58 protein-coding genes, 1 pseudogene and 1 other annotated feature (1 of these 60 only partly in view) are annotated in these 56892 nt (G+C 56.5%); of the genes and pseudogenes, 29 read left to right on the top strand and 30 right to left on the bottom strand.

Going from position 1 to position 56892, the window contains the following annotated elements:
• The 9 genes from tuf to WC370_05925 all read left to right on the top strand — a co-directional run.
• On the top strand, nucleotides 1–885 hold the 3' portion of the coding sequence (gene tuf / locus WC370_05965) for an elongation factor Tu (protein MFA5309019.1). The gene continues 318 nt to the left of window position 1, outside the view; only the last 885 of its 1203 coding nucleotides appear in the window; its start codon lies off the left edge, out of view; it ends in the stop codon at nucleotides 883–885.
• Between the two features lie 2 nt (nucleotides 886–887).
• Nucleotides 888–1055, top strand: coding sequence for a 50S ribosomal protein L33 (gene rpmG / locus WC370_05960; protein MFA5309018.1), 168 nt, complete (start codon nucleotides 888–890; stop codon nucleotides 1053–1055).
• Between the two features lie 34 nt (nucleotides 1056–1089).
• Nucleotides 1090–1305: a preprotein translocase subunit SecE gene (secE, locus tag WC370_05955; protein MFA5309017.1), complete on the top strand. Its 216-nt coding sequence runs from the start codon at nucleotides 1090–1092 to the stop codon at nucleotides 1303–1305.
• Nucleotides 1306–1394: 89 nt separating this feature from the next.
• Nucleotides 1395–1928: a transcription termination/antitermination protein NusG gene (gene nusG / locus WC370_05950; protein ID MFA5309016.1), complete on the top strand. Its 534-nt coding sequence runs from the start codon at nucleotides 1395–1397 to the stop codon at nucleotides 1926–1928.
• A 112-nt stretch (nucleotides 1929–2040) separates the two neighbouring features.
• The gene (gene rplK, locus WC370_05945; GenBank protein ID MFA5309015.1) at nucleotides 2041–2463 is read left to right on the top strand and encodes a 50S ribosomal protein L11; all 423 of its coding nucleotides are present in this window, start codon (nucleotides 2041–2043) and stop codon (nucleotides 2461–2463) included.
• Between the two features lies 1 nt (nucleotide 2464).
• Nucleotides 2465–3178: a 50S ribosomal protein L1 gene (rplA, locus tag WC370_05940; protein MFA5309014.1), complete on the top strand. Its 714-nt coding sequence runs from the start codon at nucleotides 2465–2467 to the stop codon at nucleotides 3176–3178.
• Between the two features lie 34 nt (nucleotides 3179–3212).
• Nucleotides 3213–3366, top strand: a sequence feature (ribosomal protein L10 leader region).
• Between the two features lie 31 nt (nucleotides 3367–3397).
• On the top strand, nucleotides 3398–3922 hold the full coding sequence (gene rplJ / locus WC370_05935; protein ID MFA5309013.1) for a 50S ribosomal protein L10: 525 nt from the start codon (nucleotides 3398–3400) through the stop codon (nucleotides 3920–3922).
• 1 nt (nucleotide 3923) lies between these two features.
• Nucleotides 3924–4388, top strand: coding sequence for a 50S ribosomal protein L7/L12 (rplL, locus tag WC370_05930; protein MFA5309012.1), 465 nt, complete (start codon nucleotides 3924–3926; stop codon nucleotides 4386–4388).
• A 184-nt stretch (nucleotides 4389–4572) separates the two neighbouring features.
• A complete protein-coding gene (locus WC370_05925) occupies nucleotides 4573–4842 on the top strand; it encodes a hypothetical protein (protein ID MFA5309011.1) in 270 nt (89 codons plus the stop codon).
• Nucleotides 4843–5143: 301 nt separating this feature from the next.
• On the opposite strand, the gene WC370_05920 is transcribed toward WC370_05925, so the two are convergent.
• The 16 genes from WC370_05920 to WC370_05845 form a co-directional block, all read right to left on the bottom strand.
• The gene (locus tag WC370_05920; protein ID MFA5309010.1) at nucleotides 5144–5608 is read right to left on the bottom strand and encodes a hypothetical protein; all 465 of its coding nucleotides are present in this window, start codon (nucleotides 5606–5608) and stop codon (nucleotides 5144–5146) included.
• 83 nt (nucleotides 5609–5691) lie between these two features.
• Nucleotides 5692–6129 carry a hypothetical protein gene (locus WC370_05915; GenBank protein MFA5309009.1) on the bottom strand — a complete coding sequence of 146 codons (438 nt, stop codon included), beginning with the start codon at nucleotides 6127–6129 and terminating at the stop codon, nucleotides 5692–5694.
• A gap of 38 nt (nucleotides 6130–6167) precedes the next feature.
• The gene (locus WC370_05910; protein ID MFA5309008.1) at nucleotides 6168–6686 is read right to left on the bottom strand and encodes a hypothetical protein; all 519 of its coding nucleotides are present in this window, start codon (nucleotides 6684–6686) and stop codon (nucleotides 6168–6170) included.
• Between the two features lie 131 nt (nucleotides 6687–6817).
• Entirely contained in the window at nucleotides 6818–7609 is a 792-nt protein-coding gene (locus tag WC370_05905) for a class I SAM-dependent methyltransferase (GenBank protein ID MFA5309007.1), read from the bottom strand.
• A 30-nt stretch (nucleotides 7610–7639) separates the two neighbouring features.
• Entirely contained in the window at nucleotides 7640–7816 is a 177-nt protein-coding gene (locus WC370_05900) for a class I SAM-dependent methyltransferase (protein MFA5309006.1), read from the bottom strand.
• A 34-nt stretch (nucleotides 7817–7850) separates the two neighbouring features.
• Nucleotides 7851–8756 carry a hypothetical protein gene (locus WC370_05895; protein ID MFA5309005.1) on the bottom strand — a complete coding sequence of 302 codons (906 nt, stop codon included), beginning with the start codon at nucleotides 8754–8756 and terminating at the stop codon, nucleotides 7851–7853.
• Between the two features lie 131 nt (nucleotides 8757–8887).
• A complete protein-coding gene (locus WC370_05890; GenBank protein ID MFA5309004.1) occupies nucleotides 8888–10447 on the bottom strand; it encodes a YifB family Mg chelatase-like AAA ATPase in 1560 nt (519 codons plus the stop codon).
• A 176-nt stretch (nucleotides 10448–10623) separates the two neighbouring features.
• Entirely contained in the window at nucleotides 10624–10938 is a 315-nt protein-coding gene (locus WC370_05885; GenBank protein ID MFA5309003.1) for a hypothetical protein, read from the bottom strand.
• Between the two features lie 190 nt (nucleotides 10939–11128).
• Nucleotides 11129–12169, bottom strand: coding sequence for an SAM-dependent methyltransferase (locus tag WC370_05880; protein ID MFA5309002.1), 1041 nt, complete (start codon nucleotides 12167–12169; stop codon nucleotides 11129–11131).
• A 13-nt stretch (nucleotides 12170–12182) separates the two neighbouring features.
• Nucleotides 12183–13094 (bottom strand): DUF362 domain-containing protein, encoded by a 912-nt coding sequence (locus WC370_05875; protein ID MFA5309001.1) that lies wholly within the window; start codon nucleotides 13092–13094, stop codon nucleotides 12183–12185.
• A gap of 40 nt (nucleotides 13095–13134) precedes the next feature.
• Nucleotides 13135–13884 carry a DUF169 domain-containing protein gene (locus WC370_05870; GenBank protein MFA5309000.1) on the bottom strand — a complete coding sequence of 250 codons (750 nt, stop codon included), beginning with the start codon at nucleotides 13882–13884 and terminating at the stop codon, nucleotides 13135–13137.
• A gap of 1 nt (nucleotide 13885) precedes the next feature.
• Nucleotides 13886–14365: a GNAT family N-acetyltransferase gene (locus tag WC370_05865; protein ID MFA5308999.1), complete on the bottom strand. Its 480-nt coding sequence runs from the start codon at nucleotides 14363–14365 to the stop codon at nucleotides 13886–13888.
• A 472-nt stretch (nucleotides 14366–14837) separates the two neighbouring features.
• Complete coding sequence (locus WC370_05860) at nucleotides 14838–15284, bottom strand: hypothetical protein (protein ID MFA5308998.1); 447 nt, start codon at nucleotides 15282–15284, stop codon at nucleotides 14838–14840.
• A gap of 486 nt (nucleotides 15285–15770) precedes the next feature.
• Nucleotides 15771–16808 (bottom strand): aldo/keto reductase, encoded by a 1038-nt coding sequence (locus WC370_05855; protein ID MFA5308997.1) that lies wholly within the window; start codon nucleotides 16806–16808, stop codon nucleotides 15771–15773.
• Between the two features lie 232 nt (nucleotides 16809–17040).
• Nucleotides 17041–18729: an FAD-binding protein gene (locus WC370_05850; GenBank protein MFA5308996.1), complete on the bottom strand. Its 1689-nt coding sequence runs from the start codon at nucleotides 18727–18729 to the stop codon at nucleotides 17041–17043.
• Nucleotides 18730–18904: 175 nt separating this feature from the next.
• Nucleotides 18905–19126 (bottom strand): 4Fe-4S binding protein, encoded by a 222-nt coding sequence (locus tag WC370_05845; protein ID MFA5308995.1) that lies wholly within the window; start codon nucleotides 19124–19126, stop codon nucleotides 18905–18907.
• 187 nt (nucleotides 19127–19313) lie between these two features.
• Here WC370_05845 and WC370_05840 point away from each other — a divergent pair, with 187 nt between their 5' ends.
• From WC370_05840 to WC370_05830, 3 genes are all read left to right on the top strand, one after another.
• Nucleotides 19314–19859, top strand: coding sequence for a sigma-70 family RNA polymerase sigma factor (locus WC370_05840; GenBank protein MFA5308994.1), 546 nt, complete (start codon nucleotides 19314–19316; stop codon nucleotides 19857–19859).
• The gene (locus WC370_05835; protein ID MFA5308993.1) at nucleotides 19859–20860 is read left to right on the top strand and encodes a DUF5667 domain-containing protein; all 1002 of its coding nucleotides are present in this window, start codon (nucleotides 19859–19861) and stop codon (nucleotides 20858–20860) included. Before WC370_05840 ends, WC370_05835 begins: the two co-directional genes overlap by 1 nt.
• Before the next feature lie 214 nt (nucleotides 20861–21074).
• Complete coding sequence (locus WC370_05830) at nucleotides 21075–21839, top strand: SIMPL domain-containing protein (GenBank protein ID MFA5308992.1); 765 nt, start codon at nucleotides 21075–21077, stop codon at nucleotides 21837–21839.
• Nucleotides 21840–21900: 61 nt separating this feature from the next.
• Here WC370_05830 and WC370_05825 read toward each other — a convergent pair whose 3' ends face one another.
• The 6 genes and pseudogenes from WC370_05825 to WC370_05800 form a co-directional block, all read right to left on the bottom strand.
• Nucleotides 21901–22443 carry an epoxyqueuosine reductase QueH gene (locus WC370_05825; protein ID MFA5308991.1) on the bottom strand — a complete coding sequence of 181 codons (543 nt, stop codon included), beginning with the start codon at nucleotides 22441–22443 and terminating at the stop codon, nucleotides 21901–21903.
• Entirely contained in the window at nucleotides 22436–22834 is a 399-nt protein-coding gene (locus WC370_05820; protein ID MFA5308990.1) for a DUF2178 domain-containing protein, read from the bottom strand. Before WC370_05820 ends, WC370_05825 begins: the two co-directional genes overlap by 8 nt.
• Before the next feature lie 13 nt (nucleotides 22835–22847).
• Complete coding sequence (locus WC370_05815; protein ID MFA5308989.1) at nucleotides 22848–23051, bottom strand: helix-turn-helix transcriptional regulator; 204 nt, start codon at nucleotides 23049–23051, stop codon at nucleotides 22848–22850.
• A 170-nt stretch (nucleotides 23052–23221) separates the two neighbouring features.
• Nucleotides 23222–24238, bottom strand: coding sequence for a Holliday junction branch migration DNA helicase RuvB (gene ruvB, locus WC370_05810; GenBank protein ID MFA5308988.1), 1017 nt, complete (start codon nucleotides 24236–24238; stop codon nucleotides 23222–23224).
• A gap of 146 nt (nucleotides 24239–24384) precedes the next feature.
• The gene (gene rpoC, locus WC370_05805; GenBank protein ID MFA5308987.1) at nucleotides 24385–28404 is read right to left on the bottom strand and encodes a DNA-directed RNA polymerase subunit beta'; all 4020 of its coding nucleotides are present in this window, start codon (nucleotides 28402–28404) and stop codon (nucleotides 24385–24387) included.
• A 79-nt stretch (nucleotides 28405–28483) separates the two neighbouring features.
• A pseudogene (locus WC370_05800) lies at nucleotides 28484–32158 on the bottom strand (DNA-directed RNA polymerase subunit beta).
• A gap of 285 nt (nucleotides 32159–32443) precedes the next feature.
• Between WC370_05800 and WC370_05795 the strand changes: the two are divergent.
• Complete coding sequence (locus tag WC370_05795) at nucleotides 32444–32857, top strand: NfeD family protein (GenBank protein ID MFA5308986.1); 414 nt, start codon at nucleotides 32444–32446, stop codon at nucleotides 32855–32857.
• Here WC370_05795 and ychF read toward each other — a convergent pair.
• Nucleotides 32847–33953 carry a redox-regulated ATPase YchF gene (ychF, locus tag WC370_05790; GenBank protein MFA5308985.1) on the bottom strand — a complete coding sequence of 369 codons (1107 nt, stop codon included), beginning with the start codon at nucleotides 33951–33953 and terminating at the stop codon, nucleotides 32847–32849. The two genes, WC370_05795 and ychF, sit on opposite strands and share 11 nt — an antisense overlap.
• Before the next feature lie 24 nt (nucleotides 33954–33977).
• The gene (locus WC370_05785) at nucleotides 33978–34217 is read right to left on the bottom strand and encodes a hypothetical protein (protein ID MFA5308984.1); all 240 of its coding nucleotides are present in this window, start codon (nucleotides 34215–34217) and stop codon (nucleotides 33978–33980) included.
• A 166-nt stretch (nucleotides 34218–34383) separates the two neighbouring features.
• On the opposite strand from WC370_05785, the gene holA reads away from it, so the two are divergent.
• The 7 genes from holA to dnaJ all read left to right on the top strand — a co-directional run bounded on the left by holA (nucleotide 34384) and on the right by dnaJ (nucleotide 42925).
• Nucleotides 34384–35400, top strand: coding sequence for a DNA polymerase III subunit delta (holA, locus tag WC370_05780; GenBank protein ID MFA5308983.1), 1017 nt, complete (start codon nucleotides 34384–34386; stop codon nucleotides 35398–35400).
• 58 nt (nucleotides 35401–35458) lie between these two features.
• Nucleotides 35459–36301: an alpha/beta fold hydrolase gene (locus WC370_05775; protein MFA5308982.1), complete on the top strand. Its 843-nt coding sequence runs from the start codon at nucleotides 35459–35461 to the stop codon at nucleotides 36299–36301.
• Between the two features lie 22 nt (nucleotides 36302–36323).
• A complete protein-coding gene (locus WC370_05770; protein ID MFA5308981.1) occupies nucleotides 36324–37316 on the top strand; it encodes an ROK family protein in 993 nt (330 codons plus the stop codon).
• The gene (gene galU / locus WC370_05765) at nucleotides 37313–38173 is read left to right on the top strand and encodes a UTP--glucose-1-phosphate uridylyltransferase GalU (GenBank protein MFA5308980.1); all 861 of its coding nucleotides are present in this window, start codon (nucleotides 37313–37315) and stop codon (nucleotides 38171–38173) included. The genes WC370_05770 and galU overlap by 4 nt, the downstream gene beginning before the upstream one ends.
• A gap of 239 nt (nucleotides 38174–38412) precedes the next feature.
• A complete protein-coding gene (alaS, locus tag WC370_05760) occupies nucleotides 38413–41025 on the top strand; it encodes an alanine--tRNA ligase (GenBank protein ID MFA5308979.1) in 2613 nt (870 codons plus the stop codon).
• 192 nt (nucleotides 41026–41217) lie between these two features.
• The gene (gene ruvX / locus WC370_05755; protein MFA5308978.1) at nucleotides 41218–41667 is read left to right on the top strand and encodes a Holliday junction resolvase RuvX; all 450 of its coding nucleotides are present in this window, start codon (nucleotides 41218–41220) and stop codon (nucleotides 41665–41667) included.
• Nucleotides 41668–41863: 196 nt separating this feature from the next.
• Nucleotides 41864–42925 carry a molecular chaperone DnaJ gene (gene dnaJ / locus WC370_05750; GenBank protein MFA5308977.1) on the top strand — a complete coding sequence of 354 codons (1062 nt, stop codon included), beginning with the start codon at nucleotides 41864–41866 and terminating at the stop codon, nucleotides 42923–42925.
• A 15-nt stretch (nucleotides 42926–42940) separates the two neighbouring features.
• Here dnaJ and WC370_05745 read toward each other — a convergent pair whose 3' ends face one another.
• The 4 genes from WC370_05745 to argF are packed head-to-tail and all read right to left on the bottom strand — an operon-like array spanning nucleotide 42941 to nucleotide 47053.
• Nucleotides 42941–44008 carry an NAD(P)H-dependent glycerol-3-phosphate dehydrogenase gene (locus WC370_05745; protein ID MFA5308976.1) on the bottom strand — a complete coding sequence of 356 codons (1068 nt, stop codon included), beginning with the start codon at nucleotides 44006–44008 and terminating at the stop codon, nucleotides 42941–42943.
• 35 nt (nucleotides 44009–44043) lie between these two features.
• Nucleotides 44044–44751 carry a glycerol-3-phosphate 1-O-acyltransferase PlsY gene (gene plsY / locus WC370_05740; protein ID MFA5308975.1) on the bottom strand — a complete coding sequence of 236 codons (708 nt, stop codon included), beginning with the start codon at nucleotides 44749–44751 and terminating at the stop codon, nucleotides 44044–44046.
• Nucleotides 44748–46061, bottom strand: a complete 1314-nt coding sequence (gene der / locus WC370_05735) for a ribosome biogenesis GTPase Der (protein MFA5308974.1) — start codon at nucleotides 46059–46061, stop codon at nucleotides 44748–44750. The genes plsY and der overlap by 4 nt, the downstream gene beginning before the upstream one ends.
• A 47-nt stretch (nucleotides 46062–46108) precedes the next feature.
• A complete protein-coding gene (argF, locus tag WC370_05730) occupies nucleotides 46109–47053 on the bottom strand; it encodes an ornithine carbamoyltransferase (GenBank protein MFA5308973.1) in 945 nt (314 codons plus the stop codon).
• Between the two features lie 111 nt (nucleotides 47054–47164).
• Here argF and WC370_05725 point away from each other — a divergent pair, with 111 nt between their 5' ends.
• From WC370_05725 to mutM, 7 genes are all read left to right on the top strand, one after another.
• The gene (locus WC370_05725) at nucleotides 47165–47428 is read left to right on the top strand and encodes a DUF4342 domain-containing protein (GenBank protein ID MFA5308972.1); all 264 of its coding nucleotides are present in this window, start codon (nucleotides 47165–47167) and stop codon (nucleotides 47426–47428) included.
• 19 nt (nucleotides 47429–47447) lie between these two features.
• Nucleotides 47448–47750 carry a Dabb family protein gene (locus WC370_05720; protein ID MFA5308971.1) on the top strand — a complete coding sequence of 101 codons (303 nt, stop codon included), beginning with the start codon at nucleotides 47448–47450 and terminating at the stop codon, nucleotides 47748–47750.
• 5 nt (nucleotides 47751–47755) lie between these two features.
• Nucleotides 47756–48391, top strand: a complete 636-nt coding sequence (locus WC370_05715) for a histidine phosphatase family protein (GenBank protein MFA5308970.1) — start codon at nucleotides 47756–47758, stop codon at nucleotides 48389–48391.
• Nucleotides 48392–48473: 82 nt separating this feature from the next.
• Nucleotides 48474–48743, top strand: a complete 270-nt coding sequence (locus tag WC370_05710) for a hypothetical protein (protein MFA5308969.1) — start codon at nucleotides 48474–48476, stop codon at nucleotides 48741–48743.
• A gap of 1 nt (nucleotide 48744) precedes the next feature.
• Entirely contained in the window at nucleotides 48745–48930 is a 186-nt protein-coding gene (locus WC370_05705) for a YtxH domain-containing protein (GenBank protein ID MFA5308968.1), read from the top strand.
• 166 nt (nucleotides 48931–49096) lie between these two features.
• Entirely contained in the window at nucleotides 49097–51814 is a 2718-nt protein-coding gene (gene polA, locus WC370_05700) for a DNA polymerase I (protein MFA5308967.1), read from the top strand.
• Between the two features lie 181 nt (nucleotides 51815–51995).
• Nucleotides 51996–52805 carry a bifunctional DNA-formamidopyrimidine glycosylase/DNA-(apurinic or apyrimidinic site) lyase gene (mutM, locus tag WC370_05695; protein MFA5308966.1) on the top strand — a complete coding sequence of 270 codons (810 nt, stop codon included), beginning with the start codon at nucleotides 51996–51998 and terminating at the stop codon, nucleotides 52803–52805.
• Here the strand turns inward: mutM and WC370_05690 are convergent.
• Nucleotides 52802–53485 carry a DUF4389 domain-containing protein gene (locus WC370_05690; protein MFA5308965.1) on the bottom strand — a complete coding sequence of 228 codons (684 nt, stop codon included), beginning with the start codon at nucleotides 53483–53485 and terminating at the stop codon, nucleotides 52802–52804. The two genes, mutM and WC370_05690, sit on opposite strands and share 4 nt — an antisense overlap.
• A gap of 450 nt (nucleotides 53486–53935) precedes the next feature.
• Here WC370_05690 and WC370_05685 point away from each other — a divergent pair, with 450 nt between their 5' ends.
• Nucleotides 53936–54643, top strand: coding sequence for a YciC family protein (locus WC370_05685; GenBank protein ID MFA5308964.1), 708 nt, complete (start codon nucleotides 53936–53938; stop codon nucleotides 54641–54643).
• A gap of 67 nt (nucleotides 54644–54710) precedes the next feature.
• On the opposite strand, the gene aroF is transcribed toward WC370_05685, so the two are convergent.
• Nucleotides 54711–55712 (bottom strand): 3-deoxy-7-phosphoheptulonate synthase, encoded by a 1002-nt coding sequence (aroF, locus tag WC370_05680; GenBank protein MFA5308963.1) that lies wholly within the window; start codon nucleotides 55710–55712, stop codon nucleotides 54711–54713.
• A 173-nt stretch (nucleotides 55713–55885) separates the two neighbouring features.
• Here aroF and WC370_05675 point away from each other — a divergent pair, with 173 nt between their 5' ends.
• Nucleotides 55886–56536, top strand: coding sequence for a cytidylate kinase-like family protein (locus WC370_05675; GenBank protein MFA5308962.1), 651 nt, complete (start codon nucleotides 55886–55888; stop codon nucleotides 56534–56536).
• The last annotated feature ends 356 nt before the right edge of the window (nucleotides 56537–56892 follow it).

Here is a 56892-nt window from a genome sequence, read left to right as displayed (position 1 = left end):
AGCGCCCCGGACGGCCCCATGCCCCAGACCAGGGAGCACGTGCTTTTGGCCCGCCAGGTGCAGGTGCCTTACATCGTCGTCGCCCTCAATAAAGTAGACGCCATGGAAGACCCTGAGCTGCTGGAGCTGGTAGAGGTGGAAGTCAGGGAGCTGCTCACCAAGTACGAGTTCCCCGGCGAAAAGACCCCCGTCGTAAGGGTAAGCGCCATCAAAGCCCTGGATTGCGGCTGCGGCAAACGCGAATGCCAGTGGTGCGGCGCTATCCTAAAGCTGATGGATGCCGTTGATGATTTCATCCCCACCCCACAGCGCGCCAAGGACCAGCCCTTCCTGATGCACATTGAAGATGTTTTCAGCATCAAGGGGCGCGGCACTGTGCCTACGGGCAGGGTGGAGCGTGGCGTTGCCAAGGTCGGCGATGAAGTTGAAATTGTCGGCCTGCACCATCAGCCGCGTAAAGTGGTTATCACCGGTCTGGAAATGTTCCATAAATCGCTTGACCAGGCGGAAGCCGGCGACGCCGTCGGCGCTCTGCTGAGAGGCGTTGAGCGTGAGGATATCGAGCGCGGCATGGTGCTCGCGGCGCCCGGTTCCATCAAACCGCATACCTACGCCGAGGCTCAGGTTTACGTCCTGGGTAAAGATGAAGGCGGCCGCCATACGCCGTTCTTTAACGGCTACAAACCCCAGTTCTACCTCCGCACCACGGATGTCACCGGCACTATCGAACTCCCGGAAGGGGTGGAAATGGTCATGCCCGGTGATAACATCAACATGAAGATAAAGCTCATCTACCCGGTCGCTCTGGAAGTGGGTTTGAGGTTCGCCATTCGTGAAGGAGGAAGAACGGTAGGTGCCGGCAGCATCATCCGTATCATTGAATAAACATGGCTAAAAAAGCTGAAGCCAGGGGTATTATCTACCTTGCCTGTTCCGAGTGCAAGGAGCGGAACTATACCTCTACTAAAAACAGGAAAAATGATTCCCAGCGCCTGGAGCTGAACAAGTATTGTCCTACCTGCCGCATGCACCGCATGCATAAGGAGACCAAGTAAAACGCGCCGCTGGCGGGTTTGAAAGTGACGGGAGATGACACAGCCGCATGCCACCAAGAAAAAGGGTTTCAGGCTATTTAAATACTTCGGTGAAATTATCACCGAGTTGAAAAAGGTAGTCTGGCTTACCCGCCGGGAAGTGGCCTATCTGACCGGGCTGGTGCTCGTGGTCACCATCATCGCCGGCGTCGTGCTGGGTCTGCTGGACTACGGGTTTTCCGAGTTGGTCAGTAAGGTCTTCCTGCGTTGATGACGGGTTGTCTCCTCGGTTGGTAAAAGGCGGGTACATGAACGTGACTTTCAGGGCTTTTTCCAGAAATTCAGGTAGTGAGGTTATTTGTGGCGGATAGTGATAAACAGTGGTACGTCATTCATACCTATTCCGGTCATGAAGAGCGTGTCAAGAAAAATCTGGAGCAGCGCATCAAGTTCATGGACTCCAACAGTGAGATTGCGCGTATAGAAATACCCCAGGAACAGGAAATTGAAGTGCGGGGCGGCAAGCGCCGTACCGTCACCAAGAAAATATTGCCCGGCTACGTCCTGGTGAATATGAAAATGGATGAAAACACCTGGAGCGTGGTGCGCAATACCCCCGGCGTTACCGGCTTTGTCGGCAGCGGCAATACCCCCACCCCCCTCCGTGAAAAAGAAGTCAGCGAGATTCTTAAGCAAATGTCCGCCGAGGCCCCCAAGGTCAAGGTTGGCTTCCGCAAAGGGCAGAGCGTCCGCGTCACGGACGGCCCGTTCATCGACTTCGTTGGCATTGTTGACGAGATTAACATGGAAAAAGGCAAAGTCAAGGTGCTTCTCTCCTTATTCGGCCAGGAAACGCCGGTGGAGCTTGACTTTTTACAGATAGATAAATTATAGATTGTCCCTTCGCCGTCATTCCCGCGTAAGCGGGAATCCAGGTGGGGAACCGGGGTGGATAACGGAATTCGCCTCGCGATGCTGAAAAAATGAGTTATCGCGGAGAAATAATATGGCCAAAAAAGTAAAAGCAATGATTAAACTGCAGATACCCGCCGGACAGGCAAACCCGGCGCCGCCGGTCGGCCCGGCTCTGGGCCAGCACGGCTTGAATATCATGGCATTCTGCAAGGAATACAATGAGCGCACCGCCAGCCAGGCCGGGTCCATCATCCCGGTGGAAATCACCGTCTATGATGACCGCACCTATACCTTCGTTACCCGCACCCCCCCGGCTTCTGATTTGATTAAGAAAGCCATGGGTATAGAAAAAGCGGGCGGCCGGGCCGGGCATGATGTCGCCGGGACTATCCCGCGGAAGAAAGTCCGGGAAATAGCCGAGCTTAAGATGAAAGACCTCCACGCCAACAGTATCGAGGCGGCGGAAAAAACTATCGAGGGGACGGCCCGGAGTATGGGAATAAAGGTGGAGTAAAATGGTAAAACACGGTAAAAAATATGAAGCAACTATCGCTAAAATAGAAAAGAACGCTGCCTATCAGCCGAAGGACGCCATTGAGCTGGTAAAAAAATCAGCCCCGGCCAAATTCGATGAGACGGTGGAGCTGCACCTGCGCACCGGGCTTGACCCGAAGAATGCCACCCAGCAGTTAAGAGGGGTGGCGCTTTTGCCGCACGGTCTGGGCAAAAAGGTGCGCGTGCTCGTTTTCGCCCAGGGCGAAGCGGAGAGGATCGCCAGCAGCGCCGGCGCTGACATCGTCGGCGGTGACGACCTCGTTAAGAAAATCGAGGGCGGCTGGGTGGAGTTCGATACCGCTATCGCCGTGCCGGAAATGATGGGCAAGGTTGGTAAACTCGGTAAAGTGCTGGGCCGCAAAGGGCTTATGCCCAACCCCAAGGCCGGTACGGTGGTCGCCATGAATGACCTGCCCCGCGTTATTGAAGATGCCCGCAAGGGCCGCGTGGAATACAAGCTGGACAAGACCGCCATCATTCACGTGCCGCTGGGCAAGGTAAGCTTCGCCGAGCAGGCGCTGCTGGAAAACCTGACGGCCGTCATTGAGGCGGTGGTCAAGGCCAAGCCCACCGGCTCCAAAGGGCAGTATATCAAGAGCATCTATATCACCACTACTATGGGACCCAGCGTTAAGCTCGACCTTACCGCCGCTACGGCCTTAACCGCCAGCTAACTTTACAGCGCGGTCGAACCGTGCTAAAATAGACTGTTAATTGAATACTCGTCCCGAGACAGCGGGTGTCCCGAGTGAATACGAGGGACTTAATGAGTGCAGCGCCTGCCGAGGATGAAAAAAGTACCTGTAAAGTACGTTTTCGTTAGTCCTCGTGCCTGTTGCACGGGGACTTTTCTTTATATAAAGACTAAGATAACCTGCCGGGAGGTAATAAAAATGCCGACGGAAAAGAAAGAAAAAGCCGTAGAAAGTCTGCGGGAGGTATTCGCCAAAAGCAATATCGGCATCATGACCGATTACCGTGGCTTGAAGACCTCTGAGATTAACGAGCTGCGCCGCAAACTCAGGGAAGCGGACGTGGAATACAAGGTGGTCAAAAACTCGCTGGCGCAGATTGCCGCTAAGGACGCCGGGCTGGAATACCTGGAAGGCGCTTTCCAGGGCCCGATGGCCGTGGCCTTCGGCTATGGCGAAGCTACTAAGACCATCAAGACCCTGGCCGACTATATTCGTACTTCTAAGTCCTCCCTCAAAATTATTGGCGGGTTCCTGGAGGACAAAGTTTTAACCGTGCAGGAGCTGGATACTCTGGCTAAACTGCCGTCCCGGGAAGTGCTGCTGGCTAGAGTCATCGGCGGCATACAGAGTCCCATTAGTGGCATTGTGAATGTGCTCGCGGCCCCCATGAGAGGGCTGGCGCAGGTATTACAGGGAAGAATAAGTCAACTGGAGGCTAAATAAAATGGCAGATGAAGTCAAGGCTGAAGAAGTAAAAGTGGAAGAGACCGCGGCGGAAGAAAAGAAACCCAAGGCCGCCAAAGCCAAAAAGTCCGGCGCTATTGAAGAGATTATTACGACTATTAAAGGTCTTACTGTGCTGGAGCTGGCGGAGCTGGTAAAAGCTCTGGAGACCGAGTTCGGCGTTAGCGCCGCGGCCCCTATCGCTATGATGGCCGCCGGCCCCGCCGCTGAAGCCGCCGCCCCGGTAGAAGAGAAGACGGAGTTCAATGTCATTCTCAAGGAAATCGGCGCCAACAAAATTAACGTTATCAAAGCCGTCCGCGAGCTGACCAGCCTGGGTCTAAAAGAGTCCAAGGACCTCGTGGAAGCCGCCCCCAAAGCGGTCAAGGAAAACGTCAATAAAGATGACGCCGCCGCCGCCAAAGCCAAGCTGGAAGCCGCCGGCGCTAAAGTTGAAATACAGTAAGATTGTACTTGCCTAAAACGTAATTCCGGATGGCGCGGAGGGCCCGTTTCATTAGTGTGAGGCGGGTTCTCCGTCTGTCCCGGCTGTATGCCATTATTCAGGCATCCCCGTTTATCCTGTTGAAAAATCCCTCTGGATAACGTATAGTTATCACACAAAGGCCGTACGGGGATTTATTGTTTCTATGAATGAAGGAAAATGGCTGATACTGACCATCGTGGGTGGGGCGTTTATCGTCCTGGGCATCCTCGGGATTTTATGGGGCATGCGCGAGGAAAGGCGTATCTTCGAGGAGTTGTCCCGGAAGCCGGACCTGCGTGAGTTTACCATGCGTCACGTGGAGACCCCGCAGCCCGGGTCTTTAAAGACCGGCGGATGGATTGCCATCGCCCTGGGCGTGCTGCTGGCGGTGGCCGGGATTATTTTCTGGCGTATCGGCTGGCCGGTGGACTAATAAAAGCTGCCGGAAAATCAAAAGGGTCTTTTAGGCCCCTTTCCCCACCCTGTCATTGTGAGGCGCGCAGCAACGAAGCAATCTCTACCCCCCACTCACCCTGAGTCAGTCGAAGGGTATCCCCCATCCCCCGTTGTCATTCCAGCGCAAGCTGGAATCCATCTAGTGCCTTCCACCTTATTGTTCGGGTCATTCTCGCCCTGTCGGACAATCCTAAAATCCTCTCCCTCTCTGTCAACGGAGAGGGAGACACAGAGGGAGAGGTCTGATGCCTTGTCCCCTCCCCCCCTTTCCCCTGTACCTACTTGAAATACATTTTACCCGGCCCGGTGGTGTAGTGGAACACCGGTTTGTCCACTTTCAGAAAGACCAGCGGGCAGTGTTTAAGACCGGCCGGTATAAAGACCAGGCTCGTCTTGTCGATGATGTGCTTTTCGTCCCCCAGCCACAGCTCTACTTCCGCCCCCAGGTCGTACGGGTGCGTCGGGTCTGACCCGAAAAATGCAATCACCTCATCGTAGTCGTGGGCGTGGGAGTCGGGGCCGCGCTGCTTGGCCGCCTCTATTTCCTCCGGGGTGAGCCGCGGGTGGGGCATTATCCAGACGCACTCCATGTAAAAAGCGCCCGGCACCAGTTCGCTGTCCAGGAAAAGGATACGCCCGCCCTTGCCGCCCTCCGCCGTGGTGATGGGGGGATTCCATGGCGCTTCCTCGGCTGGCTGTTTGTATTCGCTAAGTATGTATTTCCCGTATTTGGTGTTATCCAAAGACTATTCTCCTTATCACATAAAAATTAAAGCGGGGAGACCGCGTTAACGTATCTCCCCGCGCCGTTGGCTGTCTGTGCCGGTTATTTCTTTACGGCTTTGCCGCAGGGGAAAGCCATCATGAAAAACACCGGTTTGGTGATGTTGCGGATAATCACCGGGCCCACTTCCAGTCCCTCCGGGATAAAGGCCGCGAAGCCTTTCTTGACGATATGTTTCTCCCCGCCGATGTGTATTTCCACCTCGGCGCAGAGGTCGTGGATATTATCGTATTGATAGCCGTAAAAGCCGATGAACCGTACGTAAGGCTCGGTATTGGGGTCCATCAGCCGCTGTTCTTTGGGCCCGCCCGGCAGCAGCCAGACGTTCTCGCTCCCGAACTCCGCCCCCTTTACCGTGTCCTGGTCGATATACGCCAACCGGCGGGTGGTCTTGGGGTCGGTCGGGTGCCGGTAAGCCGGTAATTTCAGGTTGGGTTTATCGGCGGTTACAAAACAATGTGCGTATTTTAATTTAGCCATTATATTTTCCCTTCTCTCGTTTCATTATCCGGCTGCGCTTAAATATAGGTCGCGCCGGGGCCGATGGTATAGTGGAAGAGACCGGTGTCCAGGTTTACTTTCAGCGGGCAGTGGGTGACATTCGGCGGGATGTAAACGCAAAAGCTCTTGTCCATAACGTACTTTTCATCTTCCATCCAGAATTCCACTTCTGCGTTCAGCCTTTCCGGGTGGTCCATGTCCAGCCCGAAGAAGGAGAGAAGTTCCGGGAAGGGGTGCGCGTGCGGCGGTACGCCCTGGCCGCCTGGCTTGGACATCATTTCTTTGATTTCCGCGGGCGTCAGCTTGGGGCGTGGCCGCTGGCCGGGCATTTTGGAGCCCCACAGCCAGACGATTTCCGAATAGAAACCGCCGGGGACGACCTTCTCGTCCGTCCAGACTACGTGCTCCATACCGCGGTGAAAACCGTCTACCGGCCCGTCGCCGATCATGGAACGCTCCCATTCACGGTAGGGGGGCAGCGGTACATTGGGCATCAGTTCCGTGCAGATTAGGTGACCGTACTTTGATTTTGCCATATTGCGTATTCCTTTCTTTATTGAACGTTTGCTGTATAAATTATGGGATTATTTTTGCGGAATCCGTGTCTAAAGCGATATATACCGATATGTTGTCTGATTTTATAATTCTTTGGAAGCTGATGTCAATTTTATTTCACGGCTTTGATGGAAAAGGTCAGCGGCACTTTGTCCCCCGCCAGCCGCCACCACCCGTTATTATCTTGGTACATGTCCGGCCGACCCCGGTAGCAGCACACCGGGAACTCGTGGAGGTATTGGATGCTCAGTCCCGCCCGGCACAGCGCCGTCACCACTTCCCCCACCGTGAACTGCCACTCGTAGGACGTCAAATCATGGGTGAACTCGGAGGCGTAGTCCGCCCCGCCTTCATACCGCTCCGGCTCGCCCTTGCTGAAGTAGGAAGTCATGATGCGCAGCCCCCCTTCCGCCTTTTCCCCCATGGCGAAGAGCAGCGGGTGTATCTCCGCTATGTAAAAAAACCCGCCGGGCTTTAAAAAGTGGGCGACTATTTCCCCCCAGCGGTTGATGTCCGGCAGCCACCCTATCACCCCGTAAGACGTATAAACGATGTCGAACTTTTCGTCCAGCTTCTCCGGCAGGGCGAAGATGTCCGAGCAGATGAAATTGGCTTTAACGCCGGTTTCCCGGCTCAGTTTATTCGCTTCTTTGATGGCTTCGCCGGAAAAGTCCGCCCCGGTGGCTTTAGCCCCCCGCCTCCCCCAGGAAATCGTGTCCTGCCCGAAGTGGCATTGCAGGTGCAGCAGGGACTTGCCGGCTACGTCGCCCATTTCCTCGATTTCCAGCGGCCGCAGCCAGTCTTTGCCGGCCTTGAACCCCGCCACGTCGTAGAATTCGGATTTTACGTGCGGGCCTACCAGGGCGTTCCACATGGTCCTGTTGGATTTCAGCCGTTCGTCCATGTCCTCACATCCTCGTTTTGTTCCTTCATTTTATAACACCGGCGGTAATGAGGCATTGTTTTCCTTCTCGCGGAAAAACGCCTGGCCGCCGCTTTTCAGGATGCGCTTGACTTCCGCCAGGTACTTTTTACGGTGCCCGTCGGTGACCGGCATGTGGCGGCACTGGTTGTCTATAGCCGCATTGTAAGAGCTGCCGGGTAACCGCATCGCTGAGCGGGGGATTATCGGCGGCGCTTTAGCCCTACCACTCCACCAGCGGCAGCTTGCTGGAAAATCCCCTGTCCTTGAACTTTTCTTTCCAGTTGCCCGCCGGGCAGTAGGCCAGGCATTTGCCGCATTTCCAGGTCGGTGACGATTGCAGCCCCTCGGGCATCGTCTTCATCGTCGCCTCGTGTATCTCCTTGGGCGTTGCGTCCAGTGATGTCACCAGGTCTTCACGCCCGCCCGTTTTCTTCATCAGGGCGTGGGCCGCGATGCGGCAGCGGTTCATGTCCACGTGACAGTAGCTGTACACCTTCTCTCCGCCTTCGGTCTTATAAACCACCTGCCGCGCCTCTTTTTCCCCGTATTTGCTCAAAGCGCCGGTGGGGCAGACGGTGGTGCAGATATTGCACTTTGCCGGGTCGCACAGTTTCGGCCCGCTGTACATGGGGTCGGGTTCGAGCTCGGCGGTGGTCAAAATAGCCCCGAACCGGTTTCTCGGGCCGAACTTGGGCGTCAGCACGATGCTCAGCCAGCCGAACTCCCCCAGCCCGGCGGCCACGGCCGCGTGGCGCTGGCTGATGGACATGCCGGCCATCATGGGGCCTACCTGGGTGGGCGTGGCGGCGGCGCCGGTATTGCGTTCGATGAACTGGGCGATATCATAGACCGAGTACAGCAGGTGGAAGTTGGGGGCCATGGTGTACCCGAAGGTGCCGTATATTCCCTGCGCCATGAAATTGCCGTCTTCGAAGTTCCTCATGATGGTCTGGATTACCCCGTCCGCCAGCCGCACGCCGATGGATACTACAGACTTGCATCCCGGCAGGAAATCGGTCGGGTTGGTGCCTTTGGGGGCGCCGTCGAACCGGGAAACGGGGGCGATGCCGCACATATCCATGCCTATTTTCTGCGCGCGTTCTTTAATGGCCTGTTCTATCGTCATCTTCTTACTCCTTCTATATATCAAAAGTATAATATATATTCTATATACTAATAGTATAATCCATCATCGCGGGCGCCGTACAGCCGTTCGCGGGCCTTTTGCCGGGGAAAATGCCGTTTTTTTCCCGTGGATTATTCCGTCCGGCGCGGGCGGTACTGGACCGCCTCGGCTATATGGTTGGCTTTAATCGTATCGCTGTTGTCCAGGTCGGCCACCGTCAGCGCCAGCTTAAGGATACGGTGGAAGGCGCGGGCGGAGAGGTAAAGTTGTTTCATCGCCGCCTGGAGCAGGCTCTGCGCCGTGTCCTCTACATGGCAGCACTCCCGTATCTCGGCCGGGGTCATCTCCGCGTTGGAGGTCAGACTGGAGCCGTTAAAACGTTTTAGCTGTCTTTCCCGGGCGGCGCTGACCCGCGCCTGCACCTTGGCGGAAGTCTCGCCGGGCCGCTTGTCCGTCAGCTTTTCGTAGTCGATATGCGGCACCTCGACGAATATATCCACCCTGTCGATGAACGGCCCGCTGATGCGCCGCTGGTAGCGTGCCACGATGCCGGGCGGGCAGGTGCACTTGCGGAACGGGTCGCCGTAATAGCCGCAGGGGCAGGGGTTCATCGCCCCCACCAGCATGAAGCTGGAAGGAAACGTCACTCTCCCCTGGGCGCGGCTGATGGTCACTATCTTGTCCTCCAGCGGCTGGCGCAGCACCTCCAGCAGGGAGTGCCCGAACTCCGGCAGCTCGTCCAGGAAAAGCACCCCCTTGTGGCTCAGGCTGATCTCTCCCGGTTTGGGGAAATGCCCCCCGCCCACCAGCCCCGCGTTGGAGATGGTGTAATGCGGCGAGCGGAACGGGCGCTGTCTTATCATCGGTGTATCCGCCGGCAGCAGGCCGCTGACGCTGTATATCTTGGTGACCTCCAGGGCTTCCCCGTTGGTCATGGGGGGTAAAATGGATGGCAGCGCGCGCGCCAGCAAAGTCTTGCCGCTGCCCGGCGGCCCGCACATTATCATGTTGTGTCCCCCGGCTGCGGCCACCTCCAGAGCGCGCTTAACGTGTTCCTGGCCTTTGATATCCGCCAGGTCGGTATGAGGGATTAGCTGCGCCGTGGCATCGATTGTACCGTCCCGCCGGTAGGGCGGGATAGGCGTATCGCCGCGCAGGTGGCCCACCAGCTGTGCCAGTGATGCCGCCGGGATGATGTTTACCCCTTCTATCAGCCCGGCCTCTTTGGCGTCCGCCTCCGGCACGATGACGTTGGGTATGCCCTCGTCTTTGGCCAGGGCCACCAGCGGCAGGACGCCGTTGGTGTGGCGCAAAGCGCCGTCCAGGGAAAGCTCTCCCAGGAACAGGGTGTCGGATATGTTGGCGCTGACCTGTTCCGAGCTTAACATAATACCGACAGCAATGGGCAGGTCGTAGGCCGGCCCGGCTTTTTTGAGGTCCGCCGGCGCCAAATTCACCACGATGCGCGTCATCGGGAACTTGCCGCCGGAGTTGCGGATGGCGGCCCGCACGCGCTCTTTGGCTTCCTGCACGGCCGTGTCCGGCAGACCGACGATGAAGAAGTTGGGCAGCCCGCCGGCGATGTCCACCTCCACATCCACGATGGCGCCGTCCAGCCCCACTATTGCCCCGGAGGTTACTTTGGCTAACATTTCAGACGGATTATAGCGTAAAGCTATGCCAATTGGCAAAATTGTTTCTTTACCCCGCTCACCCTGAGTGAGCGACTTTGTCGCCATCCCGCACCGATTCGTACCTCATCCGGTGTCCCGCATGACCATAGGGAATCGGGACATGACGCAGGAATCGGGACTTGTCGAAGGGTCTCCCCGCCCTTTCCCCCCTTCCCTCCGTCCCCCCGTCACATCTACGTCACCAGCACCACCATAAAAAACGACATTATATACAGCACAATCGCTCCCCCGCACGCCACCCCCGCCACCGCCATTCCCCTCCCCAGCAGCTTGGGGTACTTGTGTATCTTTATCAGCGCCATTATCCCGGTGATGACGGCAATAATGGCCGTTTCCGCTATCAGAAAGTCCTCCGGTGGGTCCCCCCGGAAAATGATCACGGCCATCAGGCAAATGATACTGAATACCCCGCAAAACAGTGAAACACCGGATAGTCCCGCTATCTGCCGGAAGACTTTGGAATGTTCCCGTATGACTGATTCATCCATGTTATCGCTGACCGGCTGCATCGTTAAGGTAAATAGTATCTTTAAGTTAATGGATTGTCAAAAAGAGGGTTGTGAAAAAAGTTCAACATATACCCTAAACCCATCCCGATGCAAATCGGGATCCAGGTATTTAGCCTTGTTTTATCTTGACGTCCAAAATACCGGTATCAGCCCGCCTTTTCCCCGCCCCTCAATGCGGCTTCCGCCGCAGCAGCATCGTCACTTCCAGCCTGTTGTGGAACAAATTCTTGATATCCAGGATGTCGAACGCCGGCTCGAGTATCGGCCGCACATTGGCCAGCAGCCGGGCCGGATTTCTGATTACCATCTTGACCGTCATAATCGCGTACGCGTCCGACTTTAAATGGTCGGCCAGCTGCATCATGATTCCCGCCGAGTCCTCGGGGTCCATGTTCATGTCGTTTACCAGTAAATCGTAATCGCCGTCGCTGACGTAGTCGCCGGCCCGCATCCTGGCGTGCGTTACGTTCGGGTGCCCGGCCGCTTTCGCGTCGAGCGCCGCCGGGTCGATGGCCGTCACCTGCATCCCGGCTTGGGCGAGTACGTTGGTCCATCCCCCCGGCGCCGCCCCCAGGTCCAGCGCGCGCCCTTTGGGGAAGCTCAGCCGGAACTTCCTCATGGCCTCTATAAGCTTGAATTCCGCCCGGCTTACCTGGGTGGGCAGGCGGGAAAATATCCGGTACTCGTCGCAGTGCTCGTTCAGGTTCTCTTCAATCGTTGAAAAGCCTAGGTATCCCGTTTCTTCGAACAAATAGATGGAAATTACTTTCTGCTTCGGGTCCGCCGTCACTAGGACGTCGGAAAACCTGGCTATGGCGCCTTTAGACTCGAAGTACGACCCCACATATACCTCCACGTCCTTGGCGTCGTAGTCGTGCTCCCCCCCTATACGCCGGCACTGCACGGCGAACCCCTCCCCTTTAGCCAGCCGGCATATTCCTTTGGCTTTCTCTAAAATGGCCGGTAAATCGGTATCTCTGGTCTTTGTTAATGAAAATTCCGCCTGCACCGGCATGATATGCTTGATATAGATAGGATTCATTTGCACCAGGGCGCGGATGAAATCCCCGCCGGGGACGCTTGTCCCCCCCAGGAATACCCCGTTCTTTAAGCTCTGTAGCTGTTGCAAGTCCGGAGCTATTGTCTGGAGTTCCTGCATGGCGCTCTTGTGCAGCTCCGGCGTTACCGTAATGATGAATTTAGAGACCACTTTACCCTTTCGATTATCCCCCGGCCAGTATCTTCCTTATCGCCGCGGCGTAGGCCTCGCTGGCGGCATCGCCGGTGATAATCTCTATTTCTTTGGCGCTCTTGACGCCCAGCCCCAGTTCCGCCGCCCGCCTTATCTGGTCCTGCTGGAAGATTTTGCCCTGGCTCACTTCCGGCGTGGTGCCCAGCTGGCGCAGTATCGCCACCCCCACCGCGTCTATCGCCACCCGGTCGCTGCCCCCCAGCATTACCTCGGCGTTAACGCGCTTGCCGATATGCGGCCCCCCCTCCGTGAAAGCCTCCACCCCGTCCAGCACTATCAGGTCGGGCGAATAGGCGGTATTGATTTCCGCTATTAGCTCGCGCTGGTGCGGCGAGCTGTGCAGCTCGTTCATGTAGGGATAGCCTCCGGGGGTGGGGCCGAGGCCGGGCGGCACCATGCCCACGGCGCACTTGAGCGATAGCGTGAAATGCCCCCCGAACTGGTGCGTCTTGAGGCAGCAGGTGAGGACGGCGCACTCCGCTTCCCGGTAAATCCTGGGGAAGAGGAAGCCGTCTTTCCAGTGGCTGTCCTTGGGCTTGACCATTACCCAGCCGTCTTTGGGCATGGTCTGCAAATCGAGTATTTCAAAGCCGAGTTCCTCCGCCATCCGGAAAATGCCCTTTTTCTCCATGTTTTCCCGGGTGGAAGGCCCCGGCCCGCTGCGTTCGGCTAACGTAATTTTCCCCGCCCCCATCTCCTTGAGCCGGGAGACCAGGGCGTGGAGGGTGTCGTAGTGGGTGGAGCCGGGGGCGGGGTCGGCGGTATTGAAATTGGGCTTGAGCGCCACCGCTTTGCCCTTGACCGGGTTAATCCCGAGTAAGTCTATCACCCGCCGGGTGCCCTGTGTCCTGTCCGCTGTTTTCACCAGGCTGATTTTCGTCATGGCTGGCCTCCCGCTTCTCCGTTTTAATGGTAATTGTAAATCATTTGATTCTTTTCTGCACTTTATGCCAGGATGGGGTAATGAGGAAGCTCTCCTCCATGTTGTCTACCATGCGGATGAACTTGGACATCGGGGCGGCGAAGGTCAATACGTCTTTGGGTACGAACGGCCGCGCCGATATGTCGAACATCCCGGTGACGCAGCGCGGGTGCGGGGATTTAACTTCCATGAAAGGGTACTGCACGATGGAGGCGCACCCGGAGCCGAAGGGCGTAATGACCATGTTCTGCTCCGCTTCATCGTAGCTGGCCAGCGTAAACAGCCCGGCCAGCACGTCCGGCGCCGCGAAGAAAATCACCACGTCGGGATTGTCCCTTTCTTCGAGCCTGTCCCAGCGCTTGAAGACGATATAGCGGCCGGGGGCTTTCATGGCCGGGGCGTGCTTTAGCATGTACTCCCGCACCATCTCCGGCGACTTCTTGTATCTTTCACCTTCCAGTTTGCCGGGGATGCCGTACGAGAGAAAGTGCTCGAAGTCCGGCATCAGCTTTTCCGCGAAGCCGAGGTATCTTTTGCCGCCGGGACAGCCCACCGCCTCGCCGTCAAATGCCAGCGACTCCCCCTCCCGCACTTTCAGCATTGCCCCGATGATGCAGCGCGGCACGGAGCCCGGCTTGACCGCCTCGACGCCTTCCGGCCTGTCCGTGTAGTAAAAGGTGATGGGCAGTGGGGCGTCGTTAAAGTACTTGTTCCAGAGGGTGAGGAATTTTTGTTTGAATGCCGTGTCCATCTCATTCACCTCCGTGGTTTAGTTTTTTGCGGTAATAATGAAGGGCGAATCCGCCCCTTTTCCCCCCGCCCCTTTTCACCCAACCACATTTTTCAAAAAGTTTCTGTGCTCTGGTATTGGTTACTAAAGTATCCAGGAAACCCTCGGTGTAGCCCATGTCCGCCGCCAGCTCCATCAGCCGCCGCATGATTACCTCCCCGTAGCCCTGGCGCTGCCGGTCCGGACGGATTCGCAAACGCTTGAACTCCGCGCATTGCGGCGTCATTCTCTTGAACGCCCCCATCGCCACCACCTCGTCCCCCTCTATCCCCACTATAAAATCGCCCTGGCTCAAATAAATGCCCTCTATGTCGTCCAGGTCGTCATCCACATGCGGTATTTTATGGATTTCTCCCGTCGGGTCCATCTGCGTCATGCCGGCGCTGTTCAGCTCTTTTATCGCTTTGTTGTCCTCCGTCCGGTACCGCCGTATCTTTAACATCGCTTCCCTTTCCCGACTCCGTAGGGGCGGGTTACTAACCCGCCCGGCTCTTTATCCCTCCACCCCCAATCATCATCATTCCCGCATAGACATTGGTATCTCCTATGATAATTATCCCCCTTTCGTAAAGGGGGATTACAGGGGGTTTTTAGAACCCTCCCCTTCTCTGTCAACGGAGAGGGGGAACTAGGGGGAGAGGTAAGCTTTTTTCTCCCTTTTTCCCCGTTATTCCTCTCCCCTTGGGGGAAAGGTCAGAGCCTGCCCTGAGTGAAGTCGAAGGGGTGAGGGGTATCCCGGCTTTAATAACACCACCTCCGGACATCAACAATCAATCGCTCCCGCTCTGCCGGCGGAGAAGCTTGTCCGCCGGAGCTTTAGCGCAGGTGGAGGGCCGGAGGGCAAGGTAAAAACACGGCGGGCATGCACTTTCATTCTAATGCATGCCCGCCGTAAAAAACAGCGTTTTGCCGGGTTAAGCCTTGCGCTTGTACTCAGGGGAGAAGAACAGGTCGTGGAAAAGGATGGGTTTCTTGGGGTTATTGATTTTCTTGAAATTCAGCGGGCAGTGGAAAAGCCCGGCGGGCACGAATACCGTGCAGGCCTCGGTAATGGTGAACTTCTCCAGCTTCTTATTGTCCTTACTCAGCGTAAGCTCCACTACCCCGCCCAGGTCCGGCATGTTGGTCAGGTCCCCGCCCGCGAAAATCAGGAACTGGTCGAACTCGTGCGCGTGGCACTGGTTCACCATCTCGAACGGCTCGGTAATCGCCCACCAGCTCATGGAGAAATTGAGGTTGCCGTAATCTTTATCGCTGTGCAGCCCGAGCCGCGGTGCCTTTACCTCCGGGTGGGGGGTAGCGTTAGTCATCACGCTTTTCTTGATGTACTTTTCCAGGATAACTCTTTCACTGGTTGCCATGAGAAAACCTCCTTACGTAACTTACGTTTGCATGAATTATATACCTTGTCAGGGCCATAAGACAAAATTATCGTAAAGCTATCCCGGTTTGGGATTTAGCGTTTATAGTACCCCCTTTTTCCCGTCTCCCCCTTCGTAAAGGTCTGCCCTGAGCGCAGTCGAAGGGGTGGAGGGGTATCCCGGCCTTAATAACACCAACTCCAGTCATCATCAATCAATCGCTCCCGCTCTGCCGGCGGAGAAGCTTGTCCGCCGGAGCTTTAGCGCAGGTGGAGGGCCGGAGGGTAAGGTATCTTCCCCCTTCCCCCTAATCCCTATCTTCTAATCTCTAAACTAAACAGAAGCTAAAAAACAATTACCCGGATTTTGAAGCTGGCTTGACATAATATAATTGCTGCATTTTCGAAGCTGATTACCCAGGAAAAACCCCGGGGGAATTTAAAAAAACAATTCCCGGAAATTACCCCGGCCGTCCCGCCCCGGCCCCTATTTTATCTTGCCCGCCTTGACCTGCTCGTATAGGTCGTAGCTTTCCTTGAGCATCTCCCGGATGGGGAGGTTGAACGGGCAGCGTCCTTCGCACTCGCCGCACTCGATGCATTCCATCACCTTCTCCATGGCCGCGGGAATGAAAGCGCTCTTCATGTACCAGTCCACCGGCAGCCTCTTGACGAAGGTGGGGAACCCCAGTATGGTGGAGATGGGTATCCCCTGGGCGCAGGGCTGGCAGTAGTCGCAGCGGCGGCAGAAGCGCGTGCCCAGCTCCTTGGTCATCTGCTTCATTTGCTTCTTTTCGGCGGCGGTCATGGCGGTGGGGCCGCTGTAAATGCCGTAGATTTCCTCTATCTCGTGTATTTTCTCGATGCCGGGTATGCTGACCACGTCCGGGAATTGCAGCAGGTACTTGAAGGCGATGGTGGCGTTGTCCAGCAGCCCGCCGGCCAGCGGCTTCATCACGATAAACCCCACATCATGCTTCCGGCACAGCGGCAGCAGCTCGGTGGCGGGCTCGTTGGTGATGAAGTTGAAGGGGAACATCATCGTCTCGAATTTGCCGGTCTTCACCTGCTCCTTGGCCGCGTCCATCTGGTGGGAGGTGATGCCGATATGCCGTATCTTCCCGGCCTTCTTGGCCTTTTCAAAGATTTTATACAGCCCGTTTTCCGGGTCGAGTATTCTGTCCAGGGTAGCTTTATCGTTAACGCCGTGGAACTGGTAAAGGTCGATGTAGTCCGTGTCCAGTCTTTTCAGGCTCAGTTCCAGGTTCTGTTCGATTATTTCCGGCGTGCCGGGGAAGGTTTTGGTCGCTATGAACACGTCGTGCCGCCGCCCCTTGACCGCCTTGCCGATGCGCTCCTCGCTGGTGGTATAGCCGTTGGCGGTATCGATGTAGTTCAGCCCCAGGTCGAGGCACTTTCTCACCACCGCCACCGCGTCGGCTTCGCTCAGCCGCTGGATGGGAATCCCCCCGAAGCCCAGCCGCGTTACCATCATTCCGGTCTTGCCCAGTTTTATCTTTTCCAATTGGTCCCCTTTCGCTCGGTCAGGTTCTTTATTATCCTGGCTTGTACTATCTGGTTAGTTACGTCCTACTCTTACCCGCCGCCGGGGTAAAAGACAAAGGGAGACAGTCCGGTGCGGCATGACTATCCTCGTTAAAACTGGAATAGGGGAGATAGGGATATATTCACTATTATGATATCTACCCGTATGCGGGATGTCAAGATATATCGGATTATGGCGTATTGCCGTTATATCACGGTTTCAGCCGGAACTTCTCCAGCGGGACGGGCAGGGTGGTCAAAGCCGGGCCGCCGTCCTCTTTCTGGATGGTTATCCACTTGAACCAGTTTTTATCGTCCTTCTGCGGGAAGTCCTCGCGGAAATGCCCTGAACGGCTTTCTTCCCGCATCAGCGCGGCGCGGTAGGTGAACTCGGCGGCCATGACCATGCTCTCCGCGGAATGGTAGCGCGCCAGGTTGTGAAAGTCATTGGCCCCTACCCTCCCCAGCTTTTCCCGGGCCTCCTGTAGGATGCATAAAGCCTCTTTCATCCGTCCGGCCTCGCGCTGGCGGTTGTACTTCATCGGCACCACGGCCTCGTGGATGCGGTAGACTACTTCGGAGGCGTCGATATCCCCTTTGCGCCGCGTAGGTTCCATGACCCTCTCCAGCACCTCTTTTGCCTGCGCATAATCTATGGCTGGTCGTTCGCTTTCCAGGGCATGACTGGCGGCGTTTTCCCCCGCCACGAAGCCCGTCACCGCCGCCGATTGCACTCCCAGCCCGGCCTGCCCGCCCCCGCCGCCCGACCAGCTGTTGCTGGAGGCGCCGCCGGCCGCGTAAAGCCCGTCCAGGGTCGTCTGGCCGTGGATATCTATTCTCAGCCCCCCGCCGCTGTAGAGGTAGCGCGGCCACATCTCCATTTTCTCCCGGCTCGGGTCGATGCCCGCTTTCTCCCGCAGCAGCTTCATCGTGTCGTTGGCCATGAGCTGGGTCAGCCCCTCCACCCGGTCTTCCGCCAGCCCGGCTATCTCTTCATCGCTCAGTCCGGTAAGGTTCAGGTAGATTGGCCCGAGCCCGGCCTGGACCTCTTTCTGCATCGCGTCGATAACCCGCGGGTCGAAGGTATAGACGGAATGTTTGCCCACCATGAGTTCGGGATAGTGCTTGCCCATGATTTTCTCGCCCCGGGTGTTCTCCAGGTATAGATAGAAATGGATGCCCATCAGCTCCTTGCCCAGCGCTTTGATGCCCCAGACGTAGCTGCTGCTGAATTCGGCGTTGATGAGCTGCGCCCCGGCGCGGTAGCCCATCGCCGCCCCCTCCCCCAGGACGGAGCTGTAGGTCTTTTCGTGCATGTAGCCGCAGTTGCCGGTGGCGATGATGACGGACTTGGCGTTAAAGAGGTAGGGCTTGCCGTCTGCCAGCCCCAGCCCGATAGCCCCCGCCGCTTTCCCTCCCCGCTTCAGCAGGTCGATGGCGTATATCTTGTCCATCATTTTCACGCCCCGGGCCAGGGCTGTCTTTTTCAAAGCCACCAGCGACTTTGGTGCGTCGAATAGCGTCACGTGGATGTTCGGCCCCCAGGTGAGGATGTCTATATCGCCGTCTTTCTTTAAAAAGGTAAGTCCCATGGCCGCCAGGTCATGGGTGGACTGGTGCATGTATTTGCCCAGAGTCGAAGCCCAGTCCTGGTTATTGAAGCAGCCGCTGTCCCGCGTCACCTTTTCCGCCCATTTCTCCGCGTACTCCGGGTAAACGTAAGCCAGGATGCCTCCCCCTATCGGCACCTGCCCGTTCCAGCCTATGCCGCATTTATCTATCAGTAGCACGTCCGCGCTGCTTTCTTTAGCCTTGAGCGCGGCGCACATGCCCGCCCCGCCCGCTCCCAGCACCAGCACGTCGGTGGTAATCACGGTCCCTAGTTTATCTGCGTTATTCATAATATTCTCCAATTCCGCTCATCCTGAGCTTGTCGAAGGATGTCCATTCCTCTCCCTCGATGGGAGAGCCAGGGTCAGGGTGCAATCTCTTCCCAGTTTCTCCCTTTGCAAAAGTCAAAGATTCCGCATGAGGGACGAATCGGAAGGAGGTTAAGAGGGATTTCGCTCCCGTCTCCTAATACGGCGATACCAGCTCGCCTCTCCCGCGCTCCGGCGTAACATCGAAGCATCCCTGCGGGCAGAAAGACTCGCACCCCCAGCAGGCTATGCAGTCTTTAGGGTATTGCACTACCGCCTTCTTGGCGACTTTATCCAGTCTTAGTACATCCATCGGGCACGCGGCGATGCATATCCCGCACCCCGTGCACTTTTCCCGGTCAAAGCTCCTTATAACCATCGTCTTTACTCCTTGATATGCTTTGCCTGATTATAGCACTTTTCCGTATCATTTCCTTACTTGTTCCGGTAACAAAAACAGGGGGGCAAACTATCTTTTCCCTACCCCATTCGTTATACTATATGCACGGGGTAACACCCAATTAACTAACCCCGGAATACCGGGGATTTCAGACGGGAGTTGTCAGGTGCAGGAAGAGCAAAGCCTGATTCTGCGGGCGCAGCAGCGCGACCAGGTGGCTTTAACTCAGCTATATGAAGAGAACTTCGATAGGATCTATCGGTATATAGTTCTCAAAATCGGGGACAGGACCGAGGCCGAGGATATGACCCAGCAGGTCTTCCTGAACGCCCTGCAGTCTATCTCTTCCTTTAAGTGGAAGGGAATGCCCTTTACCTCCTGGCTGTACCGTATCGCCCATAACCAGGTGGTGGACTACTTGAGGAAAAAAACGAAGCAGGCCACGGTGCCGCTTGACGAGTCCCTGCCGTTTCCCTCGGCTGACGGCGACCCGAAATATACGGTAGAAAGAAAAGTAGAGTTGGAAACGATTGTGATGGCTGCCAGGAAATTAACACGGGCGCAGCAGGAAGTCATTTCCCTGCGGTTCGCCGGTGAGCTATCCATCGCGGAAGTTGCCGGGATGATGGGCAAGAGTGAGGGCGCTATAAAAGCCCTCCAGCACAGCGCGATACTCGCGCTGCGCAAGATCCTGGTGACGGAGGTGGAATAATGGGAAAAATAAGAGACTTTGATAATATTTTGGATGAATGCCTCGACCGCCTGATGCGCGGCGAGGACGTCAATACGGTACTGGCGCTTTATCCTGACTATGCCGGGGAGTTGGCGCCCCTGCTGAAAACCGCTCTGGAAACCAGGCACGCGGCGGCGGTCAAGCCGCGCCCGGAGTTCCGGCAAAGGGCGGCTTACGAGTTCCAGGCGGCCATCCGTGATATGCCGGCAAAACCGGCCCGCAATTCCTTCTTTAAATGGCAGGTGCGCTGGATGGCGCCGGTGGCGGCCGTTCTGGTGCTCTTGCTCGCGGGTGGCGGTACGGTGGCGGCGGCCGCCAATAGCCTGCCGGATAGCCCTTTATACCGGGTAAAACTGGCCACGGAAACGGTTCGGCTGGCTTTCACCCGTTCGGACCTGTCTAAAGCCGAGCTTTACGCGCAGTTCGCCGATGAGAGAGTGGATGAAATCATCAGCATGGCGGAAAAAGGCAAGGCCGGCCTGGTGGAGCAGGTCACCGCCAGGATGGACAGCCAGCTAATGGCTATGGCCGATTTGACATCGCGTGGTGAAAAAATTTTCATGGGTATAGATTCGGCGTCATTACAGTCCCCCGCGGCCATGCCGTTGCCTGACAAGGCAACTACGCCCGCTATCCCCTCTACCACCACCACCAATACGGACAACTACTCCGGAATAACCCCCCCGGCTATCACGCAGCCACCCACTACTGTTGTCATGCCCAACCCTACACTCATAACCCCTGAACATGGGAAGACAATGTGGCGGGATAGTATCAAGGGTACCGGTGACGGCGGAGAGCTTAGTGAATACCAGCAAATGTTGGTTGATACGCTTCAGAAAATAGAGGAAAATATCCAGGCTCTCCGGGAACAGCTGGAAATAGCGCCGGATGCCCTCAAACCGGCCCTGGAGCACGCCATCGAGGTTCTCCAGCAAAGCTACGAGGAAGCCCTCTGGAACTTAATGGTTTCCGGTTAGGCTTTTCCCCGCCCCGTTTCGCTTCCCCCTTGGTGTTGTGACATTAGTTATATCCTCCCGCCGCCAATCCGCTCATTATTATATTTAAGGCTGCCACCCTGTTTGCTTTAAAGATGTTTAGCATCGGTAAATAGTCGTCAAATGTCCTGTACAGCTAACTAATCGTGAATATTCACGTTATACATTAGTGGAAGAACAAAACAGGAGGTAATAAATGAAAAAGATATGGTTGGGAATCATAGCGGTGGTGGTGTTGGCGTTGGGGGTAGTGGGGCTGGCGGGCTGCGGCTCGGATAATACGGTTGCGCCGGAAAACCTGAACGTCTCCGTGAACAGCCAGCAGACTGGACTCTGGGTAAACGGCGAGGGCAAGGTAAGCGTTGCCCCGGATGTAGCTGTTATCACGCTGGGCATTGAAGCTCAGGAAACAGCTGTGGCTGACGCTTTGGCGGAAGCTTCCACCGCCATGGATGCGGTTATCCAGGCTTTGCATGCCCAGGGCATCGAGGACAAGGATATCCAGACCCAGTACTTCAGCATCAATCAGGTTACCAACTGGGACAATAATAAAGAGGAAATCACCGGTTATCGCGTGACCAATACCTTGACCGTCAAGGTCAGGGAAATTGAAAACGCCGGTCAGGTAATCGACGCTGTAGTGGCCGCGGGCGGCAACCTTACCCGCATCAACGGCATCACCTTTACCGTGGACGAGCCGGCGGACTCTTACGTGCAGGCCAGGGATCTGGCGATAACCCATGCCAAGAACAAGGCCCAGGAAATGGCTAGCAAGACCGGCATGACCCTTGGCAAAGTAACCTATATCACCGAGAACAGCGGCAGCTACAATATCAGCTACCGCAACTACTACTCCATGGAAGATGCCATGGCCATCCCGGCGCCCACGGTAGTCACCCCGGTCAGCGTGGGACAGCTGGAAATTACCGCCACCGTCCAGATAGCTTATGAAATAAAATAAAAAAGAAATTACAGGTAAACACAGTACAGAGGGAGCCCCGATATCATCGGGGCTCTTTCTTTTACCCGGTTTTCTTTTCCGTGTACCGCTCCCACTCGCTGTAAAGACAGCCGCAGTACTGCTGCCGGTACAAGTCCATCGGCTTGGTGATGTGGCGGCTGTCGGAATAGCGTTTCCGCAGGTCGGCGTAAAGGAAAGCCACTCCCTGCGCCGCGGCGGCGCGTTCGCCGGTTTCTTTAATCAGCTCATGCTTCTGGTGGGGGCTGATTAGCAGGGTGGTGGTAAAAGCATCGTAGCCTTTCTCCCGCGCCGCCGCCGCCGTTTTGGCCAGCCGCAGCTCGAAGCATTGCCCGCACCGCTCCGCTTCATGCCCGGCCGCCCGGCGGAAGAACTCCGGCATGTCGTAGCCCTCTTCGATAATCAGCGGCAGGTTGATTTGCTGCGCCAGCTTTTCCAGCGCTTCCCGCCGGTGCTGGTGTTCCGTATAGGGGTGGATATTGGGATTATACCAGTAACCGGCCGCTTCATAGCCCTGCTGCCGCCAGTACTCCGCGGTATAGGCGGCGCAGTGGGCGCAGCAGATATGGATTAAAACTTTATTCATTTCCCCCGCCCAGTTTGCGATTGTAATAAGTATAAGCCGCCAGGTTAATCAACAGCAAACCGCAGGTGACATATTCCAGGACGAAACCTATTTGTGCCGGCGCTGATGACAGGTTATCCCGGTTCAGGGCGATGAGAATTGCCCCGGCCAACGCCATGCCAACGCCGGTAACGGCCATGGTGAGGCGCGCCGCTTTATAGGCGATGGCGTAAGTCCGCTCGTCGGTGATTACCCCGGTGACCCTCCTCCGGAGGATAACGACGACGATCATGCCGGCGAGAACGGCCGAAATCAGCACGTAAATATTCCCGATGATAACCGAAACAGCGACGACCGCGCCGATAATCATTCCCAGCGCCATGCGCCAGCTTTGATATGTCTTAATATTCATTGATTCTCTCCTGTTATTCGTATTGGAAGACATCTTCCAGCTTCACCCCGAAAGCCCGGGCGATTTTAAATGCCAGCTCGATGGACGGTACGTACTTTCCCTGTTCCAGGGCGATGATGGTCTGCCGGGTACAGCCGGTGTGGCTTGCCAGCTCTTCCTGCGTCATCTCGTCGCGGTCGAAGCGCAGTCTGCGGATATGGTTTGTTACCTTAGGCATTTCTGTTTATTCTCCAGTAATCTTTACAGAACGTATTGTAATATATAAAATACAAAATGTCAAGTATATATTACATTAAATAATAAAATCAGCTCCTCTATCCTGTTTGTAAAACTGGAGGTATTATTGTCCCCCTTTGAAAAAGGGGGAATAAGGGGGATTTTACGCTATTAAATCAGCTTCTGCTGGTTGGCCTTGTTGAAAGGCAGCCCCAGGTGTTCGTAGGCCAGGCGGGTGGCCAGTCTGCCGCGCGGCGTGCGCTCCAGGAAGCCCAGCTGCAAAAGGTAGGGCTCGTAAACATCGGTGATGGTGTCCGCTTCCTCGCTGATGGAGGCGGCTATCGTATCCAGCCCCACCGGCCCCCCGTTGAACTTCTCGATAATCGTGTGCAGTACCTTATGGTCGATTTCATCCAGCCCTATCTGGTCAACGCCGAGCTTGGTCAGGGCTTCCTCCGCCACTTTCCGGGTAATGATGCCGTCGGCTATCACCTGGGCATAGTCCCTGACCCGCTTCAGCAGGCGGTTGGCCACCCGGGGGGTGCCGCGGGCGCGGCGGGCGATTTCTTTTAATCCGTCCTCTTTAGCTTCCACCTGGAGGATACGGGCGGAGCGCGAGATGATTTTCTCCAGTGAAGCCGTGTCATAAAAGTCCAGGCGGAAAACGGAGCCGAACCTGTCCCTCAGGGGCGGGGAAAGCAGGGCATAGCGCGTGGTGGCGCCTATAAGGGTGAACTTGGGCAGGTTGAGGCGCAGGCTTTTAGCGCCGGGCCCCTTGCCGATGATGATGTCCAGGGCGTAGTCTTCCAGCGCCGGATACAGGATTTCTTCTATGGTGCGGTTGAGGCGGTGGATTTCATCGATGAAAAGGATATCCTGGCTGCGCAGGTTGGTCAGTATCGCTGCCAGGTCGCCGGTACGCTCGATGGCGGGGCCGGAGGTCGTTTTGATGTTCACGCCGAACTCGGCGGAAATAATATGGGCCAGGCACGTCTTGCCCAGACCGGGCGGGCCGTAAAACAGCACGTGGTCCAGCGGCTCGCTGCGTCCCTTGGCCGCGGAGATGGCAATCTTGAGATTTGCCTTGACCTTCTCCTGCCCGATAAAGTCGGTCAGGTTCCGCGGGCGGAGATTGGTATCCAGCGGGGTGTCTTCCTCGCCCGGTTTGCCGGAAATCACACGTGCTATTTCGCCTCACCCCCTCTCAAGTTGCCCGGTAAATGTCGGTATCGTTACCCCTCCCCGCCTCGGTAGAGGATTGTGGTGAGGGCGAATGTCTTGGTTTTCACCCTCACCGTTTCCTTCCATCGGGGGGAGAGGCATATTCTTACAGGTTACGCTTCCGGTTCATCCGGGGTGTCTGCGCTGTCATTGTCACCAGCCAGGAGTTCTTCGGCGATTTTCTCCAGGCTTTCGGATTGGGCGGTGGCGGTAGCCACGCTGCCTTCAGCTTCCAGGTCAATCGCGGTGGGTTCAACCGGTCCGGCCAGGCTCGCCAGCAGACGCATCGCCTCGGTCTCCTCTCCGGCTTTAAGCTCGGCAAGCTGTTCTTCCTTGAGGTAGCGGGCGGGTATCAGCTTGCCGATGATAACGTTCTCTTTAAGCCCCACCAGACGGTCTATCCGGCCGTTGGCGGCGGCCTCGGTGAGAATGCGGGTGGTCTCCTGGAAGGATGCCGCCGCCAGCCAGCTGTCTGTGCTTAGCGAGGCGCGGGTGATGCCCAGCAGGACGGTGTGCGCCGTTGCCGGCTCGCCGCCCTCGGCCAGGATCTTGGCGTTGGTATCCTCGTAAAGATATTTGTCCACCAGTTCGTCCGGCACCAGGTCGGTATCACCGGCGGAATCGATGCGCACCTTGGTAAGCATCTGGTGGGTAATGACCTCGATGTGTTTATCGTTGATGTTCACGCCCTGGGAGCGGTATACCTTCTGCACTTCGTCCACCAGGTATTGCTGCACTGCGCCCTTGCCCAGGATGCGCAGGATGTCATGGGGATTGATGGAGCCGTCGGTCAGCTGCTGGCCGGCCTTTACCTGGGCGCCGTTTTGCACCCAGATGCTGGCGGTGGAGGGGACGACGTATTCACGCTCTTCCTTTTCCGCGTAGCTTATGACCAGCTGCTTCTTTTTCAGGTTGGCTTCACCGGCAAAACGCGCCACGATTGGCTGCTTTTCTTCCCCGGCCTCGGCGACTTTGGCTTTCTCTGAGGGAGCGGCCAGTACCGCTCCGATATCCACCCACTGCCCGTCTTTGACCATCACGTGCCAGCCGGTGGGCAGGGTATATTCGTCGTGGTAAATTTCCGTGCTGACTATTTTCAGCTTCCGGCCTTCCTCGTTCTGGATGAGTTCCACGGTGCCGTCTATTTCCGAGATAATGGCCTGGCCGCGGGGGGTCCTGGCCTCGAAAAGCTCCTCGACCCTGGGCAGACCGCTGGTGATATCCAGCCCCACCACGCCGCCCGTATGGAACGTGCGCAGCGTGAGCTGGGTGCCCGGCTCGCCGATGCTTTCCGCGGCGACGATGCCCACCGCCACGTTTTCTTCCACTAGTTTGCCGCGGGCCAGGTCGCGTCCGTAGCATAAACGGCAGGCGCCGCGCCGCGACTCGCAGGTGAGTGGCGACCGTACATAAACCGAGGTAATGCCGGCGGCCACGATTTGCTCGGTTTTGGCTTCATCGATTTCCTCGTTGCGGGCGACGATAATCTCACCCGTCTTGGGGTCGACCACATCGGCGGCTGCCAGCCGTCCGAGCGAGCGCTCCGATAGTGAAGGCAGCAGCCCCTTTTCTTTGGGTTCGGTTATCGTGATACCGTCCGTGGTGCCGCAGTCGTTTATGGTGGTAATAACGTCCTGGGCAACGTCGATAAGGCGCCGGGTGAGGTAGCCGCTGTCGGACGTCCTTAAAGCCGTGTCCGCCAGGCCTTTCCGGGCGCCGTGGGTGGAGATAAAGTACTCCAGGACGCTGTGCCCTTCGCGGAGACTGGACTTGATGGGGAACTCGATGATTTTGCCGGCGGGGTCGGTCATCAGGCCGCGCATGCCCGCCATCTGGCGTATCTGGGAAATATTACCTTTGGCGCCGGAGTGCGCCATCATGTACACACCGCCGTAGCGGTCGAGGTTGTTCTGGATGGTGTTGGTGACAGCGTCCGTGGTTTCCACCCAGACACCGACCACCCCGTTGTATCTCTCGTCCTCGGTGATGAGGCCTCGGTGGTACTGGCTTTCTATAACGGCTATCTTGGCTTCGGCTTCCGCCAGCATCTTGGGCTTGGAGGCCGGCACCTCGATATCGTTCATGGCAATGGTGATGCCGGACTTGGAGGCGAACCTGAAGCCGAGTTTTTTAATATTGTCCAGTACCTTGCCGGTATCTTCATCGGTCAGTACCTTGCTGCACTTGGTGGCTATTTGTTTCAGCGTGGATTTGTCTATAATCCGGTTATAGTACCCCAGCTCTTTGGGCAGGGCTTCGTTAAAGATGATGCGCCCCACGCTGGTCTTGATTATCTCGTTGGTCTCTTTGTTCCTGACCTCTATCTCTTCCCGCAGGCCTATAACGGTGAACTCATAGGCTATCTTGGCTTCCTCGAAGCTGCCGTAGACCTTGCCGCCTTCTTCCAGCGTATTTCTCAGCGTGGTCAGGTAATAGCATCCGAGCACCATGTCCAGGGTGGGGGAAACGGTGGGGTCGCCGCTGGAGGGCAGCAGGATGTTGTGGTGGCTCATCATCATGTCCCGGGCCTCTTTGACCGCGGCGCGGGATAAAGGCACGTGCACCGCCATCTGGTCGCCGTCGAAGTCCGCGTTAAAGGCGGAGCAGACCAGCGGGTGAATCTGGATGGCGCTGCCGTCGATGAGTACCGGCTCGAAAGCCTGGATGGAGAGGCGGTGTAAAGTGGGAGCGCGGTTAAGCAGCACCGGTCGCTCCTTGATAACATCTTCCAGGATGTCATATACTTCGGATTTAGCTCTTTCCACCAGCCTGCGTGCGCTCTTGATGTTGGGCGCTAGCCCCTGTGCCACCAGTCGCCGCATCACAAACGGTTTAAAGAGTTCCAGCGCCATGCGCCGCGGCAGACCGCACTGGTGCAGTTGCAGCTCCGGCCCGCAGACGATGACGGAACGCCCGCTGTAGTCCACGCGCTTGCCCAGCAGGTTCTGGCGGAAACGCCCCTGCTTGCCCCGCAGCATGTCGGAGAGCGACTTCAATTTATGGTTGCCGCTGATGGAAATGGCGCGCCCGCGGCGGCCGTTATCGATGAGCGAATCCACGGCTTCCTGTAACATGCGTTTTTCATTGCGGATGATAATTTCCGGCGCGCCTATGTCTATCAGGTGGCGCAGCCGGTTGTTGCGGTTAATAACCCGGCGGTAAAGGTCGTTGAGGTCGCTGGTGGCGAACCGTCCGCCGTCCAGCTGTACCATCGGCCGCAGGTCGGGCGGCAGCACCGGCAGGACGGTCAGAATCATCCATTCCGGCTTGTTGCCGCTGTTGCGGAATGCCTCTACCACGCGTAGCTGTTTGCTGGCTTTCTTGCGCCGCTGGCCGGAGGTGGACTGGGTTTCCAGCAGCAGTTTGTTGCGTATCTCGTCGAGGTTGATGCCTTTCATAATATGGAGGATGGCCTCGGCGCCCATGCCGGCCTCGAAGACATTGCCGTATTTCTGTTTAAAATCGTGATACTGGTTCTCGGTCAGGAGTTGCCGTACGTAGAACCCTTTTATCGCATCCACATCTTTTGCCAGTTCTTCCTCGATGGTGGCTTTTTCATTGGTGAACTCGCCGCGGACTTTATTAATCTCGTCTACGGTTGCTTTCGCCGCTTCCATTTCCGCTACCTTGGCATCCACCTCTTTCCGGCGTTCCTCGATTTTGCGGACGGCGTCTTCTTCTATCTGCTTGAGAGCGGATTCGCTGGCTCCCGCGTTAACCTGGGTAACGATATACTGGGAAAAATAGAGTACATGCTCCAGGCTCCGCGGTGAAAGGTCGAGCAGTAGTCCCAGCCGACTCGGTATGCCCTTGGCGAACCAGATATGGCTGACCGGGCAGGCCAGCTCTATATGCCCCATCCGTTCGCGGCGCACCTTGGCGCGGGCTACTTCCACCCCGCACTTATCGCAGATAACGCCCTTGTAGCGTATCCGCTTGTATTTGCCGCAGTAACATTCGAAGTCCTTGGTAGGCCCGAAAATTCTTTCGCAAAAAAGGCCGTCCCTTTCCGGTTTCAGGGTGCGGTAGTTGATGGTCTCCGGCTTGGTGACCTCACCGTAAGACCAGCTCCTGATCAGTTCCGGTGAAGCCAGTGAGATGCGGACGGCATCAAAATCATTAATCTCGAACATCGTCTTCTACCTCTCTCCAGCGTGGTTCTTCACTCTTCTTTAATTCTGTTTCCAGTTTGTAGGTTTCCTCCATCGTTTCTTCCGCGGAGGCTATCTTGGTTTCTTCTTCATTTATCACTTCCAGCGCCAGCCCGAGGCTCTGCAGCTCTTTAACCAGCACTTTGAACGATTCTGGCACGCCGGGCTGCAGGATGTCATCGCCTTTGATGATGGATTCGTAGGCCTTGGCGCGGCCGGTCACGTCGTCGGACTTTATGGTCAGCATTTCCTGGAGGTTATGCGCGGCGCCGTAGGCTTCCAGCGCCCAGACTTCCATTTCGCCGAATCTCTGCCCGCCAAACTGCGCCTTGCCGCCCAGCGGCTGCTGGGTGATTAGGGAGTAGGGGCCGGTGGAGCGGGCGTGTACTTTATCTTCCACCAGGTGGATAAGCTTCATCATGTAAATATTGCCCACGGTTACCGGCTGGTCGTAAGGCTCGCCGGTGCGCCCGTCGTGCAGGCTGACCTTGCCGTAGGTGGGCGGGGAGAACTTGCCTTCCCGGTTCACCTTTTCCACCACTTTTTCCAGCTGCTCGGCGGTGAGTTTGATGGCGGAAATGTTCAACTCGTCCAGCCAGAGCCGCAGCCCGATGTCCCGGGCTTTGCCCCTCAAAGTCTCGTTGAAGACCGCTTTGCCGTCGTAGCCGCGCTCGTCAACCCAGGCTTTGGCTAAGTCTTCGTTGTATCGTGTCTTGCCGTCGCCGGGATTGGGGTCCACCGCGCCGGACTGCTGCACAATCCAGGAGCGGCATAGAGCGTCTTCGATAGCCAGGTCGTCGGCGCCGTCGAAAACGGGTGTCTGCGCCCGGAAACCGAGCACGCTGGCCGCCGAGCCGAGGTGCGTTTCCAGCACCTGTCCGATATTCATACGGGAAGGTACGCCGATGGGGTCGAGAATGATGTCGACCGGCGTCCCGTCCGGCAGGAAGGGCATGTCTTCTTTCGGCGCGATGAGGGAGATAACGCCCTTGTTGCCGTGGCGTCCGGCCAGCTTATCGCCGACAGATACCCGGCGCTTCTGGGCTATCCACACCTGCACCCACTGGTTGACGCCGGCGGGCAGGTCATCGCCGCCGTTTTTACTGTCTTTACGCGTGTAAACTTTAACGTTGATTACCTTTCCCCACTCGCCGTGCGGCACCCTGAGGGAGGTGTCCTTGACCTCCCGCGCCTTTTCCCCGAAGATAGCGCGCAGCAGCTTTTCCTCGGCGGATAGCTCGGTCTCGCCCTTGGGGGTAATCTTGCCCACCAGGGTATCGTCCGGCATGACTTCCGCCCCGATGCGTATAATGCCGTCCTCGTCCAGTTCGCGCAGGCTTTCCTCGCCCACGTTGGGGATATCGCGGGTTATTTCCTCCGGTCCCAGCTTGGTGTCCCGCGCTTCCACCTCGTGCTTGTTAATGTGGATGGAGGTGAACATGTCCTGTTCCACCATGCGGGAGCTCAGGATAATGGCGTCTTCAAAGTTGTAGCCTTCCCAGCTCATGAAAGCTACCGTAACGTTCTGTCCCAGCGCCAGCTCGCCGTTTTCCGTGGCGGAGCTGTCTGCCAGCACCTGCCCCACTTCCACGCGTTCGCCCTTGTTTACCAGCGGGCGCTGGTTGATGCAGGTGCCCTGGTTGGTACGTACGAATTTCATCAGGTCATAGTTCTTGCTGGTGCCGTCATCGTGCGTGACAACGATGCGGTACTTGGTATTGCCTTTATCGTCGATATTCCCGGCCATGTCTGTGACTACGCCGGCTTTCTCCGCGAAGACCACCTGCCGGCTGTGCTTGGCGGCTTCCATTTCCATGCCGGTGGCCACCAGCGGGGCTTCGGGGCGTATCAGGGGTACTGCCTGGCGCATCATGTTGGCGCCCATCAGGGCGCGGTTGGCGTCGTTATGTTCCAAAAAGGGTGTTAGTGCCGTGGCCACGCTGACCACCTGCTTGGGGGTAACGTCCATGTACTGCATTTTGTCCGGCGTTTCCAGCAGGTAGCCGTCCGCCAGCCTGGCTTCAATCTTCTTTTCTTTGAACTGGTTGTTTTCATCCAGCGGGGCGTTGGCCTGGGCGATGACATATTTGTCTTCCTCGTCCGCCGGCATGTAGATAATTTCGTCGGAGACGAACGGGACTACCTTTATTTTCTTGGACTTCATCTTGGCGAGCTTCTCGGCGGCTTCGGCGGTAATGGCTGTCTCGGCTTTTACCAGCACCGCGCCTTTCTCGTCCGGCACGTCCTCGGTAACGGTGCGGCCGGTGAGCCGTTTGTCCTTGTTGTTTAGCTCCTGGATTACCTTGCGGTAAGGGGTCTCGATAAAGCCGTATTCGTTGATAATACTATAGGTAGCCAGCGACCCGATAAGGCCGATGTTTGGGCCTTCCGGTGTCTCGATGGGGCAAATGCGTCCGTAATGGGAGAAGTGGACGTCGCGTACCTCGAAGCCGGCGCGGTCGCGGGAAAGGCCGCCGGGGCCCATGGCGGAAAGTCGGCGCTTGTGTGTCAGCTCTGCCAGCGGGTTGGTCTGGTCCATGAACTGGGAAAGCTGGGAACCGCCGAAGAACTCCCGTACTGCCGCCACGATGGGCCTGATATTGACCAGGGCGCTGGGGGTAACGGCTTCGGTGCCGATGATGCTCATGCGCTCCCGGACCACTTGCTCCAGGCGCAGGAAGCCGATGCGGAACTGGGTCTGTACCAGCTCGCCCACGGTTCGCACCCGCCGGTTGCCCAGGTGGTCGATATCGTCGCTATGGTCTTTGCCGTTGTTAATCAGGATGATATGCCGGATTATCTCCACGATATCATCCTTGGTCAGTGTCCTTTCCTTGAGGCTGATATCCACGCCGAGGCGTTTGTTCAGCTTGTAGCGCCCCACGTTGCCGAGGTCGTAGCGGGCGGCGTCGAAGAACAGGTTTTTAATCAGTTTCCTGGCGTTCTCCAGGGAAGGGAGCTCGCCGGGATGTAGTTTCTTATAAATATCCAGCAGGGCGTCTTTCTCGTCCTTGATATTCGGCTCTTTCTCCATGGTGGTGCTGATATACTTGTATTCTGAAGCCTTTTCTTCTTTTTCAAAGAGCTTGAGTATATCGTTATCATCCCCGAAACCGAGCGCACGTAGCAGGGTGGTGATGGGTATCTTGCGCTTGCCGTCAATCTTGGTGGAGATAACGTTGCGGTTGCTGGTCTCGAATTCCAGCCAGGCGCCGCGGGTGGGGATGAGTTTTGCCTGGCAGAGCTTGCGGCCGGAAACGGGGTCTTCCTCGGCGGTGAAGTACACGCCGGGGGAGCGCAGCAGCTGGCTGACCACCACTCTTTCCGCCCCGCTGGTGACGAACGTGCCTTTGGAGGTCATCAGCGGTATATCGCCGAAGAAGAGGTCCTGCTCCTTTATTTCTCCGGTCTCTTTGACCAGCAGGCGCACCTTGACATAAAGGGGCGCGGAATAGGTCTGGTCTCGCTCGTGGCATTCCTGCTCGGAGTGGCCGGGCCGCGGTTCGCGGAACTCATAAGCGATAAATCCGAGTTCGAGACGGTTGCCGGTGAGGTCTCTGATGGGCGATATTTCTTCCAGTAAGGCCTTTAGTCCTTCTTCCTGGAATCTCTGGAAGGAATCTAGCTGGACTTTGATAAGGTTGGGAACTTCCAGTACGGTAGGGAGCTTAGCGTAGGATTTACGGGTGATGGTGGGCTTGGTCTTGGATACGGGCAATCGTGATGATACAGCCATCTCTACTCCTTAAGACAAATACAGCAATACCTGGTTTTCGAGATTAATGTTACTCAAAATGAAGACACACGAACACATGAGGCAAAAATGTCATGGATATCTACATTTGGGAAGTAAAACAACAAACACTCGGGGCATTATTACAAATATAAAGGATAGCATCTTTGGTGGAGGCTTGTCAAGTACCGGCACAGCTATTCCAAAAATATTTTTTCGTGCGCTTTATTTTATGCTGCGGAAAGAGGATAATTACTATGTTTCCTTATTATAATATACCCCGTAATTATGAATAAAAAATTAACATCCACCAGGCTGGTGCTGGCTATTATCAGTAACACTCTTGAGCTGACTGTTATCTGGATAATCTGGCGCTTTGTGCTCCCGGAGTTCGGTGTCGAGCTGCCCGTGCCGGTGTTCATCGGCATCATGGTAGTTTGGGCGGTAATCGGCGCCGGCATTTTTATTTTTACTTCCAGCGTTTTGAAAAAGCAGGCGCCGGTAGGCCTGCCTTCGATGGTGGGCACTACCGGTAAGGCCGCCACCCCCCTCACCCCGGACGGCATGGTTAAAATCCGCGGGGAGCTCTGGGCCGCCCGCGCCGCCGGTGACGCTATCGCTGACGGGGAGAGTATCATCGTAACCGGGCAGGAGGGATTGAAGCTGCTGGTAGGCAAAGTAGATGGTACGGCTAAACATTAAACAGGAAAGTTATCACGTCCCCGTCCTTGACGATGTATTCTTTCCCCTCGAGCCGCAGCACCCCTTTTTTCTTGGCTTCGGCCATGCTGCCGTATTTCAGTAATTCGTCGATATGTATGGTTTCCGCGCGGATAAACCCTTTTTCAAAGTCGGTATGTATCTTCCCGGCGGCTTTCGGGGCGGTAAGGCCGTTCCGTATCGGCCAGGCGCGGTCTTCATCAGGCCCGACGGTGAAAAAGGTAATCAGGTCGGATAGTTCGTAGGACGCGCGGACCACGTGCTCCAGACCGGACTCCGTCAGGCCGTAATCCTGGCGGAATACCTCCGCGTCCTGGGCGTCCATTTGCGCCAGTTCCATTTCCAGCCTGCCGCAGAGAGTGACCACGCGGCAGCCGGGGCCGGAAAATTGTTTATTGTATTCCGCTTCCAGCGCCGCCGCCTGCTTCAGTTGCTCTTCATCGATATTGACGATGATGAGCAGCGGCTTGGCGGTCAGGAACTGGTAGTTGCTGATATATTTCTGAGCTTGCGCTTCGATGGCCTGCGCCCGGATGGGCATGTCCTTTTCCATCTCTGTCTTCATCTTCAGCAGGGTCTCTTTTTCCTGCTGGAACGGCGCGCGTTCGCCGGGCTTGGCGGCTTTCAGGGAGCCTTCCAGCTTCTCCATCCGTCTTTCCATGATGGCCAGGTCGGAAAATATCAGCTCCAGGTTCAGGGCTTCGATGTCTCTCTTAACGTTAATGCTGCCGTCAGGGTGCGGGATGCTTTCGTCCTTGAACGCGCGGACAGCGCAGATGAGCGTATCTACCGTACTTAGCTGGTTGAGTAGCTGCCCGCCGATGCCCTTGTCCTTGGCCAGTGATTTCACCGAGGCCCCGATGTCGATGTACTTGACCTCGGAGTAAACGGTTTTGGCCGGGTGGAATATTTCATTCAATAGCTTCAGGCGCGGCTCCGGCACGTGCGCCATCCCGATGTTCGGCGCCAGCCCGTCCGTGCCGTGAACGACCGTATCCGCCTTGCCGCAGGTTAGGGCGTTGAAAATGGTTGTCTTACCGCTCTGGGGGAGGCCGATAATGCCGATGTTGATGCTCATAGCTGATAGGAAAGACTGCCGCTGTTAGCGACCTTTTTTCACGATGTCCCGCGCCCGTTTGATGGCCAGGTCCCGTTCGTCGATGTTCAGTTTATCGTTGGCGACCAGGTTGAGCAGGACGAGCAGGGACTCGTGAGTGCTCATATCGCCGAGTAGGTTGATGGCCTGAATTCTCATTTTGCCGGCCAGCTGCATGTCCGTGGCGATATTGGCCAGCTTTTTCAGTTCGTCGTATTTATTGTTGTCCTCGGAATATTCCGCCATCGTAACGCACCTCTCGATTTTTAGTCGGACTGGGTATTTTTTATTGCGGCCTCTCTGTGCGATTATTCCTTATACACAGGGTTTTTGTCAAATACAGGGATTCCCAAACAATATGTTATAATGGCGTGAGCCGGCCGGGGAAACACCGGCCGCGGGAGTATCGATTTTGCTGCACGTACTTTTCGGCGAGGATGATTTTTCTATCCGTCAGGCGCTGGAAGAGATAAAAAAGTCTATCGGCGACCCTGGTGCTTTGATGACCAACACCACCGTCCTGGAAGCCAAGCAGGTTACGCCGGAGCAACTCCGCGCCGCCTGTGAGACGGTGCCTTTCCTGGCGGACAAGCGCCTGGTCGTCGTTGAGGGGCTGCTGGAACGCTTTGAAACTAAAGCCAAAACAACTAAGAAAAAGTCCTCCCGCCGCAACGACCAGGAAGAGGCCTGTAAAGCTATAGCGGAAGCCGTTAAACAATTGCCGCCCTTTACCGAGCTGGTGATAACCGGCGGTAAAACGGGCACTAATAATCCGCTGCTCCAGGCGCTGATGCCGCTCGGTAAAATAAAATCCTTCCCGGTGCTGAAGGACAGGCTGATTAACCAGTGGATTGAAAAGCGGCTGGCGGCGCTGGGGAAGGACTATAAAATCTCACCTAAAGCCGTTACCCTGCTGGTCAGGCTGGTCGGCAATGACCTCTGGACGATGGCTAATGAAATTGACAAGCTGGTGCTGTTTACCGGCGGACGGCTGATAGATGAGGCGGACGTTAAAGCGGTGGTGAGCAGCGCCCATGATGCCAGCGTCTTTAGCATGGTGGATGCCATTCTGGAGTTGCGTATCGGCGCGGCCCAGCAGTTATTGCAGCAGTTGTTTCAGCAGGGGATGGCCCCGGCGCAGGTGCTGGTCATGCTGGCCCGGCAGGTCAGGATTATCTTGCAGGTGCGGGAGATGCGGGAACGGGGGAGGGCCAGGGGTGAAATCCAGGCTAAATTGGGGCTGGCCTCGGACTATGTCCTGCGCAAGGCGTGGGACCAGGCGGACAAGTACTCCCCGGCGCGTATCCGGGAGGTGTACCATCAGCTCCTGGAAACGGACATCGCTATCAAGACGGGGAAAATGGAGGGAGAGCTCGCCCTGGATGTGCTGATGGCGCAGCTCGGGCAGCGCGGTACGGTGTCCGCTTGAAGCGGGTGTATAATATGTTCGGTTAGGCTGCCTTGTTGCAAGGCGGGGGAGGGAAAATATGTTAACCGGGCAGTTACAGGATAAATTCATCAAGGTAGGCAGCATCAACACGCGGTATTGGGTGGCGGGGGATAAAGGCAGTGCCGTGGTCTTGGTGCACGGGCTGGGCGGCTTCGCGGAAAACTGGGTACATAACGTTGAAGCTTTAGCGCAGCGGCACCGCGTTTATGCTATGGACTTGCTTGGCTTCGGCCGCACCGATAACACCCCCCTGGTGCGCAATATCAACACCCTGGTCCGGTTTATTAACGACTTCATGCAGGCGGTGAATGTCCCCAAAGCCGCTTTGGTGGGGAACTCGCTGGGCGGCGGGCTGGTGCTCCAGTTCGCCCTGGATTACCCGGAAAAGGTGACCAAACTGGTGCTGGTGGATAATGCCGGCATGGGCCGGGACGTGATTTTCGACTTTCGTCTGTGCTCTCTGCCGCTTCTCGGTGAGTTGCTGATCCGCCCCGGTGTCGATTCCTGTGGCCGCACCTGGAAGGCGATATTATTCGACCATAATTTGATTACGCCGGAGCTGCTGGAGCTTTCTTTCCAAATGATAGACCGGCCCGGCGCTAAAAAGGCCCTGCTCTCCGCTTTACGGGCGGGGATTGACCTGCGCGGCCAGCGCGCTAAACTCACTGATTTGCTGTTGAGTCGTCTGGGCAAAATCACCGCGCCTGTCCTGGTGGTCTGGGGCAAAGAAGACCGTATCATTCCGGTGTCCCATGCCCGGCTCGCGGTGGAAAAAATCCCCGGCGCTAAACTGCGTGTTTTTGACCGCTGCGGGCACATGCCGCAATTCGAGCACCCGGAGGAGTTTAACCGGCTGGTGCTGGACTTTCTGGCGGAGTAATTTTCAAGAATTTAGAATAAAGATGAAAAGTGAAAAGAAGTTGCAGCCCGTCGTCGGCGTGGATATCGGCGGGACCAAGATAATGACCGCCGTATTTTCCCCTTCCGGCGGCGTGCTGGCTAAAGAGGTGCGTCCCACGCTGGGTAGTGAAGGAGTGAATAAGACCATTGGCCGTGTCTGCGCGGCCATCGCCGGCCTTTTAAATGACCGGCATATTTCTATAAGTGAAATCGGTGCGGTATGCATTGCCTGTGCCGGCGGCATAGATACCGGCCGGGGAGTGGTGGTAACACCTTCACCCAATCTGCCGGGCTGGGTGGAAATCCCCCTGGCGGCTATGGTAAAGGAGCGGTTCGGGGTTGATGTTTTTGTCCTTAACGATGCCAGCGCCGCCGCCCTCGGCGAGCACCGCTATGGCGCGGGTAAGGGCGTGCCAAATCTGGTGATGCTAACCCTTGGCACCGGCATCGGCGGCGGTATAATTATAGACGGTAAGCTTTACTTGGGCGCGGTGGGCGGGGCCGGGGAGCTGGGGCACATGACCATTGATGCTAACGGCCCCAGGTGCGGCTGCGGCAATACTGGCTGCTTGGAAATTCTGGCCTCCGGTACGGCTATCGCCAGGGATGCTGTCGCCCGGCTGGACCGCGGTGAAAAATCATCGCTGGGGGAAATGGTGGGCGGCGATTTATCTAAAATAAACGCGGAGCTGGTCGGTAAAGCCGCCCGCCGCGGCGATAAGCTTTCGCAGGACGTGATTGCTCGCGCGGCCCGTTACCTGGGCATCGGCATGGTCAACGTGGTTAACATCTTTAACCCGGAGCTGGTAATCATCGGCGGGGGGATGGCGGATATGGGGGAAATGATTGTAGGGCAGGGCAGGAAAATGGCGGCGGAGCTGCCTTTCTCCATCAACGCCCGGGCGGCGCGCGTCCTCATGGCGCGGCTCGGCAATGAGGCCGGCATCTATGGCGCCGCGGCCTTCGCCTTGGATAATGAAGGGAGGACAGGATGAAAGTACGTAAAGTGGTTATTACCGCCGCCGGCTGGGGGACGCGCTTTCTCCCGGTAACGCGGTCGCAGCCCAAGGAAATGATGCCGCTGGTGGACCGGCCGCTCATTCAGTTCGCCGTGGAAGAGGCCATCAAGTCCGGCATCGAGCAGGTTATCATGGTCACCGCCATGGGCAAGCGCGCTATCGAGGACTACTTCGACCGCTCTCTGGAGCTGGAATATTTCCTGGAGCGTAAAGGGGAGACCGAACTGCTGCGCAAGATGCTGGAGATTTCCAGTCTTACGGATATCTGTTACGTCCGCCAGAAGGAGCAGCTGGGCCTGGGGCACGCTATCCTTATGGTGAAGGACATCATCGGCAACGAGCCTTTCGCCGTCATGCTCCCGGACGATATCGTCGATAACGATGTGCCGGGACTCAAGCAGATGCTGGATGTCTATGACAAATACGGCGGAGGGGTCATCGCCGTGGAGCAGGTCCGGGACGAGGACACTAACAAGTACGGCATAATCGAGCCGAAACCGGCGGAAAATAAGGTCTATCAGGTGATGAGCCTGGTGGAAAAACCGGAGCCGGCCAAAGCTCCTTCCCGGTTGGGCATCGTGGGACGGTACATACTCCCGCCGCGCATATTCGATATTTTGAAGTACACCCCGCCCGGTAAAAACGGCGAGATACAGTTGACTGACGCTTTGGGACTGCTGCTGAAAGAGCAGAAACTCTATGCCCGTGAGTTGGAAGGCAATCGCTATGACGCCGGCACGCCGCTGGGCTGGCTCAAGGCCAACGTGGCCCTGGCTCTCAAGCGGCAAGACATCGGGCCGGAGTTCCGGGAGTACTTGAAAAAGATGTTGTAATTAGGCGCCCCCAGCAACTGTTCTCTCACGGTCATCCTGAGCGTAGCGAAGGATCTCGGGGTGGGGTAGTATCGATAATACCGCCCCCGATTATCGTTTTTCATGATGGATAACGTCGGTATTATTTGCCATGAGTAATGTGAGTAGCATTCCTTTGCCGCTTCCTTTCATTGACAGTTGGCCTCTCTTACCCATAAAATCAAGGGGAAGAAATCCATCTTTTTACCGGAGTCGTGCGCATGAATAGTGATGAAATACGTTCGGCCTTTTTAAAATTCTTTGAGGAGAAAGGCCATAAGGTCATTCCCAGTTCCTCCCTTATTCCCAAAAACGACCCCACCCTTCTCCTCACCACCGCCGGGGTGGTGCAGGTCCAGCCGTTCTTTCTGGGGCAGGCCCGGCCGCCCGCTCTCCGCCTCACCTCCTGCCAGAAATGTTTCCGCACCACGGATATCGAGTCGGTCGGCGATGACCGCCACCTGACCTTCTTTGAGATGCTGGGCAACTTTAGCGTGGGCGATTATTTTAAAAAAGAAGCCATCGCCTGGGCCTGGGAGTTCTTTACCGAACGCATGAAACTGTCGCCGGATAACCTCTGGATTACTATCTATCTTGATGATGAGGAGTCCTTCAGGCTCTGGCGGGAAATCGGCGTGCCGGAGCACAAAATCGTCCGCTTTGGCCGGGAGGATAACTTCTGGGGCCCCACCGGCACCACCGGCCCCTGCGGCCCCAGCTCGGAGATTCACTACGATTTCGGCGTGGATAAAGGCTGCGGTAAGAGCGACTGCCAGCCCAACTGTGAGTGCGGGCGCTTTAAGGAAATCTGGAACCTGGTCTTTACCCAGTACTTCCAGGACGAGCAGGGTAATCATACCCCCCTCCCCCGTCCCAACATCGATACCGGCATGGGCTTCGAGCGCATTGTGATGGTCATGGCCGGTCAGGATAATGTCTATGCCACGGATATTTTCGCCGCGCTGATGGACAAAGTCGGCGGGCTTACCGGTAAAAAATACGGTGCCAACCCGGAAGATGATACCGCCATGCGCATCGTGGCGGAGCACGGGCGCTCGCTGGCTTTCCTTATCGCCGATGGCGTCCTGCCGGACAACGAGGGGCGGGGCTATGTCCTGCGGCGGCTTTTACGCCGGGCTGCTTTATTCGGGCGGCGGTTGGGGATGACTAAGCCTTTCCTGGCGGAAATAGCGACCACCGCTATCAAGCAGATGAATCATATCTACCCGGAGCTCAAGCAGCGGCAGAGCTTCATTATCAAGCTCATCACCTTTGAAGAAACAAGGTTTGAGGAAACCTTGAGCACCGGACTGGAAATCCTGGAGCAGATTTTAGCCGGCAAAGACGGTAAAAATACCGCGCGGATTGCCGGGGCGGACGCTTTCAAGCTTTATGATACCTATGGCTTCCCCATCGAGTTGACCAGGGAAATCGTGGCCAGGTCCGGCTTCTCCGTGGACATGGCCGGCTTTGAAGCAGAAATGCAAAAGCAGCGGGAACGCGCCCGCGCCTCTCATAAGTTTGACGTGGCGCTGGAGCTTAAGGACGCTGACAAACTGGATTTAAAAGCCACGGAGTTCGTGGGGTATACCTGCCTGGAGCGGCAGGCCAGAATCGTTAAGTTCCTGGTGGACACCCGGGTGGCGGATACGGTAGCCGCCGGGCAGACCGCCAGCCTGGTGCTGGATACCAGCCCCTTCTACGCGGAAATGGGCGGCCAGCTGGGGGATACCGGGGAAATAATCGGGGCTGGCGGGCGCTTTAGGGTGACGGATACGGTACGTCTGCCGCCGGATATTACTATCCACCAGGGTCATGTGGTTGAAGGCGGCTTTTCCGCCGGCGAGGAAGTGCGGGCGGTGGTGGACATGGAGCGGCGGCGGGACATTCAGCGCAATCACACCGCCACCCACCTTTTACAGGCGGCCCTGCGGCAGGTGCTCGGCGAGCATATTCAGCAGCGCGGCTCGCTGGTGGCGCCGGAACGCCTCAGGTTTGATTTTTCCCACCTGGCGGCCATGACCCCGGCTGAAATCAAGGCCGTCCAGCGTATCGTTAACGATAAAATACGGCAAAACCTTAAAGTCAATGACGAGCAGACCGCCTATAAAAAAGCGGTGGAGTCCGGGGCTATTGCCTTGTTTGATGAAAAGTACGGGGATGTGGTGCGGGTTCTGCGCATCGGCGACCCCGCGGTCAGCACCGAGCTTTGCGGCGGCACGCACGCCGCCTATACCGGTGAGATTGGCTATTTCCACATTTTAAGCGAGGGGAGTATCGGGGCGGGGCTGAGGCGTATCGAGGCGGTCACCGGCCGGGAAGCGGAAGCGTTCATCGACCGCAGTCTGGCAGGCCTTAGCCGCGTGGCGCAGTCGCTGGAAGCCGCGCCGGAGAACGTCCCGGATAAACTGGCCGCTCTGCTTAATGAGCTGGAAGCGGAAAAGAAACGTTCGCTTTCACTGGAGAGAGATCTGGCGCGTAAAGAAGCGGAAACGCTGCTGGCCCGGGCGGAAGAAATCAAAGGTATTAAAGTCCTCGCCGCCCGGATATCGTCGGACAGCCAGCAGGTGCTGCGGGAAATGGCGGATTTCCTGCGGGACAGCCTGAAAAGCGGCATCGTGGTGCTGGGCGCCGTCAGCGGCGAAAGGCCCATGTTTATCGCCACCGTCACGCCGGACCTGGTGGCCAAAGGCTATAACGCCGGGGATATCGTCCGGCAGGTATCTAAAGTCACCGGCGGCGGCGGCGGCGGTAAAGCCGGCTTCGCCCAGGCCGGCGGCAAAGATACAAACAGGCTGGATGAAGCCCTCGCTCTGGTGAAAAGCCTGATATAGCCGGGAGGGAATAATTCTCCCTTGGGACCTCCTTACGAAGGAGGGTGAAAGATTTGGTAAAGCCTGTGGAGTATGAGCTTTCACGATCATTCTCTCCCTTTGGAAAAGAGCCTGCCCTGAGCAAAGCGAATGGGGAGAGCTAGAGAGGGATTTCATTATAAAAACTGTTACACGTAAGTCCGGGAGGGTAACATTTCGCGTGCGTTAGGTCTGGATGTCGGAGATGTCAGGGTCGGCCTGGCTTTGAGCGACCCTTTGGGTATTCTTGCCAGCCCGCTGACTATAATCTCGCGGCAGAATAGCCCGGCGGACTTCGCTTTGATTAGCGATATCGCCCGTAAAAACGACGTCGCCCGCATCATCGTCGGTCTGCCCTTTTCCATGGATGGCTCTTTGGGCAGCCAGGCGGAAAAGGTGCGTGATTTTGTGACGGAGCTCTCCCGCCACACCGATATTCCGGTGGAATTCCGGGACGAGCGGCTTTCCACCGTCCTGGCCAAGCGCATGGTCAAGAAAGCCCGTAAGACCAACCGGGACACCAGGTATGATGCCGCCGCGGCCGCGCTGATATTGCAGGGCTATCTGGATGACATGCTCCCCACCAAGGAATACCAGCTGGATGAAACCGCGGATAAAGACTAGCGTTTTTTCTGGTAGTTAACAATTCAAATCGGTTTAGGATTTAGAGCTTGGCGCTCAGGATTTCCCCCCTTCCCTCTAATCTCTTCCCCCTAATCATTCAGGGCTAGCTTTGTTGACAAGCGGTAAACCCCGCTAGTATGATAAAATTGAAAGTATGTCTGCCGGGAGTATTCCCGGTGGATTCAGGACGGATAACATGGCTGTAAAACGTGACTATTATGAGGTCCTCGGACTGCCGCGCGATGCCACCGGCGAGGACGTTAAAAAAGCTTTCCGCAAGCTGGCGATGCAGTACCACCCGGACCGCAATCATGATACCGGCGCCTCGGAGAAATTCAAGGAAGTCAATGAGGCCTATGAGGTCCTTTCCGATGCCGATAAGCGCGCCGCCTATGACCGCTACGGGCACACCGGCGGCGAAAACGTTTTCGGGCGGGGGTTCGAGGGGTTTGATATGGGCGGCTTCGGAGATATCTTCGAGGCCTTCTTCGGCGGTACGGGCCAGGGCCGCCGCCAGACCGCCCGCCGGGGCGATGACCTGCGCTACAATATCAAGGTCACCTTTGAGGAAGCCGCGCTGGGCTGTGATAAAGAGATAGAAATCACCCGGACTGAGGTATGTGCCGCCTGCCGCGGCACCCGCGCCAAACCCGGCACCCAGCCGGTGCGCTGCCCCACCTGTGAGGGTACCGGGCAGATACGCCGCGTGCAACGCAGCCTTTTCGGGCAGTTCATCAATACCGCGGTTTGCGGTGATTGCCACGGGGAGGGGACTATCGTCAAGGACGCCTGCCCGGACTGCAAGGGCTTCGGTTATCAGAAACACAAGCGCCGCATCCAGGTTACCATCCCGGCCGGCGTGGATGATGGCAATGGCATCAGGCTTTCCGGGGAAGGGGAGTCCGGCTACCGGGGCGGTAGTGCGGGCAACCTGTACGTCATGGTCTCCGTGAAACCGCATGAAATATTCACCCGCGAGGGCGATAACGTCATTTACGATCTAGCGGTCAATTTTGCCCAGGCGGCCCTCGGCGGCGAGGCGGAAGTGCCCACCCTGCACGGCCCCGCTAATCTGAAGATACCCTCCGGCAGCCAGACGGGCAAGGTCTTTCGTCTTAAGGATAAAGGTATTCCCCACCTGCACGGTTCAGGACGCGGCGACCAGATGGTGGTGCTGCGCGTGGTAACGCCGGAATCACTGACCAAAGAGCAGCGCCGACTTTTTGAGGAATTGGCGAAAAGCCTGGAATCTAAGTAAAAACCGTCCGGTTTTCTAGGTCGTGGTGCCGTTGCTGGAAGTCCGCTTCTGGTGCCGGAACACGGAAAACAAGCGCCAGCGCCGCCCGGCCAGTTCGTGCCGGGTATTGCCCCCCATCAATTCCAGGGCCACCTGGCTGGGTTCGGCATTTTCGTACAGCACTTGGTATAGCTTTTCCGTAATCGGCATTTCCAGTCCTATTTGCTGCGCCATGTTATGTGCCACCAGCGTGGTATTTACCCCCTCCGCCACCTGTTTCATGGATGCCAGGATTTCCGTCAGCGGCCGCCCCTTGGCCAGCTCCACCCCCACGTAGTGGTTGCGGCTCAGTGGGCTGGCGCAGGTGGTGATGACGTCCCCCAGCCCCGCCAGGCCGGAAAAGGTGAGCGGATTGGCCCCCAGCGCCATGCCCAGGGCGGTGATTTCCGTCAGGCCGCGCGTCATGTAGGCGGCTTTGGCGTTATCGCCGTAGCCCAGCCCGTCCGCGATACCCGCGCCCAGCGCCAGGATGTTTTTCAACGCCCCTCCCAGCTCCACCCCGATGATATCCATATTGGTGAAAATACAAAAATTGGGGCAGGTCAGCAATTTCTGGGCTTTCCGGGCGGTGTTCTTGTCTTCCGCGGCCACCACTGCGGCGGCGGGATGGCTGTGGATGATTTCGGAGGCCAGCTGCGGCCCGGAAAGCGCGCATATATTTCCCGCGAACTTGGGATTTATCTCCTCGGCGATTACCTCTGACATGCGCTTGTTGCTGCCTATCTCCAGGCCCTTGGAAGCGCTGATGATAATGGTGGTCTTGTTCAGGTAGGCGGCTGCCCGTGATATGTTCTGCCGCATGGAAGATGAGGGTATTGCCAGGATTAAGGCGCTGGCTTCCTCCATCGCCTCCTGTATCTGGTGGGTAATGAGTATCTCTTTGGGGATGGTAACGTCCGGGAAACGGTCCGTTCCCTTTTTCTTGAGGGCGTTGGCTTCACGGAGGGTGCGCGCCCATAACCGGACTTCGAGACCCTTGCAGGCCAGCAGTATGGAGAGCGTTATCCCCCAGCTCGTCGTGCCGATAACGGCGATTTTTTCCATCTAACTTTAACTGTGTGTTGAGAATTATTGCTGCGCTATTTGGGATTGTTGTTGTGAGCGGGCGTCCCGGCTTTGGACTTTTCTCCTATCATGCGTTCGGTACCGTTGTAGAGCCGTATGATATTGTCCCGGTGCATGAAATACACGAATAGAGCGCCTATCATTGCGAAGACGACGTATTCGAACGGAGGATAATTCTTGTAGCCGAAGAATTTGACTTCCGCTATATTGAGAGACATCAGCAGGATAAAAGCGGAAATAGCCCCGATGATGGAGCCGAGTGACATATACTTGGTGCGGAAACCTATCCCGAAGATGAGTATGCCTCCCACCAGCGCCGCCGGCCAGTACATTGCCGCCAGCCCCCCCATGAAAGTTGCCACGCCCCGCCCTCCCTTGAACCCCAGGAACACTGACCAGCTGTGCCCGGCGATGGCCGCTAAAGCCCCCAGTGCCTTGGCGCTGCCTATCCAGGTGAAAATGGTGATTTCCTCCTGGGTCTTGCCGTGAAATATCAGCCCGGCGATAAATACCGCCAGCGCCCCTTTGCCTATATCCAGCAGGAGGGAGAGCACGGCCGCTTTTTTACCGGCCGTCCGCAGCACGTTGGTCATGCCTATTTTGCCGCTGCCCACCTCCCGGACGTCTTTGTTAGCGAATACCTTGCCGATAATCAGCCCAAAGGGTATCGCGCCCAGCAGATAGCCTATAACGACTACGGAGATGTACATGAAAGCCGTCATGACTCACCCCTTGATTTAAAAGTGAAACGGAGCGGCGTGCCGATAAAACCGAATGCCTCGCGGATTTTGTTTTCCAGGAAACGCCGGTAAGAAAAATGGACCAGTTTGGCGTCGTTGGTAAAGAAAACGAAGGTCGGCGGGTTGGCTTCCGCCTGGGTGGCGTAAAAGATTTTTAGCTGTTTGCCCTGGCTTGTCGGTCTATTGTGGGAGGCCACCGCCTGCTGGATTACTTCATTCACCTTGGCGGTGGATAATCGTTTCAGTCTTTCCCGGTAGACCTGGATAACCTGGGGCATGATTTTATCTACTCCCAGCCCTGATTTAGCCGAAGTATATAATATCGGCGCGTAAGAGGCAAATTTGAACTCGCTTTTGACGAATTTGTTCCACGCGGCGGTATCTTTGTTCTCTACCAGGTCCCATTTATTGGCGATGATGATAATGCCTTTATAGGCTTCCTGGATGTAGCCGGCGATGTGTGTGTCCTGGGAGGTGACCATCTCCGTGGCGTCGAGCAGCAGCAGGACTACATCGGCGCGGTCGATGGCCCGGAAGGTCCGCACCACGCTGTATTGCTCCACCCCGGCCTGGACCTTGCCCCGCCGCCTTATCCCCGCCGTATCTATTAGCAGCATGTCCTGCCCCTGGTAATCGTAAGGAGTGTCCACGGCGTCGCGGGTGGTGCCCGGTGTGCTGTCTACTATGGCGCGTTCTCCCCCCACCAGCGCGTTCAGCAGCATGGACTTGCCCACGTTCGGCCTCCCCACGATAGCCACTTTTATGGCTTCCGGCTTGACCTCCTCCGGCGGGTGGGCGGGCAGCAGCGCCACTATACTGTCCAGCAGGTCGGCCACGCCGCGACCGTGATGGGCGCTGACGGGCAGCGGTTCTCCCAGCCCCAGCTCGTAAAACTCCAGGGCGCCGGTCTCCAGCTTTTCGTTGTCCGCTTTATTGACCGCCAGCAGTAGGGGCTTGTTCGCCTTGCGCAGCAGGCCGGCGATTTCCAGGTCCATCGGCGTTACCCCGGCGATGGCGTCGACCACGTTGACGATAACGTCCGCCTGGGTGATAGCTGTCTCCACCTGGTTTTTCACCCCGTGGGCGATGGTGGACTGCGGGTCTATTTCCAGTCCGCCGGTGTCCACCAGCGTGAACTCGACACCCCCCCAGCTTACGTCCGCCATATTGCGGTCGCGGGTGGTGCCGGGCAGGTCCTGGGTAATGGCTACCGGCCTTTTCACAATCCGGTTAAGGAGTGTGGATTTACCGGTATTTGGGCGTCCGACAATGGCAACAACAGGTTTGGTCATATCTGTATTCTTTACGGGGAAATATTAGTTTAATGAGAGGGAATTGGTCACCGGTGTGTCCGGGAGAAAAATATCTCGATGCCTCTCAGGATATCTGCCAGCAGCGCTTTCTGGGCGTGCAGCCTGTTCTCCGCCTGGTCGAAGACTACGGACTGCTCGCAATAGATGAGGTTTTCCTCTACCTCCTCACCATGATGGACCGGCCCGCAATGCATCAGTATGGCATATTTCCTGGCCAGTGAAAGCAGCCCGCTGTCCACCTGGTAACCGGCAAAATCCTTGCGGCGCTTTTCTGTTTCCGCCTCCTGTCCCATGCTCACCCAGACATCGGTATAAACGATATCGGCGCCGGCCACGGCCTGGCGCGGGTCTTCTAGACAAAATATCTCCGCTCCGCTTTCCAGGGCAAATCCCTGGGCCTTCCTTAAAATTTTATCCTCAACGCGGTAGCCTTTCGGGGAGGCGATGCGGAAGTTTATCCCGCACAGGGATGCCGCCAGCATCAGGCTGTGGGCGGTATTGTTGCCGTCCCCGATGTAGGCCAGCGTCAGCCCTTCCAGCGTTTGTTTATGCTCAAAGATGGTTATCATGTCCGCCAGCGCCTGGCAGGGATGTTCGAGGTCGGAAAGGGCGTTGATTATCGGTATGTCCGCGTTATTCGCCATTATTTCCAGTTTCTCATGTGAAAAGGTGCGTACGGCGATGACATCCGCGTAGCGGCTGAGTACCCGCGCCACGTCCGGTATGGATTCGCGTTTTCCCAGCTGGACTTCCTCCGGGGACAGGCACACGCTCTGTCCTCCCAGTTGCCTCATGGCAATCTCGAAGCTGACCCTGGTCCGCAGGGACGGTTTTTCAAACAGCAGTACCAGGATTTTTTCCCTTAGCTCGGAAGTCCACCCCGCGGATTTCATCGCGATGGCGCTGGATATCAGGTTGCGCAGTCGCTCGCGGGTAAGGTCGGAAATGGAAAGGAAATCTTTACTTTTCACGATAAACTCCTGTATCAAATCAGTATATCATGAAAATCCGTTTTAACAATAGTAGTACACTTGACACCGGTCTGATTTTATACTTAAGATTCAGTTATACGGGAGGTGTATATGGCTGAGACTGAAAAGTTTACCGTATCCAGTGACCAGGTGGTCAACAAGATTAAGCAGCTTATCAGGGAGGGCAATATCCGTCGGGTGCGCCTCATCCACGATGGCAGGACCATCATTGAAATCCCTCTTTCCGTGGGCGCGCCGGTGGTGGCGGTAGGCATTATGGCGGCGCCGCTTTTGGCGGCGGTGGGGGCTTTCGCCGCCCTGGTGACGGAGTGCACTATTGAGGTGGAAAAGGTGGGGGAGACCAAAAAAGAATAGAAATTTGACGGTGGTTATTATGATAAAGCATATCGTCATGTGGACGCTTCAAGACTTCGCGGAAAACGCCACCAGGCAGGAAAACGCGCTGAAGATAAAGCGGCTGTTGGAAGGCTTGAAAGGTAAGGCCGGGAACGTACGTTCCCTGGAGGTAGGCGTTAACATTAACGGCTCCGCGGCGGCTTATGATATCGTGCTCTGCGCGGAGTTTGACAGCATTCAGGACTTGAACGCCTATCAGAAACACCCGGAGCACCTCAGGGTGGGGGAATTTATCGGGAAGGTGCGGCTGGATAGAAAAGTAGTGGACTACGAGGTTTAGTCAGCATGGTTCAAATAATCCTGGCCCGGCACGGTGAGACCGACTGGAATGCCGTGCCGACTTTCCGGGGCCGGGCTGATGTGCCGCTGAATGATACCGGTGTGCGGCAGGCGCGGCTTTTGGGCGGATACCTTGGCCGCGAGCGAATAGACGCCGTTTATTCCAGCCCCTTGCAGCGGGCGGTCAAGACCGCGGCCGCTATCGCCGGCTTTCATAAACTGGATGTGAATATCGTTGGTAATCTGAATGACATTGATTTCGGTGAGTGGCAGGGGCTGACGCTGCGGCAGGCGCAGGAAAGATACGAGGAGCTTTACCGTGACTGGCAGGATACGCCGGAGCAGGTGAAAATGCCGGGCGGGGAAAGCCTGGCGGACGTCACCGGCCGGGCGCTGCCTTTCGTTCAGGACGCCGTCACGCGCTGTGAGGAAGGGACTATCGTGCTGGTGTCCCACCGCGTGGTGCACAAGGTGCTTATCTGCGCCCTGCTGGGGCTGGATAACTCCCTGTTCTGGAGCTTCAAGCTGGATACCGGCGGCATTACCCGCTTTGAGTTCAGCGGGGGCCGGGCTGTCCTTATCTCCCATAATGATACGTCTTATCTGAAATCGCTCGACTGCCCGCCGCTCCACGATTTTTAGCTGCCTTTCTCCCGGCTTTACAGGACGGGGGTATAGCGTTACAATGCGTATAGCAAGTCTTGGGAATGGGGGTAGTTGACGTATGGAAACATTCCGTGACGTTGTATTGTGTATATTCGGACTGGGAGCTACAGCGGGTATTGTCATCCTGGTAGTCCTGGCTTTCCTGCTCTATTTCCGCCTTAAGCCGGTACTGGATTCCATCAACAAGACCGCTAAGACCATCGAGCATATTTCCACCAGTGTTGAAGATGAAGTAGCCAAACCTATTGCTCAAGCCGTGGCTTTTATCCAGGGCATCCGCCAGGCTGTCGGCCTGGTGGGCAAGCTTACCAGGAAGGAGGAAAAATAACATGGGTGATAAAGATGGCGGCAGCAGCTTTTTTATGGGCTTTTTACTGGGCGCCCTGGCCGGGGTGGCCATCGGTTTTCTCTATGCCCCTAAAGCCGGCAAGGAGACCCGTACACTTTTAAGGGAAAAAGCGGGGCAGTTGAAAGACAAAGCCAGCGAGGTGCTTTCCCGGACCGCCAAGGAATAAGGCGGGGGCGGAATGGGGCAAAGCGTACGGCTTTGCGGCGGCGTCCTTCTCCTTGAGGGGCGCCTTATTATTTTTTAACCTTTCGCGCATCATTTTCTATTGATGCTCTTTACCCTTTTCCACCATCCTCTGTTATAATTGGCTTATGGAAAAATCCTTGCTCGTTTTGTTTGATGGTAATGCTATTATCCACCGCGCCTATCACGCTTTGGCGGGCACGAAATACCGCCCCGCCAGGGTACTCACTGTCTCTAAAACCGGCGAGGTCGTTGGTGCGGTCTATGGCTTCGCCCAGATGCTGCTTAAAGTCCTCAACGACCTTAAGCCCACCCATATCGCTGTCGCTTTTGATAAAAAAGGCCCTACCTTCCGCCATGACATGTTTGAAGATTATAAAGCTCACCGCCCCCCTATGCCGGAGGACCTGGCCGGCCAGTTTGGCCGGGTGATGGAACTGGTCAGGAGCTTTAATATCCCTATCTTCGAGATTGATAAATTCGAGGCCGATGACGTCCTCGGCACTTTGAGCCGGCAGGCTGAAGCGCAGGACGTCGATACCGTTATCGTCACCGGCGACGCCGATACCATGCAGCTCGTCACCCCCCGCGTGAAAATCCTTTATCCCAAAGGCGGCGGTACCTTGGCGGACGCCATTCTATTCGATGCGGAAGAGGTCAAAAAGAAATTCGGGGTTGGCCCGGAGCATGTGGCGGACTACAAGGCTATGGTGGGCGACCCCTCGGATAACATCCCCGGCATACCCGGCATCGGGGAGAAGACCGCCGTCAAGCTCATCAGCCAGTTCGGCGGTGTCGAGAATGTCTATCAGCATCTCGATGAAGTCACACCGCCTAAAGTCCGCGAAACCCTCCGGAAAGGCGCCGGGGACGCCAAACGGAGCAAGACGCTGGCCACTATCGTGACGGATACGCCGGTCACCCTTAACCTGGACGAATGCCGCGTGGGTCTCTATAACCAGCCCAAAGTGGCGGACTTTTTCCGTTCTTTAGAGTTTTTCAGCCTGATTCCCAAGCTGCCCGGCGCGGCGGGCGGAACGGCGCCGGTTGAAGTGAAAACTACCCCGGTGCAGGGTGACTACCGTACCGTCGCTGACACGGCGGAACTGGACGCATTAGTGGGCCGCCTCTCCGCCGCCGCCTCCTTCGCTTTTGATACGGAGACTACCGGCCTGAACGCCATGACGGCCCGGCTGGTCGGCATCTCCCTGGCGGTGGAGCCGGGTACGGCCTATTACATCCCGGTGGGGCATGTCCTGCTTGACGAGATACAGCAGCTTCCGCTGCATCAGGTCATTGACCGGCTCCGCCCCGTATTTGAGGACGAGAAAATCGCTAAGCTGGCGCACAATGCCAAGTTTGACATGATGGTGCTGGGGGAGCAGGGTATTACCGTCAACGGCCTTGCCACGGACACTATGATTGCCGCTCACCTGCTGGGAGAAAACTCCATCGGGCTGAAAGCTCTGGCTTTAAGTAAGATAGGCGTTCAGATGACCCCTATAGAAGACCTCATCGGCAAGGGCGCTAAAAAGGTAACCATGGCCCAGGTGGACATCAAACTTGCCACCGCCTACGCCGCCGCTGACGCTGATATGACCCTGCGGCTGGCGGATATCTTTGTTCCGGAGCTGCAAAAGCAGGGTTTGATGAAGCTCTTTACGGATGTCGAGATGCCGCTGGTGCCCATCTTGCTCCTCATGGAAAGAAATGGCGTGGCCGTGGACACGGCCATGCTTAAGGAGATGTCCGCCGCCCTTGGTGAGCAGATCAAGGTGTTGGAAGGTCAGATTTATACTGAAGCTGACCACGAGTTCAATATCAACTCGCCCGCCCAGTTGGGCAAAGTCCTGGCCGATAAGTTCCAGATAGCGGCGGTGCGCCGGGGTAAAGACAAGTATTCCACGGAGGCGTCCATTCTGGAAACTCTGGTGCCGCAATATCCCATCGCCAAATTAGTCTTGGAGTACCGCCAGCTCACCAAGATTAAGTCCACCTATATAGATACCCTGCCGGAGTTGGTAAACCCCAAGACTGGCCGCATCCATACCAGCTTTAACCAGACCCGCACCTCCACCGGGCGCCTTTCTTCCTCCGACCCCAATATGCAGAACATTCCGGTGCGGGGGGAGTTGGGGGGGCAGGTGCGGCAGGCGTTTATCGCCGCGCCGGGGATGAACCTGCTGGCCGGGGACTATTCCCAGATAGACCTGCGCGTGCTGGCCCATCTTTCCCAGGACGAGGAGCTTTTGCACGCCTTCCGTAACGATGAGGATATCCACGCCGCCACGGCTTCCCTGCTTTTCGGGGTAGAAAAGGGGGATGTGACCAAAGACATGCGCCGCTTTGCCAAGACGGTCAACTTCGGGGTTATCTACGGCATGAGCGACTACGGTCTGGAGCAGGCCACCGAGCTTTCCCGCGAGGATGCGGGGAAGTTCATTAAAGCCTATTTTGAGAAATACCCCGGCGTGCGGCAATACCTGGACGGCACTAAGGAAAAAGCGCGTAAGGACGGCTACGTGGAAACGTTATTGGGCCGCCGGCGCTATATCCCGGATATCAATTCCGCCAACCGCCAGGTGCGGGAGTCGGCCGAGCGCATGGCCATTAACATGCCGGTGCAGGGCACCTCCGCTGATATTATCAAAGTCGCTATGATTAACCTCTACCGCGAAATGGCCAAACGCGGGCTCGCCAGTAAAATGCTGCTCCAGGTTCATGATGAGCTTGTCTTTGAAGTGCCGGACGGCGAGATGGAACTGATGCACCGGCTCGTGTCCGATGTCATGGACTCCGCTGTCGCTTTAAGCGTCCCGCTGAAAGTGGATACTAAGTCCGGCAAAAACTGGGGAGAAATGAAATAATTAATTTTCCCCCTTTCATAAAGTCGAAGATTCCGATGAAATCGGAAGGGATAAGAGGGGATTTTAGCCTCACTGTCATTCCCGACCTGATCGGGAATCCAGCGGTGGGGTTTGTTACTTGTCACTTGCTTGCCCGCCGCAGCCTTGGCGGAGGCGGGTTACTTATCCGTAAGGAGTAAACATGCCGGAGCTGCCTGAAGTAGAAACGATTAAGAACGAGCTGCTGCCGCACGTCTTGGGGCGGACTATTGAAAGCGTGGACATCGCCTGGGACAGGATCGTCAAGCAGCCGTCCGTGGCCGCGTTCCGGGAGAGGGTGGTGGGGCGTAAGATAACGGAAATTACCCGGCGGGGCAAGTACCTCTTTTTTCACCTTGATAGCGGCGAGCTGCTGGTGATGCACATGAAAATGACCGGCTCTTTGCTGGTCAACCCCGGTGACGGCAGGTTTGCCCGCGCTGTCTTGCACCTGGATAAAGGTGTTGACGTGTATTTCCGCGACCCCCGGAAGTTCGGCCGCATGTGGCTGGAAAAAGACGCTTCCGCCGTTTTAAAGAAGCTGGGGCCGGAACCCCTGGACGATGATTTTACTCCCGCTGTATTAGCCGCTCTGTTACGTGGCCGGACGGCCCCGGTCAAAGCTGTAATCCTGGACCAGGCTGTCATCGCCGGTATCGGTAACATGTATGCGGACGAAGCCCTGTTCGCGGCCGGCATCCATCCGGTGCGGCCGGCGCAAAGCCTGACCAAAGCTGAAGTTGACCGACTCTACGATGCTATTCTCTTGGTGTTGCGCAAAGCCCTGAAAAGGGGCGGCGCCAGCGTCCGTAACTATATCCGCCCGGACGGTGATGCCGGCACCGCCCACGCTGAATTTAACGTCGCTCACGGTACCGGCAAGAGATGCCCCAGGTGCGGCGCCGCCATCGAGCGCATTGTGGTGCGCGGCCGCGGCACCTACCTCTGTCCCAGATGCCAGAAAATGCCTTAGTCGTCCCAGAGGCGGAAGGGCGGGTAGGCATCCGTCATCAGTGAAGCGTAAGCCCCCACGCGTATCGCCCAGCGGTTGAACCCCATAGCCAGTTTGAACAGGTCTTTCGGATACCGTCCCGTGAACAGCACAAAAACGCCGGCAAAAATAGCCACGATAAATATCAGCCCGCCACAGCTTGCCTGCCACCCGCCCATGTGATGGACCTGGTTATTTACTGTATAGTCCCAGCCCTGCGTTTGCCAGGCCGGGCCGCTGGTGAAAACGCTCACGATGATGTAATGCGGGATGGCCAGCAGCCACCACTTTACCAGCACCAGTCCCTTGGATAGCTTTTCCGGATAGGGTATTTCCAGGTCGGCGGGATAATTGGGGTCGGGGTCTAGGCTGAACGGCGGGTACTTGTCCGTCGCCAGGGCGCCGTAGCTGTAAAAAGATACGCGCCACCACCAGCGCAGCACGCCGGTGTTGAACTTGAACAACCCTTTTGGATATTTCCCGGTGAACAGGATGGCCCAGAAGGCGATAAAGGCCACGAACACGAAAGCTATCATGAGAAAGCCGAGAATAATGTAGTGCGGGATACCGAGCAGCCATTTGATCAGCCACCAGCCGCGCTGTGGCGGCGAGGATAGTTCCCCCCTGATGTTTACCGGGTAGGTTTTATCTGTAGTTGTCACCGTTGGTCTCCTTTTTCTGTTTATTTTCCTAATAATACGCCTGATACGGTCGCTTGTCACTGGTGTAAAGAGGGGTAATATCCTGTCCGTTTGTCCAGTTGCGTCTGGGAAATGGGGTTTCCCTTTCTCGTCTCTCACTTTAAAAAAGGGACTGCCATGAACGAAGCAAACGTGGAGATTAAAGAGGGATTTTAGCTATACTGCAAACTATCGTCCCTCTCCCTGCTAGCGGGGAGAGGGATAAGAGGAAGAGGGGTTGGTACAGTCTACCATTCCCCTTGTTAAAGCGAAGACTCCACCTGAAAGACAGACCGCAAGGGGAGCGAGAGGGATAAGAGGAAAAAGGGTTAGTACAGTCCTTCCTCCCGGCTTTGACAAACACTTCGTAAAACTGTTATTTTAAGCAAGCGGAAATCAACACTCGCCGCATTGAAACTGAAGGAGGCAAGCATGGAACAGCCGAGTAATGCTAACGCATCCCCGGTAATGCTCCAGCCCGGCGTCGGGTCAGCCTACGGCAACGGGTGGAACCAGCTCTGGAAGCACTTTCTAGATTTGCTGGTGATTATGATAATCACCTGGGCTATATCCTTCGCCTTTTCCCTGCCGGAGACCATCGCGCAGTGGAGAGGTAATACCATGCCGCTGTATTGGAACTTGGTGTCCCTGGCGTTTACTGTACTGGTATTATGGCCGTTGAACATGGGTATGAACTTCGCTTACCTGAAAGCGGCGCGTGGGCAGAAAGTGGATATCGGGGACATGTTTGAGGGTTTCCGGAATTACTGGAACGTTATTGCTGCCACCTTTCTCTTGGGACTGCTCATAGGTATTGGCTTGATACTCTTGATCGTCCCCGGCATCATCATCGCCTGCAAGCTGGCTTTCGTTCCTTACCTGGTGGTAGATAGAAAAATGGGAGCCGCTGCGGCGATTGATGCCAGCTGGAAAATGACCGGCGGCCACGCCGGCACGGTATTCCTCATCGGCCTGCTGGCTATTCCCATCGTGATTGCCGGGTTGATTTGTCTTGGCGTAGGGGTGATACCCGCTACGATGTGGGTCAGTCTGGCGTTGGCTTCGCTGTATCACGCGGTCAGCACTTCCGGGCCGCAGTTGATGGCGACACCCCCCAGCACCGCCCCGCCAGTTGCTTGACATAAATATATCAGCGGGCAAATCGTGGTGCTGGATCGTTAGCTGGGGTTTTTCCGGGCAGCGCGGCCTAGAGGAACTGCTGGAGCCGGCCTATTTCCTGCATCAGCTGCTCGAACTGGTGCGGGTATAAAGACTGCATCCCGTCGGAAAGGGCGTGCGCGGGGTCGTGGTGTACCTCTATCAGCAGGCCGTCCGCCCCCACCGCTATCGCCCCCCGGGATAAAGGTATCACGTAGTCCCGCCTTCCGGCGGCGTGGGAGGGGTCGGCGATGATTGGCAGGTGGCTGACCGCCTTGATGGCTGGTATGGCGCTGAGGTCGAGCGTGTTGCGCGTTGTGTCGGAAAAGGTGCGTATTCCCCTTTCGCAGAGAATCACGCGGTTGTTCCCCTCGGACATGATGTACTCGGCGGCCATCAGCCATTCATCTATGGTAGCGGCGAAGCCGCGCTTGAGCAGCACCGGCTTTTTGGTCTGTCCGGCCAGCCGCAGCAGGGAGTAGTTCTGCATGTTGCGCGCGCCTATCTGGATGATGTCGGCGTATTTTTCCACCGCGAACAGGTTTTCGCTGTCGGTGGCCTCGGTGATAATCAGCAGTCCGGTCTCGCGGCGTACCTTGTCCAGTATTTTAAGCCCCTTTTCCCCCATCCCCTGGAACGCGTAAGGAGAGGTGCGGGGCTTGAAAGCGCCGCCCCGGAACACCTTGGCTCCGTATTTCTTCACGATGGCGGCGATAGTCAGCGCCTGTTCTTCGCTCTCCACGGCGCAGGGCCCGGCCATGATGACCGGTTCGCCCGCCCCGATAACCACCTCCCCGATGGTTATTACGGACGATTCCAGGTTGGTCTCGCGGCTGACCAGCTTGTAGGGCTTGGTGACCGGGATGGCTTCTTTCACGCCATCCATGGCCAGCAGTTGCGTCGCGTCCACCGACCCCTTGTTCCCGATGATGCAGACGGCGGTGCGCAAAGCGCCCGGCATGGGCACGCCGCGCAGTCCCATTCTCTCTATTTCCTTGATAACGGCGGTCACCTGTTCATCGGTGGCGTCGTTCTTCATCACGATAAGCATATTTTATTACTCCTTGAATGATAGTAATATCATAGCATAATCAAGACATTGATAACTAAAAATAACAGGGGGTATCTTTGGCTGAATTTACTCTGGTATAATGATGCTGGAAGTGTCGCCCGGGAGAGGCATGATTGATCCACACCGTGAAACGCATTGGCAGGAGGTGAAAGATGCCGGTAATCACTATCAGAGGGCAATTCGGTAGCGGGGCGCCGGATATCGGGAAGAAGGTGGCGGAACGGCTCCACATCGACTATGTTGACCGGGAAATTATCGCCGGCGTGGCGGAAAAGGTAAATGCCACCAGCAAGAAAATCGAGGCTAAAGAGATGCCGCCGGCCACCTTTTTCAAACGCATCGGCGATGCCATCGCCCACGCTTACCCCATCGCCAGCCCGGAAGGCCTCAGCGCGCCTATTCCGGTATATCTTCCCGCCTCCCAGATACCCCTGGACGACCCCAGCTATTTAAGGGGACTGGAATCGGTAGTCAAAGAGCTGGCCGCCGGTAATGCTATCGTTATCCGGGGGCGGGGCAGCCAGTTTATCCTTAAGGACTTTCCCGGTGTTTTTCACGTGATGGTGGTGGCGCCGCTCAAGCTGCGGGTGGACCGTATCATGAGCATCCGCAATCTGGACGAGAAAGCCGCCCGGCAGGAAATCAATAGCTTTGACAGCTCCCGCCACGAGTTTATCAAGCGGTTCTTTAAGGAAGAGCTGGAAAATCCCCTGCACTATGATTTGGTGATAAACACGGAGCACTTTAATCTGGACGAAGCCGCCTCGCTGATTATTGATGCTCTGTCTGTCAAAAACCCGTGATTTTGGTTGTCCCGTAATCAGCGCCGCATCATAACCGGCGTCTTCATGCCGGGATTACCCGTTGGCGGCTAATAACGCCCCTCTTTTGCCATGGTATCTTTATTAGGGTATTATTTGCATTTGGTTTTCCTCATGTGTTTCTCAATAGGGAGTAGCTTGACGGAGAGGGGCGCTAGCCCCTCTCTATTTACTTCCCCCTTTACAAACAGTTGATTCCTGCATAAACGTTTGACCCGTTTGGAGAGCAACTGTGTTAATTTATACATATTGCCAAGCTCTTTGATGTTTTAAAATTGAGTTCATGATAGTGAGCAGCCGCCTCATGCAGGCGACGAGGGCTACTTTCTTGGCTTTTC

This window comes from Dehalococcoidales bacterium, from assembly GCA_041652735.1.
Classification (GTDB): Bacteria; Chloroflexota; Dehalococcoidia; order Dehalococcoidales; family RBG-16-60-22; genus RBG-13-51-18.
The sequence above is the reverse complement of the archived record's forward strand: the minus strand, read 5'-3'. Positions and strand labels throughout refer to the sequence as shown.

Bases quoted from the DNA above. Each gene is read 5' to 3' on its own strand.
- rpmG (MFA5309018.1), top strand. From the start codon at position 888: ATGGCTAAAAAAGCTGAAGCCAGGGGTATTATCTACCTTGCCTGTTCC.
- secE (MFA5309017.1), top strand. From the start codon at position 1,090: ATGACACAGCCGCATGCCACCAAGAAAAAGGGTTTCAGGCTATTTAAA.
- rplK (MFA5309015.1), top strand. From the start codon at position 2,041: ATGGCCAAAAAAGTAAAAGCAATGATTAAACTGCAGATACCCGCCGGA.
- rplA (MFA5309014.1), top strand. From the start codon at position 2,465: ATGGTAAAACACGGTAAAAAATATGAAGCAACTATCGCTAAAATAGAA.
- rplJ (MFA5309013.1), top strand. From the start codon at position 3,398: ATGCCGACGGAAAAGAAAGAAAAAGCCGTAGAAAGTCTGCGGGAGGTA.
- rplL (MFA5309012.1), top strand. From the start codon at position 3,924: ATGGCAGATGAAGTCAAGGCTGAAGAAGTAAAAGTGGAAGAGACCGCG.
- WC370_05925 (MFA5309011.1), top strand. From the start codon at position 4,573: ATGAATGAAGGAAAATGGCTGATACTGACCATCGTGGGTGGGGCGTTT.
- WC370_05915 (MFA5309009.1), bottom strand. From the start codon at position 6,129: ATGGCTAAATTAAAATACGCACATTGTTTTGTAACCGCCGATAAACCC.
- WC370_05910 (MFA5309008.1), bottom strand. From the start codon at position 6,686: ATGGCAAAATCAAAGTACGGTCACCTAATCTGCACGGAACTGATGCCC.
- WC370_05905 (MFA5309007.1), bottom strand. From the start codon at position 7,609: ATGGACGAACGGCTGAAATCCAACAGGACCATGTGGAACGCCCTGGTA.
- WC370_05900 (MFA5309006.1), bottom strand. From the start codon at position 7,816: ATGCGGTTACCCGGCAGCTCTTACAATGCGGCTATAGACAACCAGTGC.
- WC370_05895 (MFA5309005.1), bottom strand. From the start codon at position 8,756: ATGACGATAGAACAGGCCATTAAAGAACGCGCGCAGAAAATAGGCATG.
- WC370_05885 (MFA5309003.1), bottom strand. From the start codon at position 10,938: ATGGATGAATCAGTCATACGGGAACATTCCAAAGTCTTCCGGCAGATA.
- WC370_05875 (MFA5309001.1), bottom strand. From the start codon at position 13,094: ATGACGAAAATCAGCCTGGTGAAAACAGCGGACAGGACACAGGGCACC.
- WC370_05870 (MFA5309000.1), bottom strand. From the start codon at position 13,884: ATGGACACGGCATTCAAACAAAAATTCCTCACCCTCTGGAACAAGTAC.
- WC370_05865 (MFA5308999.1), bottom strand. From the start codon at position 14,365: ATGTTAAAGATACGGCGGTACCGGACGGAGGACAACAAAGCGATAAAA.
- WC370_05860 (MFA5308998.1), bottom strand. From the start codon at position 15,284: ATGGCAACCAGTGAAAGAGTTATCCTGGAAAAGTACATCAAGAAAAGC.
- WC370_05850 (MFA5308996.1), bottom strand. From the start codon at position 18,729: ATGAATAACGCAGATAAACTAGGGACCGTGATTACCACCGACGTGCTG.
- WC370_05845 (MFA5308995.1), bottom strand. From the start codon at position 19,126: ATGGTTATAAGGAGCTTTGACCGGGAAAAGTGCACGGGGTGCGGGATA.
- WC370_05835 (MFA5308993.1), top strand. From the start codon at position 19,859: ATGGGAAAAATAAGAGACTTTGATAATATTTTGGATGAATGCCTCGAC.
- WC370_05830 (MFA5308992.1), top strand. From the start codon at position 21,075: ATGAAAAAGATATGGTTGGGAATCATAGCGGTGGTGGTGTTGGCGTTG.
- WC370_05825 (MFA5308991.1), bottom strand. From the start codon at position 22,443: ATGAATAAAGTTTTAATCCATATCTGCTGCGCCCACTGCGCCGCCTAT.
- WC370_05820 (MFA5308990.1), bottom strand. From the start codon at position 22,834: ATGAATATTAAGACATATCAAAGCTGGCGCATGGCGCTGGGAATGATT.
- WC370_05815 (MFA5308989.1), bottom strand. From the start codon at position 23,051: ATGCCTAAGGTAACAAACCATATCCGCAGACTGCGCTTCGACCGCGAC.
- rpoC (MFA5308987.1), bottom strand. From the start codon at position 28,404: ATGTTCGAGATTAATGATTTTGATGCCGTCCGCATCTCACTGGCTTCA.
- WC370_05795 (MFA5308986.1), top strand. From the start codon at position 32,444: ATGAATAAAAAATTAACATCCACCAGGCTGGTGCTGGCTATTATCAGT.
- ychF (MFA5308985.1), bottom strand. From the start codon at position 33,953: ATGAGCATCAACATCGGCATTATCGGCCTCCCCCAGAGCGGTAAGACA.
- WC370_05785 (MFA5308984.1), bottom strand. From the start codon at position 34,217: ATGGCGGAATATTCCGAGGACAACAATAAATACGACGAACTGAAAAAG.
- WC370_05775 (MFA5308982.1), top strand. From the start codon at position 35,459: ATGTTAACCGGGCAGTTACAGGATAAATTCATCAAGGTAGGCAGCATC.
- WC370_05770 (MFA5308981.1), top strand. From the start codon at position 36,324: ATGAAAAGTGAAAAGAAGTTGCAGCCCGTCGTCGGCGTGGATATCGGC.
- galU (MFA5308980.1), top strand. From the start codon at position 37,313: ATGAAAGTACGTAAAGTGGTTATTACCGCCGCCGGCTGGGGGACGCGC.
- alaS (MFA5308979.1), top strand. From the start codon at position 38,413: ATGAATAGTGATGAAATACGTTCGGCCTTTTTAAAATTCTTTGAGGAG.
- dnaJ (MFA5308977.1), top strand. From the start codon at position 41,864: ATGGCTGTAAAACGTGACTATTATGAGGTCCTCGGACTGCCGCGCGAT.
- WC370_05745 (MFA5308976.1), bottom strand. From the start codon at position 44,008: ATGGAAAAAATCGCCGTTATCGGCACGACGAGCTGGGGGATAACGCTC.
- plsY (MFA5308975.1), bottom strand. From the start codon at position 44,751: ATGACGGCTTTCATGTACATCTCCGTAGTCGTTATAGGCTATCTGCTG.
- der (MFA5308974.1), bottom strand. From the start codon at position 46,061: ATGACCAAACCTGTTGTTGCCATTGTCGGACGCCCAAATACCGGTAAA.
- WC370_05725 (MFA5308972.1), top strand. From the start codon at position 47,165: ATGGCTGAGACTGAAAAGTTTACCGTATCCAGTGACCAGGTGGTCAAC.
- WC370_05720 (MFA5308971.1), top strand. From the start codon at position 47,448: ATGATAAAGCATATCGTCATGTGGACGCTTCAAGACTTCGCGGAAAAC.
- WC370_05715 (MFA5308970.1), top strand. From the start codon at position 47,756: ATGGTTCAAATAATCCTGGCCCGGCACGGTGAGACCGACTGGAATGCC.
- WC370_05710 (MFA5308969.1), top strand. From the start codon at position 48,474: ATGGAAACATTCCGTGACGTTGTATTGTGTATATTCGGACTGGGAGCT.
- WC370_05705 (MFA5308968.1), top strand. From the start codon at position 48,745: ATGGGTGATAAAGATGGCGGCAGCAGCTTTTTTATGGGCTTTTTACTG.
- mutM (MFA5308966.1), top strand. From the start codon at position 51,996: ATGCCGGAGCTGCCTGAAGTAGAAACGATTAAGAACGAGCTGCTGCCG.
- WC370_05685 (MFA5308964.1), top strand. From the start codon at position 53,936: ATGGAACAGCCGAGTAATGCTAACGCATCCCCGGTAATGCTCCAGCCC.
- aroF (MFA5308963.1), bottom strand. From the start codon at position 55,712: ATGCTTATCGTGATGAAGAACGACGCCACCGATGAACAGGTGACCGCC.
- WC370_05675 (MFA5308962.1), top strand. From the start codon at position 55,886: ATGCCGGTAATCACTATCAGAGGGCAATTCGGTAGCGGGGCGCCGGAT.